The following is a 55,363-nucleotide window of genomic DNA, read 5'->3' on the forward strand; positions in this document are numbered from 1 at the left end:
CACGACACCGGCATCTTCACCTGGAATTACCTGCACACGCTCGGCCACGAAAAGGATGCGCGCTGGAACGCCTATCTCGCCGAGCTTGCGGAAAAGGGCTTGAGCCGGGACCGCTAGGCTGGCGCCGCCGTTGTCGTCAAAGCGTCATCGAAGTGGGGTAGCGCCGGCGAAGGTTTGGAGACGAAAAAAGATGTCCGTCATCACCACGGTCGAGCAGCTCGAGTCGCTCTATGGCGTTCCGGGCGAGGCCTCGCTGGTCAAGGAACTCGACCACGTCATTCCCGAGTATGCCGCTTTCATCGAAGCCTCGCCGTTTGTCGCGCTGGCGACCTGTGGCCCGGAGGGTCTGGACTGTTCGCCGCGCGGCGATCTCGCCGGCTTCGTGCGCATCCATGATCCGAAAACCCTGATGATGCCGGACCGTCGCGACAACAACCGCGCCGATTCGCTGCGAAACATCATCCGCGACCCGCGCGTCGGCCTGCTGTTCCTGGTGCCGGGCTCCGGCACGACGCTGCGCGTCAATGGTCGCGCTCATATCACCACGGATACAACGCTATGCGCGTCATTCACGGTCGAAGGCAAGGCGGCGCGATCGGTAACCGTTATCGACATCGATTCGGTCTACTTCCAATGCGCCCGTGCCATCGTCCGCTCCGAGCTCTGGAATCCGGCGAGACATGTCGACCCGAAGTCACTGCCGACGCCCGGACAGATCCTGGAAATCACCAGTCGCAAGAGCATCGACGGCGAGACCTACGACAAGGAATGGCCGGAGCGGGCGAAGAAGACGATGTGGTAAGTCTGGCTGAAAGAGCCGCTACGCCTCCTTCAGCACCTCATAGATCTTGCGCATCTGATCGCCGATCATGTCGCATTGTTCCGGCGTCGACTGGCTCATCGCCTTCTCGATCAGCGCCATATGCACTTTCAGCGCCTGCATCAGCAGCGCCTCGCCGGCCTCGGTGAGCGCGAGCCGCAGGATGCGCTTGTCCTTGTCGTCGCCTTCGCGGCGCAACAGGCCGCGCGCCTCCAGCTGCGGCAAAAGCATGGTGATGTTGGAGCGGCCGACGAGCAGCTTGCGGGCAAGGTCGTGCTGCGACATGCCGGGGTGACGATAGAGGTTCATCAGCACGTCGAGCTGCGCCGGCTTCAGGTCGAGCGGCCCCAGCTTCACCGCCAGCGTGCGTTCAAGCACATGACAGGCGCGCGCCACCGCGACCCAGTTGCGAAAACGCGGGTTGTCCCAAGGTAGCTCTTGTTTATTGTTCATCTTTGAACTATTATGTTCATGCTTGAACGTATGGATGGATTCTCACTATGGCATCATTCGGGCTGAAGGTCATCCGGGGCGTGTTCGGTGCGGCCGAGCGTGTCGCGCCGCGCTTGACCGGGCGCGCGGCGTTCGAATTGTTCTGCCGCACGCCGAACGTCAAGGCGCTCAGCGACGGCGAGCGGCGCGCCATCGACCGCGCCGCCGAGTTCATGACCGAGGCGCGTCATCACCGGCTGAAGACCGCGACCGGCTGCGTCATGGCGCACGAGTTCCGGCCGGAGCCGGGCAGGGCGGCCGCCGGCACGGTGCTTGTCGTCCATGGCTGGCGATCGCGCACCGAATATATGCGCGCGCTGATCGAAGGCTATCGCGCCGCCGGCCATAGGGTGGTTTCGCTTGATCTGCCCGGCCACGGCCAGTCGCAGGGCAGGCGGCTGAACATGGTCAATGCCGTCGATGCGGTGCGGGTTGCCGGCGAATGGTTCGGCCCCTTCGTGGCGGCGGTCGGTCATTCTTTCGGCGGCGCGGTCGCCGCCAATGCCATCGCCGGCTCGGTCAAGAACATCCCGCCGCTGGCGGCCGGACGCCTGGTGCTGATCGCGGCGCCTAGCTCCCTGCCGGCGATCTTTGCCGACTTCAGCCGCATGCTCAATGTCGGCCCGCGCTCGCAAGCCGCCATGGCGGACCGGGTCGAGCATCTTTCCGGCCGGCCGCTGCACGAATTCACCGGCGACCGCCAGCTCGCCCAGGCGCCGGTGCCGACCCTGGTCATCCATGCGCAGGACGACCGCGAAGTTTCGGCCGATCATGCAAGGCGCTATGCCGGTGCCGGCGGCCATGTGCGGCTCTACTGGGCCGACGGGCTCGGCCACCGCCGCATCCTTGCGGACAAGGGTGTGGTCGAACGCGCGGTCGGCTTCGTGACGCATGGCGAGCCGTCGCTGCTGCATTGAGCGACGATCGAAATTATTTCTTCTTCCCGCCGGGTTCGACCGGCAGTCCGGCCGCCTTCCAGGCGGTATAGCCGCCAAGGATGTGCTTGACCGGCGCAAGCCCCATGTCCTGCGCCGTCTTGGTGGCCAGCGCCGAGCGCCAGCCGCCGGCGCAGAAGAAGACGAAGCTCTTTCCCGAGGCGAAGAACGGCTTGTGGTATGGGCTTTCGGGATCGATCCAGAATTCCAGCATGCCGCGCGTGACATGTTTGGCGCCGGGAATCCGGCCGTCGCGTTCCACCTCGCGAGGGTCGCGCAGATCGACGAAGATTGTGTCTTCCTCGTCGAGCAGCCCGGCTGCTTCCTCAGGCGAAACCACCTCGATCTCGGCGTTCGCCTCGTCCAGCAGTTCGCGATAACCCTTTTTCACGCTTTCATCCCTCCCGGCTTGCTGGCGAATTTCGAGCACACCGGCCGGCGTTTGTCACGCCGCGTCGGTGCCGGAGCGCAAGCACCCTCGCTCCAGCCGTCACGATGTTGTGAAACCGTTCTGCAACAGACGTTCCAAAATTTATGAAAGCTTAACGAAATCGGTATGAATCAGTATAGTCGCGCCTTACATCCGCCATGCGGTGAGCGGGACGATCTAGCGTGCGGAACGGGAACCGGCTGCGGCCGGGAGCGGGTGATCCATGAAATTCCTCGGAAACAAGGCGGCCGTGATGCCGCTGATGGCGATCACGGCAACGCTCGCTTTCGGTGCGCCGCAAGCAGGCGCGCAGGGGCTGTTCGACATGCTTTTCGGCGGCGGCGTCAAGCACGCGCCACAAGGCGAGTTTCCGCCCCCGCCACCGAAGAACAAGCCGAAAGCGCCGGGCGGTGGTGGCAGCGTGAGAATCAGCGGCCCGTCCTATTACACCTACAAGGCCGATCGGCTGGTTCGCGTCGACTTCTCGGCGCTGGCGGCGACGCCGGAGCCGGCGGTGCCGCAGGATGCGGCTTTCGTGCCGTCGGTGACCGTTGCTGCGTTTCGTGAGGCCATTGCCGGCTTGAGTGATTACGAACTCTATGCCGAACCCGACATCGCCAAGGCGCTGATCGCCTACTACTCGGCCAATCCGGATTTCATCTGGGTGACGGGAACCAGCCTCAACAGCCGTGCTCAGGATGCGGTGCGCGTTCTTGGCGAGGCTTCAAGCTATGGTCTCACGCCCGCCGACTACACGGTCGAAGTGCCCGCCGCCGGTGCATCGACGGCCGACCCCAATGCGCAGCTGAAAGAACTCGTCCGTTTCGAGATGGCGCTGTCGGCGCGCGTGCTGCGCTATGCCCACGACGCCCAGAACGGCCGCGTCGAGCCCAACCGCATGACAGGCTACTACGATTTCCCGGCCAAGCCGCTCGACTTGCAAGGCGTGCTGAAAACGCTGGCGCATACCCAGGAGGTGCGCACCTATCTCGAGTCGCGGCATCCGCAGAACGCGGAATACCAGGCGTTGCGCGTCGAACTGGAATCGCTGCAGGCAAGTGCGGAAAACGAAATCGTCGTCGACCCCAAGCTGTTGCTGAAGCCTGGCGAAACCAGCCCTGAACTGCCGAAGCTGCTGACCCTGATCGCGCGCAATCTCGATGACGAGATGGGCGGCGCCTATGGCGAGATCCTGTCCAGGCTGGCGACCAGCGAAGTCTACGACCCGGAACTCATTCCGATCATCAAGGCCGTGCAGCAAAAGGCAGGCATGAAGGGCGATGGCGTCATCGGTCCGCGCACCGTTGCGTCGCTGGCCGGAACATCCAAGGCCGACAAGCTGCTGAAGGTGGAAGTGGCGCTGGAGGAACTGCGCTGGCTGCCTTCCGATCTCGGCAGCCCGCGTGTCTTCATCAATCAGCCGGCCTTCACCGCGAGCTACATCGACAATGGCGAGGAAAAGCTGAAGACGCGTGTCGTCGTCGGCCGGACCACCAACCAGACCGCCTTCTTCTACGACCAGATCAAGCAGGTCGATTTCCATCCCTATTGGGGCGTGCCGCAGTCGATCATCGTCAACGAAATGCTGCCCAGGCTGCGCAACGATCCCGGCTATCTCGACCGGGCCGGCTACGAGGTGACGGATTCGCGCGGCAAGCGTATTCCGTCGTCGGCGGTCGACTGGGGCGCCTATGGCTCGAACATCCCCTACAGCGTGCGCCAGCAGCCGAGCGAGGCCAATGCGCTGGGCGAACTGAAGATCCTGTTCCCCAACAAGCACGCGATCTACATGCACGACACGCCGCAGAAATCCTTTTTTGAGCGTGACATGCGCGCGCTCAGCCATGGCTGCGTGCGGCTGCAGGATCCGCGCGGCATGGCGGCGGCGGTGCTCGGTACCTCGGTGGACTATATCGCCGAGAAGCTGAAGCACGGCCACGCGACGGAGAATGTGACCCGCACGATCCCGGTCTATGTCGCCTATTTCACCGCCTGGCCTGATCTGTCCGGCAAGGTCGAATATTTCGGCGACGTCTACGACCGCGACTCGCGGCTGAAGCAGGCCTTGGACGCCACCGAGGCCGTGCGCTCACCGACGAGTTAATCTTTAGCACTCCAGCAGCGGCCGCCGGAAGCCGGCGTCCCGCCCGGCGATCAACCAATAGAGCAACCCGGCGACAAGGCCGGCGGCGGCGATGATGCCGATGTCGACCCAGCGCTCCGGGTCCATGTCCTCCGGCGCACTCGGCCAGATCAGGGCGAAACCGCCAACCGCGGCGGCGGCGCCGAAGAGCATGTGCAGCAGCACATTGCGCAGCGAGAAGAACTCGGCGATCAGCGCGAAGATCAGCGTCTGCAGCGCGGTCACGACAATCGTCAGAAAATAGACGAACATGCCGAGTGGCGGGACCAGCAGGACCGCGATCGGCGAGACGCCCATGACGTCGAAATAGCCGGGCGAGTTGGGCAAGGAACTGAGCACGGCATAGATCGCCGCGATGGCGATCAGGCCGACCAGAACCGACACGAAATAGCCGGCCAGCATCATCAATATGCGCTTCATCACGTGTTTCGCGGTCGCCATGCCCATCCCCCAATGCGGCGCCTAGCACGACAGTCAGCCATCAAAGCTAGACTGGCGCAAGGGGAGGCAGGGCAATCGCCACAGGCCAGCGACCTTTCCAACTCATGGCAGGGAGCGCCAATTGTCGAGGTCGGCGCCGCCCCTCATTGTCCTGCCGGACATTTCTCCCCGTATAGTGACGGGGAGAAAGAGGATGGCCGCGGCGCCGGAGCCTTTCTACAGCGCTGACGATTGGCGAAATCGGCGGCGAGCGTCCCTCTCCCCGTCGCTATACGGGGAGAGGATGCCGGCAGGCAGGTGAGGGGCGGCGCCAGCGCCCGGAAAGACCGATGGCAACGGCTGGGAGTGGCCAATGATTCGCGTCCGAACGGCCTCCGACGACGACCCTTATTTTGGCTCGCCCGTCACGGGATCATAATTGATCTCAACCTTGGCCTTGTCCGACGTGTAGTAGGTGACGGTGTAGGCGCCGCTATCCCAGTCGACCTCCTTCACATAGAGAAAGCCGTCGCGCTTCTCGACCTTGGCGAGAATGTCCGACAGTTTCTTGGCATTGGACGGCGGCAGCGGAGCATCGTCCGCGGCAAAGGCCGGCCCGCCGGCGAGAAGAACGGCGACGCTGGTCGCCAGGAGCAATCTGGACATGGTTTTCCCTCAACTTTCCTGGGACAGAAACTCGCTGCTATGCCGGTTTGTTCCGCGGGTGGCATGCCGGGCCATCTCAGCCGACCGGCTTGCTACCTGTTCGAGGGGCTGCCGCCCGCCTAACTTACGCGGCGCGTCGTTGAGCGGGGTGGAGACCTGAACGGGTTCGACGAGGGTCGACGGCGGTCACGATGCCGTGGTGGTGATCGCAATAGACGCGATCCGCCGAAGTTGGCCCAGCACAAAAACGATAACCGCCGGGTACTGACCGGTCTTCGCTCACCGGGAAGCGGCACTGATTGAGGCCCAGTTGAATGAGGGGGACGTCTCTCGAAGTTGGTCTGATATTTTCAGGCATGATTTTCAGGTTCCTAGTTCATAGCCATTGCCCGCTGACGGCCGCGGTGCGACCGCGTCAGGGCGAGCTTCTCTCGTTTTGGAGGGCTGTGGATCACCATATGGTGTTGGTCGCAGCGTGAATGAAGCCCGAGACCCTGCTTTCGGAAGCCAATTGTTGCGACTTAAGGCCACACTTGCCGCTGGGGTGCACGAAGGCATCCGGCGGGCGATGTTGTCGTCCACAGATCGCTCCGCCCCCGGGTTAATTGGCAGGCGGGATGAGGGGTGGCTTGTGGGGCCCCCCTTCAGGCCTTGCGCTTCGCGATTGGTCGGCTGCCGCTTCTGGCCGCGCCGAGCTTCGTCGCCGCTTTGGCGGCAGCTTTCGGAGCTTTCGACTTCGTCGCTGCTTTGGCGGCTGGAGCCTTTGCAATGGCAGGCTTCGCAGCGCGGGCAGTGAGAACAGAGGCGGCCACAGGCCTTGCCGGGTTGGCAAAAGCACGCGGCATTGCTTTGGCGGCAGTATGTTTTTTTGCGGCGGCAACCGCCACGTCCCGCTTGTGGTAAACCTTGGAACGCACAGAAGCGGAGTCCGCAGTCGACCAGCGTGATCCGGTCTCCGATGCAGGCGGCTCGACGGCCTCGATGCTCAAGCGCAGACCCATCGCGTGAACCACCTTGATAACAGTCGCAAATTCGGGACGGCCCTTGCTGTCGAGTGCCCGGTAGAGGCTTTCGCGGGATAGCCCGGCAGCCTTGGCGATCTGCGTCATACCGCGCGCACGGGCGATCTCGCCGAGTGCCGCCGCCATCAGCGCGGGATCGCCATCGGCGAAAATCTCGTCGAGGAAATGCGCAATGGTTTCCTCGTTATCGAGGTTCTTGCTGACATCCCAAGCTGTCGTTTCAACTGTCATTCAAAATACTCCTGCGCGAGTTTCTTCGCCCTTGCGATATCGCGCCTTTGACTGCCCTTGTCGCCACCGCACAGCAACAGCACCACAGCATCGCCGTGGCAGGCGAAGTAGATGCGATAGCCTAGCCCGTGATCGACGCGCATTTCACTAACGCTCTCGCCCACGGCTTCGCATCGCCAAAATGGCCGGTATGCTGGACACGAAAAATGCGGGCGTCGATGCGACCGCGCGCGGCATTTGGCAAGTCACCACACCATTTGGCATAGACCTTGGTCTGGCGGATTTCCATTCATTGCCCTGTCGCCTATAGGCCACAATATAGGCATGCTAGAAAACGCGCAAGGGTTACCTGCATTGCTTAGCCGCAGCCACTGCGCCGGCACCGCAGACGGCGGGTGAGGAGTCCGGCGGGTGCCCCCGGTTCATCGGTTGGCCCTCGGGGGGCCGTCATGTGGGGTCCCGCATCCGTGCGCGACCGTCGGCTTTCAGGGCCCTCAACCGGCCAGCCCTAGGAGGGCGTGCCGCGGGAGCGGAAACATTTTGTCAGCAGACAGCGTGGTCGCGTCCCAGAGCATCTCTCCGAACCGTTGCGCCGGTGCTATGGTGTGCCTGCATGATCAGACAGCAGGGATATGAGGCATGCCCGAAGTCACCCGCCGTACACTTCTTGCGTTCACCGCCGTGGCCTCGGTCATTGAACCGTCGTTTGCTGAAGGGGAAGGTGTCTCACCCGAATTGCGGGCGCTGATCGGAGCCCATGAAGCCACCTATGTCGGGCTTCTCAGGGTTGTTCATCAAGCGGGCAGTAGCAGCCACGAACGCAAGAGGGCAGACCGGATCGAACAGGAAGCATTGCTGGCCATCTGCTCCTATCCTGCGATCAGCCGAGGCGACCGCCGGGCCAAGGCCGATTACCTGTTGACCGCCGAGGCTCGGGGTGAACTCGACCTGGAAGAGCACATGCAGGCCATCCTGCACTCGATGAAGCGCTGATCGCGGCTCGACCGCGCATCTCCAACCAGACATCGCCGACTTTGCCACCATGGCGACAAGCGGGTCGGGCACGCCGTTAAGTTATCGACATCTTGATCGGAAGGCCTGGGCCAAACTGATGAACATTGTTTGGCGAAGGCAAACTGCGTGCGAGCAAATCCGGGGGCCCGCACGTTAATCCCCAAATCTGAATTAGAGCGGTATTTGAGGAAGATAACCTGATCAATGAGGCAGCGCTCACTGCGGCCGCAAATCGACTGCCGTGCGGATTTTGGTGGGCGATGCAGGGATTGAACCTGCGACCCCACCCGTGTGAAGGGTGTGCTCTCCCGCTGAGCTAATCGCCCGCTCGTTGCCCGAAGGCCAAGCGAGCCGCGATATAAGGGAGGCGGGTGCGGGAAGTCAAGGCGGTGTCCGGCATTCCGGTGAGGATCGATTTATGGCCCCCTCGGCCCTGTCTCCGACAAGACGCCGGTCGCTTCCCCAAGGCAATTGCATATGGATTCTTGCGAAGAAGAACCCCCGCCCTAACCCCTCCCTACAAGGGGGAGGGAAGCTGCCGCGCGCTCTTCATCTTTGCGGTCAAAACGTCGGCAATTTTGCTGAGATCAGCGCCGACGGGATCTCCCTCCCCCTTGTGGGGAGGGGTTAGGGGTGGGGGTATTCGTAGGGCGCACGCCTTTGCCCCTTTGCGATTGCCTTGGCCGCTTCCCCCTCACTGTCCGGCGGCGGCAATCAGCCTCTGCGCCAGATCAAGCGTCAGCGCGTCGAAATGCGAGATCACCGCCGAGGGCTCGAATTCGCGCACGTGGCGGTCGGTGTAGCCGAAATCGACCGCCACCACCGGAATGCCGGCGGCTTTTGCGGTGTCGATGTCGGTTTGCGAATCGCCGACCATCAGCGCGCGATGCGGGTCGCCGCCGGCGAGCTTGATGGTCTCGATCAAATGACGCGGGTCGGGCTTGCGGAAGGCGAACGTGTCCTGTCCGGCGATCGCCGCGAAATGCCTGGTCAGGCCGAGCGCCTCGATCAAAGCCAGCGAGTTGGCTTCGTATTTGTTGGTGCAGATGGCCAGGAGATAGCCGGCGTTCTCGAAGCGCGCGATCGCCTCGATGACGCCGGGATAGGGGCGCGACTTGCCGGGGATGTTGATCGTGTAGTGGTCGAGGAAGAGTTTCAGCAGCCGGTCGTGCTCCTCGACATCAAGCGATCGCTGATGGGCCGCATGCGCGCGTTCGATCATCACGCGGCCGCCATGGCCGACAAAACGCCTGAAGCCGGCTTCGTCGACCGCCGCGATATCGCTGGCGGCAAGGCTGTGGTTCAGGCTATCGAGCAGGTCCGGCGCCGTATCGATCAGCGTACCGTCGAGGTCGAACACGATGATCGGGCGGGTCATGGTCTGTCCTGGGCCAAGTTTGTGCAATGGGCAGGCGATAGCGGCTGCGGCGCGTCAAGGCAAGGTCACCCGGGCCAGCTCGTTCAGGCAGCCCCATCGGGCCGGGCATTTCGCGGCGCGCCACCAGAAATGGAAAACCCGCCACGGCGGCGGGTTGTCGGCGCAATTCAGCACCATGGGCAAATATGTAGCACGTCTGCCGTCACCGGGTCAACGAGACAGAGGAAATAATTCCTATTGCGCGTCACCCCTGCATCGCCCACTGGCAGCGTGCGTGCACAACATCGATGGGATAGGGGACGCAGCGGCCAAGGGCTTTGACCAGACCGGCAAAGATGCTACGAGCCCGAAACGTCAGGTTTCGGGGCAGCAAGCGGCATGGATGCAAGGCAATTGAAGGTCGAAGCCGCACGGGCGGCACTTGCCCATGTCACGGACGGCATGCGGCTCGGCATCGGCACCGGCACCACGGCGGAAGAGTTCGTGCGGCTGCTTGCCGACAAGGTTGCCACCGGCATGACCGTCATCGGCGTGCCGACTTCGGAGCGCACCGCGTTGCTCTGCCGCGAGCTCGGCGTGCCACTGTCGACCCTGGAGGAAACGCCCGAGCTCGATCTCACCATCGACGGTGCCGACGAAGTCGACCCGGAGCTGACCTTGATCAAGGGCGGCGGCGGCGCACTGCTGCGCGAGAAGATCGTCGCCGCGGCGTCCCAGCGCATGATCGTCATCGCGGACCGGTCGAAGATGGTCGCCACGCTCGGCCGTTTTCCACTGCCGATCGAAGTCAACCCGTTCGGGCTGCGCGCAACCGAAATCGCGATTGGCGCGGCGGCTGAAAAGCTCGGTCTTTCCGGTCCGGTCACATTGAGGATGACGGGGGAGCAGGCTTTTGTTACAGACGGCGGCCATTTTATCCTCGATGCATCTTTTGGCCGCATTCCGGATACAAGAGCGCTTTCGAATGCTCTCCACGCCATTCCGGGCGTGGTCGAGCATGGTCTTTTCATCGGGCTGGCATCAGCGGCCATCATCGCCGGCGGCGACGGTATCCAAACCGTCCATGCCGCCCGAAAACCAGGGAGTTCTACCGATCATGATGTTGCATAACCGGGTTCGCAGCCTTTCCGTCCTTCTGGCGGCCGCAGCCGTTTTCGCCTTCTCTTCGCCGGCGTTTTCGCAGGATGTCACGGAATCGCACCTGAAGGCCGCCCGCGCGGCGGTGGCGGCGATCCACGCGACCGACCCGTTCGACAACATCCTGCCGCAGGCGGCAGCCGCGCTCGAGTCGCAGCTCATCCAGAAGAACCCGGACATGCAGGAACTGATCGGCAAGACCATCAGCGAGAAGGCGCTGGCGCTGGCTTCGCGCCGCGCCGACCTCGAGAAGGAAGCAGCGCTCGCCTACGCAAAAGTGTTCTCCGAAAAGGAACTGACCGATATCGCCGCCTTCTACAATTCCGATTCGGGCAAGAAGCTGCTTGATAGCGGGCCGACGGTGACCCGCGACCTGGTCAAGGCAGCCGACATCTGGCAGAACGGCCTCGGCCGCGATCTCGCGCAGCAGGTCGGCGAAACGCTGGCCGCCGCCGCCAAGGCAAAGGCACCGGCAGCGCCAGCCGCCCCGGCGGATGGCGCCGCGCCCGCGGACAACAACTGATCCCGCATTTCAAAACGGCCTTGCGGCCATCCCGAAGCCCGGCTTGTCCGGGCTTTTCTTTTGACGCTTTGCAGCCTACCTGTCTCTCAATTTTCTGAAGCTCAAGGAGCCGTCATGGCCGGTTATGACTACGATCTTTTCGTCATCGGCGGCGGCTCCGGCGGGGTGCGGGCGGCGCGCGTGGCGGCCGCACTCGGCAAGCGCGTCGGCATCGCCGAGGAATACCGCTATGGCGGCACCTGCGTTATCAGGGGCTGCGTGCCGAAAAAGCTCTACGTCTATGCCTCGCAATTTCCGGAGCATTTCGCCGACGCGGCCGGCTATGGCTGGACGGTGCCGGAAGCCAGTTTCGACTGGCAGACGCTGGTCGCCAACAAGGATCGCGAGATCAGCCGGCTGGAGGCGATCTACCAGAGAAACGTCGAGGGCGCCGGCGGTGACGCCTTTCACTCGCGCGCCATGATCGTCGATCCGCATGTTGTGCATCTTCTGGGCGAGGATCGCACCGTCACCGCCGACCAGATCCTGATCGCGACCGGCGGCCGACCGGCGCCGCATCCGGCGCTGCCCGGCCACGAACATTGCATCTTTTCCAATGAGGCCTTCGACCTGAAGGAGCTGCCCAAGGCGATCATGATCGAGGGCGGCGGCTACATCGCCGTCGAGTTCGCCAACATCTTCCACGGTCTCGGCGTCGACACCACGCTGGTCTATCGCGGCAAGGAGATCCTCAGCCGTTTCGACATGGACCTGCGGCGCATGCTGCACGAGACGATGGAAAAGAAGGGGATAAAAATCCTCTGCCATTCCGTGTCCGAATTGGTGCGCAAGCGGCCGGACGGCCGGCTCGACGCACTTCTCATCAGCGGCAAGGTGCTGACGGTCGACCAGGTGATGCTGGCCATCGGCCGCGTCCCCAACACCGAGAATATGGGCCTGGAAGGCATCGGCATGGAGATGACCAAGACCGGCGCGATCGCCGTAGACAAATACTCGCGCACCAACATCGACAACATCTGGGCGATCGGCGACGTCACCAACCGCGTACAACTGACGCCGGTGGCGATCCACGAGGCGATGTGTTTCATCGAGACCGCCTTCAAGGGAAATCCGACCGCGCCCGACCATGAGACGATCGCCACGGCGGTCTTTTCGCAGCCGGAGATCGGCACCGTCGGCCTGTCGGAGGACGATGCCGTCAAACGCTTCCCCGACATCGAAATCTACCGCGCCACGTTCCGGCCGATGCGGCACACGCTGTCCGGACGCGACGAGAAGATGCTGATGAAGCTGGTGGTCGATGGCGCGTCGAAGAAAGTGCTCGGCGCCCACATATTGGGGCCGGATGCCGGCGAGATGGCGCAGCTTCTCGCCATCCCGCTGAAGGCCGGCCTGACCAAGGATGATTTCGACCGCACGATGGCGGTGCACCCGACAGCGGCGGAAGAACTGGTCACCATGTACAAGCCGACTTATCGCGTGAAGGACGGCGAGCGGGTGGATTGACGGCAAAACCCGCAGCAGTCGCATTTAGGAACGCCATGCTGGCGCCCTACGAATACCCCCACCCCTAACCCTCCCCACAAGGGGGAGGGAGACTTCCGTAGGTGCCGATCCTTGGCATGTCGCTTGCGTCTCAGCTTCAGGAGAGCGCGGCAGCGTTCCCTCCCCCTTGTGGGGAGGGTTAGGGTGGGGGTCCTCTCCGCAAGAATCCTTGTGCGATTGTCGTTGTCTAACACTGGCTGCTACAACAGCGTGCCGCGCAGGATCACCAGCGCCACCGAGAAACAGATCACCAGCCCGGTGACATCGACCAGCGTGGCGACGAACGGAGCCGATGCGCTGGCCGGATCGAAGCCGATGCGCTTCAAGGCGAACGGCAGCATCGATCCCGACAGCGAGCCGAAGGTGACGATGCCGACCAGTGCCGTGCCGACCGTGGTGGCGATCAGCGGCCAATGCGGGCCATCTGTGATCGACGGCAGCCGCAAGTCGCGGCCGGCTCGGGTCGCAGTGTCGTTATTTCTGCTTCAGCCGGCGCGAGAAACGCAGCCATTTGTCCTCGACCGGCCTCGGCTGCGCGAGAATGGTGGTGAGCTCGACGGGCAGGGTCGGAACCAGCGGCTTCTTGGTGGCGACACCGTCGGCGATGGCGACGATGCTGTGATAGAATTCGCTGCCGGTCATCGACCGCGGCGCCACCGCCTCGTGCATGACGCTGATCACCGTGACATCGGGGCAGTTGTCCTTGATGGCCTGATGGAAGGCAACCTTGCCATCGGGGTCGAGCGCGCCGGTGGCTTCGTCGAGGAACAGCAGCCCCGGCTGCTGCAGCACGATGCGGGCCACCACCAGCTTCTGTTTCTGGCCGCCCGACAGGACCTGATCCCAGCTTTTGCCTTCGCGGCTTTCGTCGGTCATGTGCTCGATAAAGTCGCCAAGGCCGGCCTTGTGCAGCGCCGACGCGACCTGCGCATCACCATGGTCGTGCTCCGAGCCAGGCAGGCAGACCAGCTGCTTCAGCGACACCGGCTGCAGCTTGACCTCCTGGGCGGCAAAGAAACTCTTGACGCCTTCCGGGAAGACGATGGTGCCGCGGCCGTAGGGCCACAGGCCGTTGATCGCCTTGATCAGCGAGGTCTTGCCGCAACCGGATTCGCCTTTCAGGAACGTCCATTCGCCGCGCCGGAAGCGCAAATTGGCGGCGCTGAGGAAGGGCGTCGCATCCTCGCCCTGATGCGCCAGTTCGAGTTTCTGGATGGTAAGGCCGAACACCGGGTTCTGGCTGGCATAGTTGAAGTCGGAGCGACCGGTCTGGCTGTAGAACTCCTGCGGATGCTGGACGTTCTCGATCGCATTCGCCAGTTCGGTGACACGCTGGCTGTTGGCGCGCAGCGTGGCGATGTTCGGCATGACGTGGATGAACCAGGAGCACTGACTGATCAGCGAATTGACCAGCTCGGAGCCGGTTATGTAGCCCTTGAGATCGAAACCGTTGTGGATGAACGGCACCAGGCCAGGTCCATAGGCGACAATGCGGGCACCAATGAAATTGTAGATCAGCTCGAACGAATTGTAGCCCGTGTTGACGATATTCAGCCGCGCCCAAGTGCGGTCGATGTCGACATAAAGTCGACTGTGCATTGTCTTCTGCACATCCTCGCCTTGCGAGGCCGCGACATGAAAGCTGCGACGCAGGAAAGTGGTCAGCTCGCCACGATAGCTGCCTTCGGATTGCTGCATCCTGACATTGAGCCGTTCCAGCAGACGACCCAGTTTGACCGCGATCCAAGTGTTAAGCGGCACGTAGGTGGCGACCGCCAGGAAAGCCAGAACCGCGCTGCCGTAGCTGCCGAGGAATTCCAGCCCTTTCACCTCCGCCGAGTTTTCAAGCAATTTCTGGCCGACGAAATAAAGCGATGTGGCAACACCCAGGACGCCCATGGCAAGGCCAATGGCGCCGCCGGTCATGTCCTTGATCGATTCCTGGACGCGCTGATCGATGTTGTCGGGAGCGGCATTGCCGGACGAGCCATGCTGGGCGTGGAAATGCGTATGATTGGTGTCGAGCAGCGCTTCGTTGAAGCGGCTGTCCAGCCAGCCGCGCCATTTGCGATGCAACGTCGCTGAGACGAGGCTGCGTATGCCGGTGAAACCCGCATCCTTGAGCACGACCAGCAACACCAGGATGCCGGCATTGACCAGCAGCGAGCGAAGCGGCGTGGTGTTGGCGGCGTCGTGGAAGAAGGCGATCGAGTTGACCAGCTCGCCGGAGGCTTCTGCAAACCAGACACCGGCCTTGCTGGACAGCGCCGTGAGCAGCGCGATCACCAGCGTCAGGGTCCAGGCTTCCTTCCAGCGGTCCGAGACCCAGTAGGCCCGCATCAGGCCCCAGAAGCTGCGCATCGACGATACCGGCGTCAGAAGCGATTGCCCTGCGGCATCGCGAGGTGTTTTTTCCGGTACTGACTCTTGCGATGGTCTACCGACCCGAATCACGATCCCGCCCAAACCTTTTTTCTTTTGTTACGGATGGTAACACCAATTGATCATTTTCCATTAATTTAAAACCCGGCCGACCAGATTGCCTCGCCAGCCGTTGCCATGAGGCAACAGATTACATGCGGAAATATGGCGGCAACGGCCGGCAAAAATCAGGATATCGTTATTAATTTCAAATGCTTGATCTACAGAGTCATGCCATTGGGGCAGCTTCCCCTAGGGAAGGCATTCACACGGTTTTGTGAACTCGAAATCATACGGACCGATCGATTTTCTCACCGCGGGCTGACCCGAGCACCCGAAAATTTGCCGCTGATGATCTCGCCGGGCATGCGGTCATCATCGTTGCCGGAGGCAGGAAGTGACCGGAAATCGTCCGAGAGGCGCGGTCCGTCTTGTCGAGTCAGCTGGGGAACTGCATTTGACAAATCATCCGTTCGGGATTGAACCTTGCCGGGCATTGTCGACACTCATGCATGTCCCGTTCTCCGACAAGGAAGTTCCAATGCTTGCACGCGTGGCCGCAATCCTGTCCCTCTTCGCCGGGCTGCCTCTCTTCGCCTGGGTATCTCCGGCGCATGCCGCCTCGCAGAGCATCCCGGCAAGCGCCGAAGGCCAGATCGAGTTCAACACGCCGTCCGGCAACATCGGCTGCATCTACACGGCGAAAGGCGGCACCAGCACCTATCAGCCGCAGGATGGCGGCCCGGAGCTAAGCTGCTCGCGAGTCGAGCCGAGCTATGTCACCATCATCCTCGGTCCGAACGGGCCGGCCACGCTGATCAAGAACCCGGGCGAGCAGGGTTGCTGCGGCGTTGTCACCAAGCTTGGCTACGGCAACAGTTGGAGCGCGGGGCCGTTCTCGTGCCAATCGTCAGCCAAGGGACTGACCTGCACGGCCACGAACGGCCATGGCTTTTTTATCAGCAAGGCCAAGGTGACGGTGAAGTAAGACTTGCTCTTGTCGGGAAAAGAGAGGGCGGCCGGCCTCAGCCGACCTTTTCCAATTCGCCACGCGCCTTGGCAGCCGCCACCTGACGAATGGCATCGGCCAGGGTATCGGCATCCTGCGCGCCCATGACCGCGTATTTGTCTTCGAGCAGGAAACACGGCACGCCTGTTATGCCCATGCGCGACGCGGTGGCGATCTCGGTGCGAACCGCCTCGACATCGGCCTCGGTCGGCAAAAGCGCGGCAACAACGGACGCGTCCATGCCAGCCTCACGCGCGGCTTCGGTCAACACGGCATGGTCGCCGATGTTGGCGCCTTCCTCGAAATTCAGCTGGAACAGCCGGCGTACAAGCCTGTTCTGCACAGCCTCGCCGGCGGCACCGGCCCAGCGGATCAGGCGGTGCGCACCCAATGTGTTCGGCGCCACCTTGATGGCGTCGAAGGCGAAGGAGATGCCTTCGGCTTCGCCGAGCGGCTCGATGCGGGCATGAATCTCGCGGATACGGTCGTCGCTGCCGAATTTGGCCAGCATGTATTCGTGGCGATCCTTGCCTTGCGGCGGAATGGTCGGATCGAGCTGGAACGGCCGCCAGCGAATATTCACGTCGACATCGCCGCCGACAGCGGCGACTGCCTTGTCGAGCCGCTTCTGACCGATGAAGCACCATGGGCAGACGACGTCGGACACCACATCGACGGTGATGGCGTTCGGTTCGCTCATCTCGTTCTCCTGACTTTTCAGTTCGGCTTGCGCCACCAGGTCGGCAGTTGATACCCAAATATGGGCGTCTTTCGCGGATGTTCCAGGTAGTTCCAGTAGGCGATCCATTGCTGCGTGTTGTGCTGCATCGGCACCATGTAGTTGCCGGAGATCAGCAGCCGGTCGAGAACGCGAACGGCGGCGACATAATCCTCCTTCGAGCGGGCGCGCAGCATCGCCTCGATTGTCGCGTCCACCGCCGGATCGGCGACGCCGGCAAGATTGAACGAGCCTTCCGTCCTGGCAGCGGCCGAGCTCCAACGCCCGGTCTGTTCGATGCCGGGCGACAGCGAGTTGTTGAAGCCGCTCGATCCGACCAGGACCTCGAAATCGAAGCGCTGTTTGCGCGACTGGATCTGATCGCCATCGAGGCTGCGAATGGTGACATTTATGCCAATCTTCTCCAGCGTACGCTGGTAGATGCCGGCAAGGCGCTCCTCGTCCTGCGAGGCGGTCAGGATCTCGAAACCGAAAGGTTTGCCCTCGGCATCGAGCATTGTCCCGTCCTGAACGTGATAGCCGGCGCTTTTCAAGAGATCGAAGGCCGCCTTAAGCACCCGGCGGTCCTGGCCGGATCCGTCAGTCACCGGTGGGCGGTAAGAGCCGTCCATGACATCGGCCGGCACGCGGCCGGGGTAGGGCGCCAGAAGCGCCTTCTCCCTGTCGTCGGCCGGATGGCCGAGCGCGGAAAGCTCCGAATTCTGCCAGTAACTCATCGTGCGCGTGTATTTGCCGCCGAACAGGTTCTTGTTGGCCCATTCGAAGTCGTAGAGCATGCCGAGCGCGCGCCGCACGACCGGGTTGGCGAATTTCCGCAGCCTCGTGTTGAACAGGAAACCGGTCACCACGGGCGGAATGCCGGTGTCGAAGGTTTCGGCGACCACGTCGCCCTTGTGGAACGCGGGAAAATCGAGATCGCGCTCGCGCTTTACCGGATCGCCATCGTCGTCGATGGCGCAAAGGCCTTTCTTGAACGCTTCGAGCTTGGCGTTGGCGTTGAGGAAATACTCTATGGTGATCTGGTCGTAATTGTCGAAACCGCGCTTGGCCGGGACATCCTTGCCCCAATAGTCCCGGTTGCGCTTGAAGACGATGCGCTGGCCGGGCCGCACCTGCGCGATCGTATAGGGACCGCTGCCGATCACTGGCTTCAGCGTCGTCTTGTCGAAGGTTTCCTTGTCGAAGGCGTGCTTCGGGATGATCGGCGTCAGCGCGATGATCAGCGGGAATTCGCGATCGGCCTTGTCGTTGAAGGTGAAACGGACGCCGCGGTCGCCGGTCTTTTCGAGCTTGGCGACCCTGGCCATGCGGTCGCTGTAGGGCGGTCGGCCTTTCTCCGTAAAGACGTCATAGCTGAACAGCACGTCCTCGGGCGTCACCGGCTCACCATCGGACCATTTGGCCTTCGGGTTGAGGTGGAACTCGATACTTTTGCGCTCCTGGTCCATGTCGACGCTATCGGCCAGCAGCCCGTAGAGCGTGAAAGCCTCGTCGGCATTGCGCTGCATCAACGGCTCGAAGACCAGATTACCGAAGATCGTGTCCATCATGCCGCGCGCCGTCGTGCGCAGGCTTTTGAGGATGAAAGGGTTGAGATTGTCAAAACTGCCCACGACGCAATAGGTGATCGAGCCACCCTTCGGTGCGTCGGGATTGACGTAGTTGAAATGCGTGTAGTTGGGCGGCAGCGCCGGTTCGCCCTGCATGGCGATCGCGTGCTTCGGCTCCGATGCGGCCGGCTGATGCGAAAGTGCGAGAAACGATGTCGCGGTGATCAGCCAAACAAGAACGCGGCCCATGACCGTCTCCTTAATGGGTCGGCTTGATGATTCGGTGCGCACCCTAGCATGACGTCGCTGCGTGCCGGCCAATCGTGCTTTCAACAATTGCTGACATCGGGCTGGATTCGACACCGCTTGCAGTGTAACACGCCCTCCGAAGTCATTCTGTTGCCTCATTTCGGCAACAGGTAGCTGGACCACACGGCACGAAGAAGCCGGTCCCGGGATCATTTGAGAGGAAGTGCACGACATGACGAGCCTGAACAGCAACGCGTACCGCCTGTCGGTCATGGCCGCTGGCGTGATCGGCTTTCTGGGCGCAGGACTTCCCGCTGCTTCCGCACAGCAGCAACAGCAGATTCCGCAAGGCTGGTTCAAGGCCTGCACCAAGCAGGAAGACGTCGACATCTGCAATGTCCAGAACATCACCACCGCCGGCAACGGCCAGCTGGTCACCGGCGTCAGCCTGATCGAGCTGAAGGGCAAGATAAACCGCAAGGTGTTCCAGGTGACGGTCCCGACCGGTCGCCTGGTGCCTCCCGGCATCGGCCTGCAGATCGATACCGGCAAGGCGCAGAAGCTCGACTATGTCATCTGCTTTCCGGATCGTTGCGTGGCGGAAGTGCCGCTGACCGATCAGCTCGTCGCCGCGTTCAAGAAAGGCCAGGCGATCACGCTCACCTCGGTCAATTTCCAGAATCAGCCCAATCCGATCAAGATCGCCCTGCAGGGCTTCAGCGGCGCCTATGACGGCCCGGCGCTGCAGCAGTCGGACATCGAGGACCGGCAGAAGAAGCTTCAGGATTTCGTCGCCAAGAACAACCAGGATTTCGCCAAGAAGCTCAAGGAAGAGCAGGACAAGGCGAAGACCGCCAACTGATCGGCCGGCATCGTCGGATCAATAAAAAGCGGGGTCATGCCCTGGGTCATGCCCCGCTTTTTTTGTGACCGTCGCTCGATCGGTCAGTGCCTGGACTGCCGTTTCGGCTGGTAGCCCCCATCCGGCTTTTTGTCGAACATCTCCTTGATCTGCGGATGCCGGACCGGCTCCCCCGACTGATCCTCGAGCAGATTCTGCTCGGAGACATAGGCGATGTACTCGGTCTCCGAGTTCTCGGCGAGCAGATGGTAGAACGGCTGATCCTTGCGCGGCCGCACGTCGGCGGGGATGGCTTCGTACCATTCGTCGGTGTTGGCGAATTGCGGATCGACGTCGAAAATAATCCCCCTGAATGGAAACAGCCGGTGGCGAACCACCTGTCCGATTGCGAATTTGGCTGTTTTCATCGTACTCACCACTGAATTCCTTGGCTTTATTTGGCGCAGACCGCGCCTTAATTCAATCCCGAAGCGTTCGAGCGCGCCCCGAAGCTACGCAGGACGCGACGCAAAGGTTTTGCTGCATGCGGCGATGTCGATGACCGTCGATAACGCGGATTGTCGGAAGCTGTCAGCGCGCCGGCCTTCGCAGGCCGCCGGCCAGCGCCGCGAAGCCGCTGCCGGGACGAAGTCCTTCACGCATGAAAAAAGCACGAAGCGGCGCGAAGCCACCGAGCACGCCGAGCCCGGCCACACGGGCCATCTGGGCCGGCAGCATGTCGGAAAGCAGCGACATGTTGAGCAGATTGACCGCGCTGCTGCGCGCCACAATATCGGGCCGGCGCTTGAAATCGTAAGCTGCCAAGGCCTTGGCGGCTCCCGGATCGTTACGATTTTCACAAGCGATTCCAATCAGATCGTCGACATCCCTGATGCCGAGATTGAGGCCTTGCGCGCCGATCGGGGGAAACACGTGGGCGGCTTCCCCGACCAACGCTATCCGGTTTCGCGCAAAACGCAGCGGCGTCACAGCCGAAAGCGGGTAGATCTGCCGGCCCGGCTCGACCGTCACCCGGCCCAGCATCGACTGCATCTGCTGTTCGACCCGCATCGAAAGCGTTGCGTCGTCCAAGGCCGCGAGTTCGGTCGCTGTCTCGGGTTTCACCACCCAGACCAGACTCGAGCGATTGCCGGGCAGGGGGACCTGCGTGAACGGACCGGTCTCGGTGTGGAATTCCGTCGAGGTGAAGGCGTGGTCGCGGCTGTGGCGGAAATTGAGGACAAGGGCTGCCTGCGGATAGGAGCGAGCCGAGGTCGAGATGCCGGCGGCCTGGCGCGCCGGCGACAAGCGTCCGTCTGCTGCGACCGCCAGCGATGCGTCCACCGTGCTGCCGTCGGCCAGGACGGCTCGGGCGTGCTGGGCATCAAGATGCCAGTTCGCCACCATGGACCGTCGCCATTCGATGCCGTCACGCATGGCAACGGCGTTGGCGAGTGCCGGATTGAGGACACTGTTGGGCAGGTTCAGGCCGAACTGGTCCTCGTCGATCTCGCTGGCGCGGAAGGTGACGACCGGACTGCGGATCAACCGGCTGGTTGCGTCGACGATGCGCATGACTTTCAGCGGCGCCGCCTCGGGCTTGATGCCATCGAGCACGCCCAGCCGCTCAAGCACTTTCAAGGCAGGGTTCATCAGGGCCGTCGTGCGGCCATCGGGGGCAGAGGCCTCCGGCCCGACCAGCGTCACCGGGAACCCGGCAGCGGCAAAACCGAGCGCCGCGATCAGTCCTGCCGGCCCCGTGCCAGCAACCAGTATCCGCGCGGTTTGCTCATGCTCCAAGATCGGCTTCCGGTTTGCAATGCGAGGCGGCCACTCGGCCGCCCGTCGATGAGCATATAGGGCAGATCATGCTGCTTGATCAACGCGGCGATTCGGCCCATTCGGGTGACATGACCGGCCAGCAGGACGACTTCAGCCATCTCGATCGCGCCGGCCGCGCCATGGCCACCATCGCGCGCAATCCTCGCCTGACGGTAAACGTCGTCGTCGGCGCTTGCATCCTGCTTGCCTGGCTATCCCTTGCCGCGATGGCAATCCGTGCCGCCGAAGGGCGGACCGCAGGCGTCAGTGCTCCCGGCGACGCGATCCTGCGCAAGCTGCCGCAACTGCCGCTGCCCGATTTCCTGGAACGGTTCTTCACGCTCTGCCTGTCGCCGGCGCCGCCGGATGCAAGCCTCGGCCTGCAGGCCGGTGCGCTCGTTTTGATGTGGTTCCTGATGGCGATCGCGACGATGCTGCCTTCAGCCGCGCCGATGATCCGCACTTACTGCGAGATCGCCGATACGGCACGCATCAAGGGCGAGCCAGCCGTCCATCCGCTGGTGCTGGTCGCCGGCTACCTCAGCGTCTGGCTCGGCGCCTCGGTGACGTTTGCCGCAATGACCTTGGCCGCCCACGCATTCGGCTCGCCCGGTGGGATGCTCGACCCGGTCGTCGGCATTGCCGGCGCGCTGGCGCTTCTGATTGCCGGCCTCTATCAGTTCAGCGGCTTGAAGGAAGCCTGTCTGACAAAGTGCAAGAACCCGTTCTCGATCCTTTTCGCGAACTGGAGCGCAAGGCCGGTCCGCATCTTCCGGCTTGGGGTCGCGCAAGGCCTGTGGTGCCTCGGCTGCTGCTGGGCGCTGATGATGGTGATGTTCGCCGTCGGCGTCATGAACATCTTCTGGATGGCGTTGATCGGGCTGTTCACCCTGATCGAAAAACAAACGGCGAGCAGGGTTCCAACCCGGCTGGCCGGTGCGATACTGCTTGTCTGGGCAGCCGCGCTGCTAGTAGTCTCGCTATGAGTGGGGGAAAATCGATGGCAGATCAGAGCTGGGCAATGAAAGGAGAGCTCGTACTCTCTTGCAATTGCACGGTTTTTTGTCCTTGCGTGCTGTCGCTCGGCAATCATCCGCCGACCGAAGGCTATTGCCAGACCTGGGCTGGGTTCCGCATCGACGCCGGCCATTTCGGCGACGTCGATCTGTCCGGTCTCAATCTCGGGCTGATCATGGAAATCCCCGGTTACATGAGCCGCGGCAACTGGACCGCCGGGCTGTTCGTCGACAAGCGAGCCTCGGTCTACGCGGTCAAGGCGCTGACGAAGATCTTCACCGGCAAGGCAGGCGGAACCACATCGCTGCTCTCAATCCTCGTCGGCAAATTCCTCGGAGTCGAGCAAGTGCCGATCACCTATGAGACGCGTGACAGGACACGTATCTTCCAGATACCCAAGATCATCGACGGGGCGGTGACACCCATCCCCGGCAAGGATCGTGATAAGGATACGGTGATCAGCAATTCGGAATACTGGATCGCGCCCGAGATCATCGTCGCCAGGTCAGACAAGAGCAAGATGCGGGCTTTCGGCCGCAACTGGAATTTTGCCGGCCGTTCGGCCGAGATCTGCAAACTGGATTGGCGGGGCCCGTGAGCAAGAACACAACGGCCCGGAAAGCCGCCAAAAAGATCACGGACCGGATTCCGCGGCCGAAGAAGAAAGTCACCTGGCCGCAGGCGAGGGCGTTCTCCGTCCATCTGCTGACCGCGTCGGGCTCGTTCCTGGCCTTCCTGTCGCTGGTGGCGGCAAGCGAACAGCGCTGGACGGCGATGTTCTGGTGGCTCGGGCTGGCGCTGTTCGTCGACGGCATCGATGGGCCGATCGCGCGAAAGCTCGAGGTGAAGGAGATCCTGCCGACATGGTCGGGCGAACTGCTCGACAACATCATCGACTACGTAACCTACGTCCTGATCCCCGCCTTCGCGCTTTACCAGCGCGGCTTCATGGGCGAGGGCCTGTCATTCCTGTCGGCGGCGATCATCGTCGTCTCCAGCGCCATCTATTATGCCGACACCGGCATGAAGACGAAGGAGAATTTCTTCAAGGGATTCCCCGTGGTCTGGAACATGGTGGTGTTCACGCTGTTCGTGATCGAGCCCGGACAATGGGTTTCGTTCGCTGTGGTGGTGGTGGCCGGCATTCTGACATTCGTCCCGATCAACTTCATCCATCCGGTGCGGGTGGTGCGGTTGCGGCGTATCAATCTTGCGATGACCCTTTTGTGGTGCGCTTTTGGCGCACTTGCCCTTGCACAGGCGGCACTCGCCGCCTTCTACGATCAGATCGGCGTGCTGGGAGAACAAGTCAGCACCTTCACCAAGATCGGCATCACCATCACGGGGCTTTACCTCGCTAGCATTGGTGGCATCATGCAGTTCTTTCCCAATCTCGGTGCCAAGAAGACCTGATCAGCCGGAGGAAGCCTAGCCTATGTCCAAAGCGATCCGCATCCACGCCCATGGTGGCCCTGAAGTCCTGACCTATGAGGACGCCGATCCCGGCCAGCCGGGAGCAGGGCAGATCCTGATCCGGCACACGGCGATCGGCCTTAATTTCATCGATGTCTATCATCGCTCGGGCCTTTATCCGCCGCCCGGCGGGTTCCCGCTTGTCCCTGGCGGCGAAGCCGCCGGCGTCGTGCTGGAACTCGGCGAGGGCGTCGAGTGGCTGAAGCCCGGCGATCGCATCGCCTATGCCGTGACGACAGGAGCCTACGCGCAAGAGCGCGTCATCGACGCCAGCCGCGTCGTCAAGGTGCCGGATGGCATCAGCGACGAACAGGCCGCCGCGATGATGCTGAAAGGCATGACCGCCGAGTATCTGCTGCGCCGGACGTTCAAGGTGAAGGCGGGTGACACGATCCTGTTCCATGCCGCGGCAGGCGGTGTCGGATTGATCCTCGGCCAATGGGCCAAACATCTCGGCGCGACCGTCATCGGCACCGCCAGCTCGTCCGACAAGATCGAACTCGCCAAGGCGCACGGCTTCGACCACGTCATCAACTACAAGGACCAGGATTTCGTCGCCGGCGTCGCCGCCATCACCGACGGTAGGAAATGCGACGTCGTCTACGATTCGGTCGGCAACGACACGTTTCCGGCTTCACTCGACTGCCTGAGGCCGCTCGGCATGTTCGTCAGCTTCGGCCAGTCCTCGGGGCCGATCCCGCCATTCAGCATGTCGTTGCTGGCGCAAAAGGGCTCACTGTTCGCAACCCGACCGACGCTGTTCGTCTACAATGCAAAGCGCGAGGACCTCGAAGTCTCCGTCGCGGCCTTGTTCGAGGTTGTGCTCAGTGGCGCCGTCAAGATCAAGATCAACCAGCGTTACGCGCTCAAGGACGCGGGCAGGGCGCATTCCGACCTCGAGGGCCGCAGGACAACAGGGACGACCATTCTCATCCCTTAGAGACTGGTTGGAAACTCTACTCTGGCGGCCAAAACAGTCTCTTAGTCCGTTCTTGCTTGCTATCCCTTGAATTTCCGCTGAAATTCTTGAAGCTCTTTCAAGACGCGTGCCGCTTTCCGATAAGAGCCGGCCGCGCCTACCATGCTTGCGGGAACACAGAACATGTCTGGCTAACCAGATGGGAGGCACTGTGAGTGCAAATCAGGACGGCACGAACCTGCTCGAGGTCCGTGGTCTCACCAAGATATTCGGCACGCTGACGGCGTGCGATCATATCGATCTCGACATCGCCAGGGGTGAAATCCACGCTTTGCTCGGCGAAAATGGCGCTGGCAAGTCGACGCTGGTCAAGATGCTGTTCGGCTCGCTGGAGCCTAATTCCGGCGAGATTTTCTGGAACGGCCAGGCGGTCAGGATTTCCAGCCCCGGCGTCGCGAAAAAACTCGGCATCGGCATGGTGTTCCAGCATTTTTCGCTGTTCGAGGCGCTGACCGCGGCCGAAAACATCGCGCTGTCGTTGGACGATGGCTCGCCGATCAGCAGCATCGCGGCGAAGGCGAGAGCGCTTTCCTTCAGCTATGGCCTGCCGCTCGATCCTGAATCGCTGGTCGGCGACCTGTCGGTGGGCGAGCGCCAGCGTATCGAGATCATCCGCTGCCTGCTGCAGACGCCGCAGCTTATCATCCTGGACGAGCCGACCTCGGTGCTGACGCCGCAGGAAGCCGACAAGCTGTTCGAGACGCTGGAGCGTTTGCGTTCGGAAGGCAAATCCATCCTCTACATTTCGCACCGGCTCGAAGAGGTCAAACGTATCTGCGACCGCGCCACCGTGCTGCGGCATGGCAAGGTCGTCGGCCACTGCAACCCGCGCGAGGAAACCGCTTCGTCGCTGGCTCGCATGATGGTTGGCAATGAGGTGCAGGCCGTGGTGCGCGCACCGGTCGAAGCCATCGCCACGGCGCAATCGCTGCTCGAAATCCGCAACCTCAGCCGCAAGCCGGCGACGCCGTTCTCGATACCGCTCAAGAACATCAGCCTGAACGTCCGCGCCGGCGAGGTGATCGGCATAGCCGGCGTCGCCGGCAACGGCCAGGGCGAGTTCTTCGAATCCGTCTCCGGCGAGGTGTTGCAGCAGGATGCCGCCTCGGTGCGCATCCGCGGCAAGGATGCGGGCGGCCTCACCATCACCGGACGCCGCCTGCTGGGCGCCGCCTTCGTGCCGGAAGAGCGGCTCGGCCACGGCGCCGCGCCGCGCATGAAGCTTTCCGAGAACCTGCTGCTGTCGCGCCATGCCACCGACGGAAAGGCCTTTGTCAGCGGCGGCGGAATGGTCAACAGCGCCGCCATCCAAGCCGCCGCCCAACGCATCATCGAGGCAATGGACGTGCGCAAGAGCGCGCCGGATCCGGAGGCTGCGGCACTTTCGGGCGGCAATCTGCAGAAATTCATCGTCGGCCGCGAACTCGACCGCCGGCCAAGCGTCATGGTGGTCAACCAGCCGACCTGGGGCGTCGATGCGGGTGCCGCCGCCCACATCCGCCAGGCCCTGATCGAGCTGTCGCGCAGCGGATCGGCGGTGCTGGTGATCAGCCAGGATCTCGACGAGCTGTTCGAGATATCGGATGCGATCGCGGTCATGCACAATGGCGCGCTGTCCAAGCCGCTGCCGATCGCCGAAGCGACCTTCGAGAAGGTGGGCTTGCTGATGGGCGGCGCCGAACCCGGTCACGCCGAACACACGCTGGAGACGGCAGCATGATGCGCCTCGAACTCGTCAAACGCCCACAGCGCTCGCAGCTGTTTTCGGCCCTGTCGCCATTCATCGCCTTTGCGCTGACGATCATCGCCGGCGCCATCATGTTCGCGCTGCTCGGCGTCAATCCGTTGACCGCTTTCCGCGTCTATTTCATCGAGCCGGTCAGCCAGCTCTGGCAGCTGCATGAACTGGCGATCAAGGCCGCTCCCCTCATCCTGATCGCTGTCGGCCTGTCGGTCTGCTACAAGGCCAATGTCTGGAACATTGGTGCCGAAGGACAGTTCATCCTCGGCGGCATCGTCGGCTCGATCATTCCGGTGTTGTTTCCGCGGTTCGAAGGCCCATTGGTGCTGCCGCTGATGCTTCTGCTCGGCATGGTCGGCGGAGCGGCCTATGCGGCAATCCCGGCCCTGCTCAAGACGCGCTTCGGCACCAACGAGATCCTGACCAGCCTGATGCTGGTCTATGTCGCCCAGCTCTTCCTCGACTGGCTGGTGCGCGGGCCGTGGCGCGATCCGCAAGGCCATGGTTTTCCGCAGACGATCCAGTTCGGCGACTCCGCCGTGTTGCCGGAGTTGATGCCGGACGCGGGGCGGGCGAACTGGGGTTTCGTCTTCGCGTTGGTCGCCGCGGTGCTGATTTGGATCCTGATGAGCCGCATGCTGAAGGGTTTCGAGGTGCGCGTGCTGGGCTCAAGCCCGCGCGCAGGGCGTTTCGCCGGCTTCGGCCTCAACCGCATGGTGTTCTTCGCCTTCCTGCTGTCGGGTGCGTTGGCAGGGCTTGCCGGCATCTCGGAAGTCTCGGGCGCGATCGGCCAACTGCAGCCGGTCATTTCGCCCGGCTACGGCTTCACCGCCATCATCGTGGCGTTCCTCGGCCGCCTCAACCCGCTCGGCATCGTTGCCGCCGGCCTGGTGCTGGCACTGACCTATCTCGGCGGTGAAGCGGTCCAGAGCGCACTCGGCATTTCCGACAAGGTGGCGCGGGTGTTCCAGGGCATGCTTTTGTTCTTCGTGCTCGGCTGCGACACGCTGATCCACTACCGCATCCGGCTGGTCGGCCTGGCGCTGACAAAACCGGAGGGTGCCGCGAAACTCGAATCGGCGCCAAAGCTGAAGGAAGCCCGTTGATGGACATCACCGTAAACATCCTTCTGACCATCGCCACGGCGGCAACGCCGCTGCTGATCGCGGCGATCGGCGAACTGGTGGTCGAGCGCTCCGGCGTGCTCAATCTGGGCGTCGAAGGCATGATGATCATGGGCGCCGTTGGCGGCTTTGGCGTCGGTCATCTCACGGGATCACCCTGGATCGGCCTCCTGGCGGCAATAGCCCTGGGCGCCGTGTTCTCGCTGCTGTTTGCCGTCATGACGCTGTCGCTGGCCACCAACCAGGTGGCGACCGGCCTGTCGCTGACGCTGCTCGGCCTCGGCCTCTCCGGCATGATAGGGACGAGCTTCGTCGGCCAGCCTGGCGAACGGCTGCCCAACCTCGACATTCCCGGCCTGACCTCGATCCCGGTGATCGGCCGATTGCTGTTCGGCCAGGACCCGATCTTTTATATCTCGATTGCGCTCACCGCCGCGGTCATGTGGTTCCTGTTCAAGACGCGTACCGGACTGACGCTGCGCTCGATCGGCGACAGCCATACGTCCGCTCATGCGCTTGGTATCCACGTCATCCGCTATCGCTATCTCGCGGTGATCTTCGGTGGCGCTTGCGCCGGTCTCGCCGGCGGCCACCTGTCGCTGGTCTACACGCCGCAATGGGTTGAGAACATGAGCGCCGGCCGCGGCTGGATCGCGCTGGCGCTGGTGGTGTTCGCCTCGTGGCGGCCATGGCGGGTGCTGGCCGGCGCCTACATCTTCGGCGCGGTGTGGATCGGCCAGCTTCATGCACAGGCTTTTGGCATTCCAGTGCCCTCGCAGTTCCTTTCTTCGCTGCCCTATCTGGCAACCGTCGTGGTTCTCGTTCTAATCTCGCGCAACAAGCGTCTGACGATGATGAACACGCCGGCTTCCTTGGGGCAGCCATTCGTTCCGGATCGTTGAGAACAAAAACAAACGGGAAGCTCCAAGGCTTAACTCAGAGAGGTAACACAATGAAAAAACTGCTTATTGCCCTGATGACCACGACCGCCGCCCTATCGCTGGCGGCGACCGCCGAGGCCGCGGACAAGCTGAAGGCATGCTGGGTCTATACCGGTCCGATCGGCGACTTCGGCTATTCCTACCAGCACGACCAGGGCCGTCTCGAGGTGGAGAAGGCGCTGGGCGACAAGGTCGAGACCGCCTATCTCGAAAACGTCTCGGAAGGCCCCGACGCCGACCGTGCTTTCGAGCGCCTGGCGCGCGAAGGCTGCAAGATCATCTTCGGCACGTCCTTCGGCTTCATGGATCCAGAAGTGAAGGTCGCCAAGAAATTTCCCAAGGTGATGTTCGAGCACGCAACCGGCTACAAGACCGGTGACAATCTCGGCATCTACAATGCGCGTTTCTATGAAGGCCGCTATGTGCTCGGCCAGATCGCCGCCAAGCAATCGAAGGCGGGCGTTGCCGGCTACATCGTTTCCTTTCCGATCCCCGAAGTGGTGATGGGCATCAATTCCTTCATGCTCGGCGCGCAGTCGATCAACCCGAACTTCAAGGCCAAGATCGTCTGGGTGAACTCGTGGTTCGACCCGGGCAAGGAAGCCGATGCCGCCAAGGCGCTGTTCGACCAGGGCGCCGACATCATCGTCCAGCACACCGATTCGACCGCTGCCCTGCAGGTGGCCGAGGAGCGCAAGCTGCACGGCTTCGGCCAGTCCTCGGACATGATCAAGTTCGCGCCGCACGCGCAGCTGACCTCGCTCACCGACGAATGGGGTCCGTACTACATCAGCCGCGTCCAGGCAGCCCTCGACGGCACCTGGAAGCCGGACAATGTCTGGCTCGGCATCAAGGACGGCGCGGTCAAGCTCGCCCCCTTCACCAACATGCCCGACGAGGTGAAGGCGATGGCCGAAGCCACCGAAAAGAAGATCGCCGACGGCTGGAACCCCTTCACCGGGCCGATCGCCAAGCAGGACGGCACGCCCTGGCTGAAGGACGGCGAAGTCGCCGACGACGGCACGCTGCTCGGCATGAACTTTTATGTGAAGGGTGTCGACGACAAGCTGCCGCAATAAGCGGCGCGAGATATCAAAGTGAGGAGGGCGCCGCGCGGCGCCCTTTTTCATTCGGCGTGCTGTGCCCCGGCAAAGACGCGGCGAAATCGCGCCAGCCCAGTATCAACCGCGCGGCCGAGCCATGTCCTGAGCAGCCGCTGAGCCGGTCGTTCGCAGTTGCGCCAGATCGCCCACGAAACAACCAGCATGAGCGCCATGCAGCCGAGGGCGGCAAACCATTTGCCGACCAGGGGTGCCGCGGCATTGATGGCGAGATAGCCGATGTTCTGATGCAGGAGATAGAGCGGATAGGTCAGGCCACCCAGCGCAAGGGTGAGTGCCGACGGCCTCACGCGGTTGCGCAACAGCACCGCGCCGATCAAGGCCGCGTGCATGACGACATTGGCGACGACGAGATTGGCCGAAGAAACCGCGATGCCGTAGTGGCCCTGCATCCAGAGCTGCGTCACGGATAGCGTGCCGCAGGAGATCAGGAACGATGCGGCAAGCAGCAGCAAAGCTGGTAGTGAACGGCCGTGTGCATGGATGTGGTGGAGCGCCACGCCGGCGGCGAAGAATGGTCCGAACTCGGTTATGAACAGCAGCCTTGCCGCGCCGCTGCCGAAGAAGAACTCGTTCAAGGCCGAGATGGCCAGCCATATGAAGATCAGCTCCAGCTTGCGTTTCTGGAACTGCCCGGTGAGGAGGGCCAGCGTCACCCAACCGTAGAAAACCAGCTCAAGCACGATCGACCAATAGACGCCGTCCATGAAGGGTTGGCCGAAGGCCGGTGCGAACATCGACAGATTGGCGGCATACTGGCTGAAAGAGGCTGGAAGCAGCGGTGAGCCAGCCAGAAAGACAATCGCGAAGGTGATCGTCATACAGAACAGGAAGCCGGGATAGAGGCGAACGAAACGTGCGATCGCGAACTGGTCCCAGCTGCGATTTTCCGCCGACCAGGCAATGACGAACCCGCTGATCAGAAAGAACAGATTGACGCCGAGATAGCCGTAGAGGGCGAGCGGCGCGGCGAGCGGATAACCCTCGGCGAGAAAGCCTTCGGCGGCCGCGCCGCGGAAGAAATAGTGAAAGAACACAACGGCAAGTGCTGCCGCCAGCCTGAGCAGATCCAGCGTCGCGATGTAGTCTTGCCTGGGAGGTCTGATGTCCATCCGGATTCCCGCATCCACGATCCGGAAACCATAGAGCGGATCGCGGCTGAGCGGGTTGAGCGGCCTGAATTATCGCCAGATGTAGTAAATAGACGGCGTACCGATCCCGTCAGACCGCCGAACCGTAGAGGTCATAGGCATCGGCGCGGTCGATCTTGACGGTGACAATGTCACCTTGACGCAGCGGGCGCCGCGACTGGATGTGGACCGCGCCATCGATCTCGGGCGCGTCGTATTTGGTGCGTCCCTTTGCCGATGTGCCGTGCGCCTCGTCGATCAGCACCGGCAGGCGCTTGCCGACCTTCTTGGCCAGCTGCGTCGCTGAAATCTTCTGCTGGCGCTGCATGAAGCGGTGCCAGCGCGCCTCCTTGATCTCCTGCGGGACCTGGTCGAGACCGAGATCGTTGGAGCGGGCGCCCCGGACCGGCTCGTATTTGAAGCAGCCGGCGCGGTCGATCCTGGCCTCATCGAGCCAGTCGAGCAGCATCTCGAAATCGTCGTCCGTCTCGCCGGGGAAACCGACGATGAAGGTGGAGCGGATGGCGAGATCCGGGCAAATCTCGCGCCAGCCGCGAATGCGCTCGAGGGTCTTTTCGCCATGTGCCGGGCGCCGCATGTTCTTCAGCACTTGGGGGGAGGCGTGCTGGAACGGGATATCGAGATAGGGAAGGATCTTGCCCTCGGCCATCAGCGGGATGACGTCGGCGACATGCGGGTAGGGGTAGACATAGTGCATGCGCACCCAGATGCCGAGCTTGCCCAGTTCCTCGGAAAGGTCGAGGAACTTCGCCCGCACTTCGCGGTCGCCGAACATGCTGGTCTGGTACTTGATGTCGATGCCGTAGGCGCTGGTGTCCTGCGAGATGACCAGGAGTTCCTTGACGCCGGCCTTGGCCAATTTCTCGGCTTCGCGCAGCACATCGGCCGCCGGCCGCGAGACGAGGTCGCCACGCAGCGCGGGAATGATGCAGAAGGTACAGCGGTTATTGCAGCCTTCGGAAATCTTGAGATAGGCGTAGTGGCGCGGCGTCAGCTTGACGCCTTGCGGCGGCAAGAGATCGATGTAGGGGTCGTGCGAAGGCGGTGCGGCCTCATGCACGGCTGCCATCACGCTCTCATAGGCCTGCGGTCCGGTTATCGCCAGCACATTGGGATGCCTCTCGCGAATGACATCCGGCTCGGCGCCGAGGCAGCCGGTAACAATGACCCGGCCATTCTCCGAAAGCGCGGAGCCGATGGCATTGAGCGACTCGTCGCGGGCGGAATCGAGGAAGCCGCAGGTGTTGACGACGACAAGGTCGGCACCGTCATGCTTGCGTGCGATCTCGTAGCCTTCGGCGCGCAGGCGCGTGATGATGCGCTCCGAATCCACAAGGGCCTTCGGGCATCCAAGACTGACAAAACTCACGCGGGGAGCGGACATATAAGGTTTTCCGGGCTTTTCAGGATTGCCGGGCCAGTACCACACTTATTACGGCATTGGTATGGGCACGCCTGCGATGCGGCAAAACGCATGACGATTGCACTGCGAGCTTTCGGTCGAAGACGCGGCGGACAGCCGCCTCAGCTGACCGCGCCGTTTACATGCGGCCAGACTTCCACCGCACCGCGATAGACCATGTCCACCGCGACATAGAGAATGATCAGCAGACCGACATAGGCGATCCAGCGGTGGCGCTGCAGCAGTTTTGCGATGAAAGTCGCGGCGAGGCCCATCAGCGCGATCGACAGCACGAGGCCGATGACCAGCACCGGAAAATGATCGCGCGCGGCACCCGCGACCGCCAGCACGTTGTCGAGCGACATCGACACGTCGGCGACGACGATCTGCAAGGCTGCCTGGCCGAGCGTCTTGCGCTTCGCCTTGCCGGCCACCTTTTTGTCGCTGTTGAGATCGGAGTTCGACAGCGCCTCGGTCGCTTCCAGCTCATCGGCATGCGACGTGCGCAGCTCGCGGTACATCTTCCAGCAGACCCACAGCAGCAAGATGCCGCCGGCCAGCAGCAGGCCGACGATCGCCAGCAGCTTGACGGTGACCGCGGCAAAACCGATGCGCAGCACCGTTGCCGCCAGCACGCCGATGAGGATCGCCTTCTTGCGTTGTTCGGCCGGCAGGCCGGCAGCGGCAAGGCCGATGACGATCGCATTGTCGCCGGCAAGCACGAGGTCGATGGCGATGACCTGGAGCAGGGCGGTCAGACTGGCAGCGCTGAAAATGTCCATCGACCGGAAGCCCTTGCTGATTTGCCGAGTGTTCGTCGATTATCCAGACGGCCCTAACTTGGTGGTCCCTTGGCGTCAAGGGACCGCTCGTGGCGACATCACTGAAGCGCCGTTACGTCAAATCTGGATCAGAGGCCCTGCGGCGCTCATCGACAGCAGGGCAAAACCATGGCCGATCGAAGATCAATCGTAGAGATTATACTTTGCCCAATCGGCTTCCGGAATCTCGTCGCCGATCCGGTAGCGGAACTGCAAAACTTCCATATGGTCGGGCGCCGTCTGGCACTTGAATTTCAGCCGGTACCATTGCCCCTTGCTGCGAAACGCGGCGCCCGGGCTTTTGATTGCATCAGCGCCCATCTCGGGCGTCGCGAAGGCGTAGGCGACGACGCGATCGGCCTTGAACTTGCGATCGTCGTGGGTGATCCGGTCGAGCACTTCGGCGTCACAACGCTGTTCAAGGCGGGTTTGGGGATCGAGTTTCATCAGGCCGGCGCGCAATGCACTGTCCATTGCGCTGGCTGGAAAACTCAGTGTCACAGACGCCAAGGCGGTCATGCAGAGCTTCTTCATGGGCGGGACAAGCACCATATTTTGTCGGAGAAATCAACCAAGGGGACCGCCTCGGACCCCGCAGGCATCATCAATCAAATGGTCGATACGTTCAAAATTGCGTGTCGGGATTCATCGTGCGATGCCTGCGGCCAACGGACCAGCGAAGCACGGCCGGCATCCGTGAGATCGTAGAGGCCTCGGTCGACACGCGCGAACCATCCATAGACATTGTGCTGCAGGATTTTCGGCGCGATCGGCGTCACCGCCTTCAGATCGCGCGGCCGCCTGGGTCCGTCCACCATCGCGGCGGCGCAGGCGAGGGCGCTTTGCCGATAGGCCGTCATGATCGGATTGCGCGATCCTCCTCCCGCAACAGGATCGCCGCGCCGGCGCTGGTGCTCGTCGACCAGGCGGGAGCGCCGGCGCGCATTCTTGCGCGGCGCCAGTGCGATCGGGCTGAGAAGCACCTCGACCCGGTCGGTCGCGGTCACGCCAAGCAGGCCGAAGCCAAGGCGGCCGCAGAGATTGCGAAACCGTGCATCGCTTTCGCGGCCCTTGCCCCGGGCCGACATGCGCGCGGCCAGCCAAACCTCGTCGCAGGCCGCGGCGCGATCGACACCTTGCAGCACCAGTTCGAGATTGAACTGCAGCTTCAGTTCGCAGATGACGACGACGGGCGGCTCACCTTCGCGCAGCGCGACGATGTCGCAGCCGCCGATCTCGCCTTTGACGACGAAGTCGAGGCTTTCGAGGAACCGCTTCACCGGCGCATAGAGTGAGGTCTCATTCATGCTTCGAAGGTTTAGCCGATTCGACGCTAAAAGCCTCCCGCGGGCGCGGCCTCTTACGGCACGCCCGAAACCCGTCGATGTCAGGCTTCGGTGCTCGGCGCGGCTCGATTCAATGGCTTCCCGCGGGGCAGGAGCGGATAGGCGATCTGACCGAAGTAGGTGGAGGGGATCGGATCGTCGACGCCAGGCTTCGCGCTGGTTGGCATGGTGCCACCGATGGAACTGCGGGCTGGCGATCAGCCACTTCAAAGGGCCGAACGGAATCCGCACGTTTGAATGAACAAGCAGCGTGTGCCCGAGGTAAATGATATACGCCGATGTCGGAGATCAGGATGATTTCCGCAACCTGCAGCGGGCGCTAAGACAGAAACTATCAAACTGTTTGATTTTATTAAATTTTCTTCGGTTTTTGGCGGAGGAAGTGGGATTCGAACCCACGGTGAGCTTGCACCCACGCCGGTTTTCAAGACCGGTGCCTTAAACCGCTCGGCCATTCCTCCATCGTGACTTTTCAATCACTTAAACGCTACGCTGTCGGCCGGTTTTGACCTGTTGGCACCTGATTGGGCACCGAAGGCGTTCCCGAACGGTTCGCGCTTCATTCCTGTAGTGCGGCGTTGAGGGCTGCGTCAACCACTGCTGCGGCACCTTCCTGCCGCCTGGGCAGCATGTGTGCATAAATATACAGCGTGACCGACGGATTGACGTGGGCGGCCCTGGCAGAGACGCCCCGAGGCAGCTGCGTGATGTGGGCCGAGACCGTGGGATGTTGCCTGCGGCACGCCAGCGGCTCCTGCCTCCCGAGCGAACTCCCTTGAAAACGGGCGAGGGCCGCGCATGGCACAATCGCGACTGGAAGCTGACATTCGATCGGACCAAATCGCCTTGACGGAACATTAGCGATCTCTAACTGTTGTGGTTGCGGCAGGCGATGCTCACCCCATCGCCGCTGATCGGGATACGCACCGCCCCGATCGGCCCGCGCCTCCGCAAGTGGCGCGGGCCTCGGGCCCTGGGGAGGGATAGGATGACGGATATCCCGGCGACAACCTACGTCGTGAGCGTATTCGAGAAGCCGCATTGGCGGACCATACTGACCACCAAGGACAAGACCAAAGCCCTGGCGATGGCCAAAGAGATCGGCGACAAGGTGCGGGTTGAAGAAGTTACGCCGAAGCCGAAGAAGCGTTAGGGCCGGCCCGTTAGCGATGCAAGGGGAAGCCCGAAACCCCAGCCGATGAAAAACCCGCCACGAGAGCGACCCGCGGCGGGCTTTTGGAGTGGCTACATCCCTAAGGAATCGACCGCTTGTAGTTGTATTGTGAACCGCGTGATCGCGTTAGCCTATGGTGTGATCGCGGAAGCGGAGCCGAGCACCGGTGCAGTAGTGACCCGCAATGGGTCAATCAATTTGGCACTGGAATTGCGTTGAGACGATTGTGGGTAGGGGAAGGGCCTGTCGCTTCGCAAATGAGGCGGCGGGCCTTCGCTTAAGCGGTCTCGTCGATATGGCGCATACATGCCGACCATATCGCGTGCCTGAAACGCCAGACCGCGCCGGCCGCGGATAAACGCAAGCCGGCTCCCCGAAGGGAGCGGCTTGACGACTTCAGCAAGAGGAGAATGGCCGGCAACCTACTCGGGTTGCAGAGTTTCCCGAAGGCGCCGGCCCAGCGAATCGACCCGAGTCGTGATCGCGGAAGGCTAGCGCGCCGATTGTTTCTTGGCGTGTGCGGCGACCGCACAGAGGAAAGCCAATGCGGCGGCATCGCAGGCCGTCCGAGATGGGCCTTTGGCGAAAAGAACGGCGTCCGCGGCTCGTATCGTTAAGCCATGTTTTTTGGCGAAAGAGGTGACTTCGTAAGGCTGATTGTCTTCAGATAGATGGCCGAGGCCGAAATCGTAATTCATGCGACTACATCCTCCCAGTTCGGTACCTTTTCCCTCCTCGCCCTGAGGCAAAATTAACAGCCGGCGTGTCGCGCGAGTCTAGCAACTAGGGATTGTGTAAAACGATATAACTCCGAACCGACTGCATTTTGTTGTCGTCGATAATGCCGGCCTCGCCGTCGGGCCAGGAGGTGGTCACTTTGGGCGACTTCCGCAACCTGGCGCCGGTGCCTTCGCCATTCGTTATGTCGACATTGTGGGCTGGTAGGCAGCGAGGCAAAGGCCGTGACCTTTCAGGGTGCTCGGCACGGTGATGGCGTCACAATCTTGCCCGGTTCCGGCCACAATCGGTTAATACCGTGATAAACAATTCCTGCGCACAAAGGACCGGGGTTCAAGGCGTCGTCGGTATTTGTCGAGTGAGTGTTTTGGCTCCTCTGATGCTTGAACGTGGCGTCTTAGGTCGAGACTGAAGGGGACATCAGGAAAATGCAGGCTGTGACGCACCCGCGTCTTCGTCGCGCTGCCACGGTTGCGTTGTTCGCCATGTCGGCCGCCTTGCTGGCGGCCTGCGCGTCGCAGCCTGAGCCCAAAGCGATGGTCTACAAGAAGACCCGCTCCAAGGAATATTTCTCCGAATCCGAATATGGCGTGAAGGCAAGCCCGCGTGTGTTCTCCCAGAACGGGCGCATGCAACGCGGCGGCGGCAGGGATCAGCTCGGCAAGCCCTACCAGGTCCGCGGCAAGTGGTATTACCCGAAGGAAGACAAGCGCTACGCCAAGGTCGGCCTGGCCTCCTGGTATGGCGATGCCTTCCATGGCCGGCTTACCGCCAATGGCGAAGTCTACGACATGACCCACCTGACGGCGGCGCATCCGACCATGCCGCTACCAAGCTACGCCCGCGTCACCAATCTCAAGACCGGCAGTTCGGTCATCGTTCGCGTCAACGATCGCGGCCCGTATCACGAAGGGCGCATCATCGATGTGTCGGAGCGCGCCGCCCAGATGCTTGATTATGCCAATATCGGCACCGCTCAAGTGAAGGTCGAGTATGTCGGCCGTGCACCGCTCGACGGCGATGACGACCAGTATCTGATGGCCTCCTATCACCCCGGCAACAGGGCGCCGGATCCGTCGGACGGACTGCCGAGCGGCGTCATGGTGGCCATGAACGGGCCGTCGCCAAGCCTGTCTGCCGGCACTGCCGCCGTGCCGTTTCCGGGTCAGTTGACCGATTCCGGCCAGCCGGTCATGTCGGCGCGGTCACCGGCCTTTGGCGTTCTGGCGCTGCCCGATTTCGGACCGATCGTGCCGGAGCGCCCGGAGATCAGCCTGCCGCGGCAATCACCGTTTGCGGTGGCCTCGCTGTCGTACGCGGACGAGCGGGTGGAACGCGCCTCCAATGCCTTCGCCGCGCTGGGTGGCGAGGGCATGTCGCCGGCCGACGTCCTTCAATCATGGAAGCGACAGCCGCCAGGTTCGGCTACCGACTACGTCGCTGCCGGCTCGTTCGAGGATGCAGCGCAGGCCAAGCGCATTGCCGCTCAGCTTGCCGCATTCGGCAAGATCGAGATCCAGCGCTCGGAACTCGGTGGCGAGGACTGGTATTCGGTCAATCTCTATCCCGATGGCCAACGCAATCTGGACGATTTGCTGCAGGCAGCATGGTCGCATGGCGCGCCGGATGCGCTGGCTGTGCGCAACTGAGCGCAAGCCGGGCCGGATTTCCGCTGCGCGGTTGATCCGCCGCGCAAAAAGCCTGATAGTTTTCGCGGGCTTGCCGGCCGTGCCGGCCAATGGGTCGAACATCATGCAATTGCGCTTGCTCCAGCCTCTCGCCGGGCTTCTGGTTTTTGGCCTGCTGCTGTTTTCCCAGGCTCCAGCCCGTGCGCAGCTGTTCGAGACCAAGGCCACGCAGGTCTTCATGATCGATGCCGAAACCGGGACGGTGCTGTTTTCGAAGGATGCCGACAAGCCGATACCGCCGGCTTCGTTGGCCAAGCTGATGACCATGGAAGTGGTGTTCAACGCCATCAAGTCCGGCCGCCTGAAGCTCGACGATACGTTCGTGGTCAGCGAAAACGCCTGGCGCAAGGGTGGCGCGCCTTCGGGGACATCGACGATGTTTGCCAAGCTCAAGTCGGCGATCCGGCTCGAGGACCTGATTCAAGGCGTGATCGTGCAGGCGGCCAACGATGGCTGCATCGTTATCGCCGAAGGCATGTCCGGGTCCGAGGACAATTTTGCCGCGCAGATGACCGAACGCGCCCGCCAGATCGGCCTCAAGACATCGACTTTCGTCAATTCGACCGGCCTGCCGGCGGATGGCCAGCAGACGACCGTGCGTGAACTGGCGCAGCTGGCCGTGCACCTGTGGCGCGACTATCCGGATTTCTATCGCTACTACGGCCAGAAGGATTTCACCTGGAACAAGATCTCACAGAGGAACCGCAACCCACTGCTGGCGATGGATATCGGCGCCGACGGCCTGGCGGTCGGCGCCAGCGAGACGTCAGGCTTCGGCATCGTCGGTTCAGTCAGCCATAATGGCACGCGGGTGATCGCGGCGATGAGCGGCCTGGCCTCCGACAAGGAGCGCGCCGAGGAGGCGCGAAAGCTGCTCGACTGGGCCGTTCGCTCCTTCGAGAAGACCGAAATCTTCGCCAAGGACGAAGTGGTTGGAGAAGCCCAGGTTTTCGGCGGCGCGAAATCCGGGGTGGCGCTGAAGGCCAAGGGCCCGATCGACATCTTCCTGCCGATCACCAACCGCGACAAGCTGACGGCCAGGATCGTCTACAACGGCCCGGTCGCGGCACCGGTGGAGGAGGGGCAGCCGGTGGGCGCGCTGCGCGTCTGGATCGGCGACACGCTGAGCCAGGAGACACCGCTTTTCGCCGCCGAGTCGATCAGCGTCGGCACACTGCCGCAGCGCGCGCTCGACGCTGTCAAGGAACTGGCGGTCGGCTGGCTGCGCTAATGCATGTCGCTCAAAAGTAGTCCCGGTTTTTGGGGAAACGACATGCATAAAAGCAAAGATTGACGGCATGGACGTTTCGTCGAACGCGGACTATCTAGAGCGCTACAATCCCATTCAGGCATGGACAAGAAGGCCTCTTGGTTGGCACGCGGATTTTTCATCACCTTCGAAGGCGGCGAAGGAGCAGGCAAGTCGACGCAGATCGAGCGGCTGGCCAGGAAGATGCGCGCCAAGAAATACGATGTCCTCCTTACCCGTGAACCGGGCGGCTCGCCGGGCGCCGAAGCGGTCAGGCACGTGCTGCTTTCGGGCGCCGCCGAACCGTTCGGGCCGAAGATGGAAGCGCTGCTTTTCGCGGCCGCGCGATCCGACCATGTCGAGCAGGTCATCCGGCCGGCGGTCGAGCGTGGCTCCATCGTGCTTTGCGACCGCTTCCTGGATTCCTCGCGCGTCTACCAGGGCGTCACCGGTGGCATCGATCCGGCGTTCATGGATGCGCTGGAGCAGGTCGCCATCAACGGCATGATGCCCGACATGACCCTGATCTTCGACATCGATCCGGCCGAAGGCCTCAGGCGCGCAACGCTGCGGCGCGGTACCGACGCAGACGCCGACCGCTTCGAAAAGGAGACGCTGGCGATCCATCAGGCTCGCCGCGAGGCGTTTCTGGCGATCGCCGCGGCCGAGCCGGAGCGCTGTATCGTGGTCGACGCGGCCGCCGAGCCGGATGCGGTCGAGAATGTCGTCACCGCCGCGGTGTTCGCGGCGCTCGAAGCGAGAACGCCGGCGCGCAGCAGGCAGGCGACACCGGCATGATCTTCGAACGCATCGCACCCGAGCAGCACGACACGCTGGACGGCGTGCCCGAGCCATCCGAAACGCCGCGCCTGGTCGGACACCGGCAGGCTGCCGATATGCTCACCGCCGCCTACCGTGCGGGAAAGCTGCCGCATGCGCTGATCTTCTCCGGACCGGTCGGCATCGGCAAGGCGACGCTCGCCTTCCACCTTGCGCATCATCTCTTGAAGCACCCGGATTTCGCGCAGGCGCCGGAAAGCCTAGCCATTCCCGATCCGGGCTCGTCGCTGTTTCGCCAGATCGCCACCGGGGCGCATCCTGGCGTTCTGCATCTGACCCGGCCGCTGAACGACAAGACCAAGAGCTTCAAGACCGTCGTCACCGTCGATGAAATCCGCAAGGTTAACCGCTTCCTGTCGCTGACCTCGCATGATGGCAGCTACCGGGTCGTCATCGTCGACCCGGCCGATGACATGAACACCAATGCCGCCAATGCCTTGCTGAAGAATCTTGAGGAGCCGCCGGCACGAACGCTGTTCATCCTGGTTGTCCATGCTCCGGGCAGCCTATTGCCGACGATCCGGTCGCGCTGCCAGGTGGTGCGATTGACGCCGCTCGACGCCGACGAGCTGATGGCGGTGCTGGAAACGGCGGAACCGCCGCCGCCGGATGATCCGGCGGCGCGGGCGGCACTGGTCGAGCGGGCAGGGGGCAGCGCCCGCAACGCCATCCTGTTGACGCAGTATGGCGGGCTGGAGATCGCCTCGACGCTCGACGCCCTGGTCACGGGCAGAAAGAGCGATGTCGGCGGCGCGTTTCGCCTTGCCGAGGCCGTGGCCGGCCGCGACCAGGCGATCCAGTTCGATATCTTCAACCGCCGGGCGCTCGACCTGTTGTCGGACGCGGCAAGCCAGGCGGCGCTGGCGGGCGACCTCGCACGGGCCAAAACCCTGTCGGACACTTGGCATGAGGCGCTGGACGCTATATCTGAGACCGACACCTACAATCTCGACAAGAAGCAGCACGCCTTGACCATGATCGACCGGCTGAATTCTGCAATGCGAATGTGACGGCCTTTTCGATGCATTGCCGCTGCCCCTAGAACCGGGGCCACTTTTGGGCGGCATGCATTGGCCTCGGGATGGCAATCGCCGTCTCGATGCGATATCCACCGCCACGCCTTTCCATTCAGACATTCATGACGGTTCATTCATGTCACGCGACAAATTCTACATTACCACCCCGATCTTTTATCCGAACGGCAAGCCGCATATCGGTCACGCCTATACTGTCATTGCAACCGACGCGCTGGCTCGCTTCCAGCGGCTGGACGGCAAGGACGTCTTTTTCCTGACCGGCACCGACGAACACGGCCTCAAGATGCAGCAGACGGCCGAGAAGGAAGGCATAACGCCTCTGGCGCTGGCCGACCGCAATTCGGCGATTTTCCGCACGATGACCGAGGCGATGGGCGGCTCGAATGACGAGTACATTCGCACGACAGAGCCGCGACACTATGAATCCTGCCAGGCAATCTGGAAAGCGATGGCCGCCAATGGCGACATCTATCTCGACCGCTATAGCGGCTGGTATTCGGTCCGCCAGGAAGCCTATTTCGACGAAGCCGAGACGACGCTCGGCGAAGACGGCGTGCGGCGCGAACCGCTCGGCTCGCCCGTCGAATGGAACGAGGAAGAAAGCTACTTCTTCAGGCTTTCCGCCTATCAGGACAAATTGCTGGCCCTTTACGACAGCCAGCCTGACTTCGTGGGACCTGCCGAACGCCGCAACGAGGTGCAGAGCTTCGTCAAGTCCGGGCTGAAGGATCTGTCGATCTCGCGCACGACCTTCAAATGGGGCGTGCCGGTGCCAGGCGACGACAAGCATGTGATGTATGTGTGGGTCGACGCCTTGACCAACTACATCACCGCCGCCGGCTATCCCGACACGAAGGCCGCGCAATGGCGCTATTGGCCGGCCACGCACATCATCGGCAAGGACATTGTCCGCTTCCATGCGGTCTACTGGCCGGCCTTTCTGATGTCGGCCGGCATCGAGTTGCCAAGCCGCGTCTTCGCGCATGGCTTCCTGTTCAACCGCGGCGAGAAAATGTCGAAATCGGTTGGCAACGTCGTCGATCCATTCGCGATGGTCGAGCACTACGGTCTCGACCAGGTGCGTTATTTCTTCCTGCGCGAGGTGCCGTTCGGCCAGGATGGCAGCTACAGCCACGACGCGATCGTCAACCGCACAAACGCCGACCTTGCCAACGGCCTCGGCAATCTGGCGCAGCGCTCGCTGTCGATGATCGCCAAGAACTGCGGCGGCGTGGTGCCGCAGCGCGGCGACCTGACGGAAGCCGATAGCGCGATCCTGGACCAGGCCGCCGCGGCCCTCGACACCGCGCGCAAGGCGATGGCTGGGCAAGGTATCCACCTGGCACTGGCGGCGATCTTCGACGTGGTGGCGGAAGCCGACCGATATTTCGCCGGTGAGGCACCCTGGGCGTTGAAGAAGACCAACCCGGCGCGCATGGAAACCGTGCTGTGGACGACCGCCGAGGTCGTGCGTCGCGTGGCGCTGCTGTGTCAGCCGTTCGTCCCGGGATCGGCCAACAAACTGCTCGACCTGCTGGCGGTACCGGCGGAGAGCCGCGACTTCGTCCATGTCCGCGCGGAGCATGCGCTGGCGCCTGGCACCTCGTTGCCCGTGCCGGAAGGCGTGTTCCCGCGTTATGTCGAACAGCCGGACGCGAACGTCTGATGCTGGTCGACAGCCACTGCCATCTGGATTTTCCAGATTTCGCCGAGGAGCGGGCGGCTATTGTCGCCCGCGCCAAGGCGGCCGGAATCGGCCGCATGGTGACGATCTCAACGCGTGTGAAGCGGTTTCAGCAAGTCCTTGAAATCGCGGAAACTTTCGACGAAGTATACTGTTCGGTCGGCACCCATCCACACAACGCCGCGGAAGAGCTGGACGTCACCACCGAAGAGCTTGTTCGTTTGGCTGCCCACCCGAAGGTGGTGGCGATCGGCGAGGCCGGTCTCGATTATTTCTACGACAAGGCGCCACGCGATGCACAGGCGCAAGGCTTTCGCAATCACATCGCCGCGGCGCGTGAAACAGGATTGCCGCTGGTCATCCATTCGCGCGATGCCGACGACGATATGGCTGGTATTCTCGAGGACGAAACAGGGAAGGGCGCCTTCCCCTTCATCCTGCATTGCTTTTCCTCGGGGCGTCGGCTTGCCGAAATCGGTGTCGCGCTCGGTGGTTACGTGTCGTTCTCAGGCATCCTGACATTCAAGAATTCGGCTGAGTTGCGCGCCATTGCCGCCGATGTGCCGCATGACCGACTGCTGGTCGAAACCGACGCGCCCTATCTGGCGCCTATCCCATTTCGCGGCAAGCGCAATGAGCCGGCCTATGTCGCGCACACGGCCAAGGCGCTGGCCGAAACAATCGGCGTCGGCGAGGCCGAAATCGCCGCGCTGACAACGAACAATTTCTTCCGCCTGTTCGGCAAAATGCCGCGACCTCCCGAGCAAAGTGCTTGGCCGAGCAAAGTGCCTGAACGATGACCGACCGGCTGCGCCTCACCATTCTCGGCTGCGGCTCGTCGCCAGGCACGCCGCGCATCACCGGCGACTGGGGTAAATGCGATCCGGACAATCCGAAGAACCGGCGCATGCGCACCGCCGCGCTGGTCGAGCGGATCGCGGCCAACGGCGGCCGCACGACCGTCGTCATCGACACCGGGCCTGATTTCCGCCAGCAGATGCTGTTGGCCCGCGTCAAACGCATCGATGCGGTCGTCTATACGCACCCGCATGCCGACCATATCCACGGCATCGACGATCTGCGCGGTTTCGTCCTCGATCAGCGCCAGCTGATCGATATCCACGCCGACATGGTGACCATGCTTCGGCTGCGGGAAGCATTCGGATACTGTTTCGAGACGCCGCGAGGCAGTTCCTATCCGCCGATCGTCAGGCCGCATCTCATCGACCACGCCAGGCCGGTGGTCATCGAAGGAGAGGGGGGTGTCCTCACCCTCGAGCCGTTGCCGCAGATCCATGGCGACATCATATCGCTCGGCTTCCGCATCGGCGCGCTCGCTTATTGCCCTGATATCAGCGGCTTTCCGGAGGCCACCGCCGAACGGCTGCGCGACCTCGACGTGCTGGTCATCGACGCGCTGCAGTACCGGACGCACCCAAGTCACCTGTCGCTTGGAGAAGCGCTTGAATGGATCGAGCGATTGGCGCCAAGACACGCCGTGCTGACGCATATGCATGTGCCGCTCGACTACGCCACGGTGATGGCCGAGACACCAGCCAACGTCGAGCCGGCCTATGATGGAATGACGATCGAAATCCGTTATGAGTCAGCATGATAGCAAGGGGTCTTCACGCCCCGCTCCTTGACCCGAACATGAACAGCGTCCAATCCACTCATAGCCGACGCGAGGATACGGAAGCGCCCCTGTGTGATCGTCCCACAACATTTCTAGGAGCAGCGCCTGGCTGATACCACGATGCCGGTGCGCGAGATCGACATACGAACCGCTCGATCGCAAACTCAATCGCTCGGTTTGACCTCTTATCGCAGCAGCCTAGCCGTTGCTGGCCGGGTCAAGGCAACACGCGGCTTGGCATCAAGCCGATGAAAACTATCGGCAACTACTTCTTCCGGCATCGCCCCAACGCGCTAGTTCCATAATCTATCTTATGCGACTTTCGGATGTCGCATCTTCGTCCGGACCGTCCTCGCGATAGAAGATGCTGTTTTCGTCAACCTTGATCCGGCGGTGTCGCAATTTTTGCCTCCTCGGTCATATCGATCTGGCTGGTAGCCGACCTCTTTGTCGTTTACGGCGCTGCCGCTTGAAGGTTCCCTGGAAATCCCAGACTCAAGAGATCCGTGTCGTTGAAAGTGGCCGGCTCCGCTAATCCGCCACCGCTCGCGGGACCGGCGGCAATTCGGGCGCATTCAGTCCCCTGAAGGGGTCGCGCCAGGCATCGATCTCTTCAAGCCGACGATACCAGCGGCTGACAGACGAATAGTCTTCAAGCGGCAGTCTGGCGGCATCGTTGAATGGCAGAAAGGTTGCCATTCGAAAGTCCGCGTAGGAAACCGAATTTCCGACCAGCCATTGCCGCTCGGCAAGCACGGCGTCGAGTATTGCGGCGGCGGCGCGGAAATGTCTTAGCCCCTCGTCCACCCGCTCCTGATCGATCGGGCCTATGCCATACCGCTGTTTGGTGCCACGTTCGAAATGCACCGTGTCGCAAGCGAATGCGAAGTGCTCCTTGCCCCAACTGAGCCACCGAATCATCTCGGGTTCGTCATCGCCGGTGCGCCAGAAATCCGAATGTGCGCCGCGCGAAAGCCGGCAGGCTATGGCGTCTGCCTCCCAGAGGCTTTTTCCCTCGTCTTCCACAAGGATGGGCAGTGAGAGATTGGGATTTAACGGGCGATACTTCTCTGCTTGTCCCGGAGCGAATGGCGAGGCGAATTCGAACTCGACTTTCGCATCGAGATAGCGTGCAACCGCAACGGCAAGCCGAGGATTGGGATTGCGGCTGAAGTACAGCTTCATCGGGCACCGCCGGTGTGGCCGGGTCTATCGAACAAGGGCGTCACAGCAGCCGTATCTGATAGCTCAGCACGCGCTTCGCACCAGGCACGATGAGCATCAGGCCCGGCTTGTCAATAAAATCGTCATCGAAGTCCACCGGGCTTGCAATGCCGTGCCAAGGTTCGATGCACAGGAACGGCGCGCCACCCGGCTTTGACCAGACGCCCAACTCCTGAACCCCTTGCCACGACATCTCGATCGCCGGACCACGGTCGGCGGCGTAGCGCACGCTGGTGCTGGCAGGCCGATCCAGAATCACCGCGTCCTCGTCAAACAGCCGTTCGGAGAGCTTGAGGATATTGCCTTCGACTGGCGTCGGCTGCGGCGTCGGCAACAGCAGGCCGTCCTTCAGCCGGCGGATCGGCGCAGCCTCGTCCTCTGCAAAGATCAGCCGGTAATCCGTCTTGGCCAGATCCGGCAGCAAGGGCCAATTGAACGCCGGGTGCGCCCCTATCGATGCAGGCAGCGGCTCGTCGCCGGTGTTGGTGATGTCGAAGCTCACACCAAGTTGCTTGCGGTCCAGCGCGTAGGTCACTTCAAGCCGAAAGGCGAAGGGGTAATGCGCACGGGTATCGGCGTCGTCGGTGAGGACCAATGTGCAGGACCCCGGCCCCCTCTCCGCCCAGGCAAACGGCTTGTCGCGCGCGAAGCCGTGCTGGGTCATCGGATAAGTCTGGCCTTGATGGTGCAACCGGTCGCCCTTCAGCCGCCCGACGATCGGGAACAGCACCGGCGAGTGACGCCTCCATTCCGGGCCGGCCTGCCACAGAAACTCCGTGCCGTCGGCATCGCGCAGAGAGACCAGTTCGGCGCCCTGCCCGACGACGGTCGCTGAGATGCCGTCGCCGCGAAGCATCAGGCTGTCTTGTTCCATATGTCCTCGCGGTTTGCTGGCGGGACAGCCAGGTTAGCAAAAGCCTTCGCGGACTCAAAGGGCGAGCATGTTGGCGCCTTCGTCCCGGTGCTTGCCGGATCAGATGGCGGTCAAGGGCAAGCCAGGCAGCACCTTGTCAAGGGTTATCGGAAATTCGCGCACCCTGACGCCGGTGGCGTTGTAGACGGCGTTGGCGACAGCAGCCCCCGCCCCGCAGACGCCGAGTTCGCCGAGTCCCTTGGCGCCGAGTGGATTGGCCTTGTCATCGTGTTCCTCGAGGAAGACTACCTCCATCCCGGCGATGTCGGCATTGACCGGAACGTGATACTCGGCAAGGTCGTGGTTGACGAAGTGGCCGTAGCGCCGATCGAGCACCGTCTCCTCCATCAGCGCCGCGCCGATGCCCCAGCTCATGCCGCCGATGATTTGCGAGCGCGCGGTCTTCGGGTTGAGGATGCGGCCGGCGCCAATCACTGCCAGAAAGCGACGCATCCGGATCTCGCCGGTATCGCAATCGACCGCGACCTCGGCGAAATGTGCGCCGTGGGAGTGCTGGGAATAGGCCTTGTAGGTTTCGGTAGCATTGGCGGCGGCAACCGAGCCTTCGGCCTCGAACCCGTCGGGGGCAATGCCGCGAATGAGATCGCTCAGCCTTGCCGAACGCTCGCCGACCCTGACTTCACCGTGGGCGAAGTTCGCCTCGCTGACATTGACGCCACGGAACGGCGAAGCTTCGCTCGACCGCGCCACTTCCAGGATCCGCTGCTTGAGGATGCTGCACGCCTGATGCAGCGCGGAACCCGAACTCGTCGCGCCCCAGGAGCCGCCGGAGCCGGCGGTGCGTGGGAAAAGGCTGTCGCCGAGCTCCACCTTGACAGATAAGAGCGGCAGGCCAAGGCTTTGCGCGGCGATCTGGGTCAAGATCGTATAGGTGCCGGTGCCGATATCGGTCATGTCGAGCCGTGCCGTTACCTGGCCGTCCCGGTCGATCGCGACCCGCGCCGTCGTCGCGCCGATATAGTTCGGACGGATCGCTGCCGCCATGCCGTAGCCAATGAGCTTGCGGCCCTCCCGGGTACGGCCGGGCACCGGATCCCGCCCCTGCCAGCCGAAACGACGCGCCCCCTCCTCCATGCAGGCCACGAGGTTGCGGGTCGAAAACGGCACACCGCGCTCCGGATCCTGTGTCGGCTCGTTGCGGATCCTGAGCTCGATCGGATCCAGCCCGAGACGCTCGGCAAGTTCGTCCATGGCGCATTCGAAGGCTAGCATGCCCGGCGCTTCGCCGGGCGAGCGCATCCATTCGCCGCGATTGATATCGAGTCGAACCAAGCGATGGCGCGTGAGGCGGTTCGGCGCCGCGTAGAGCGAGCGGGCAAAGGCCGCCGTCTGCTCGCAATACTCCTCGAAGCTCGACGTCGCCGACCAGACGTCATGCGAGATCCCGGTGAGCCGTCCGTCGGTGTCCGCACCGAAGCGCAACTGATGGATCATCTCGGCGCGATGGCCGGTGTTGGCGAACATCTGCTGGCGCGTAAGCGCGATCTTTACCGGACGCTGCAAGACCCGCGCCGCAAGCGCTGCCAGCACCGTGTCGGCATGGATAATCAACTTGGAACCGAAGCCTCCGCCGACGAAGGGGCTGACGATGCGCACGCGCTCCGGCGGCATGCCGAGCGTGCTGGCAACGCCTGCCCTATAATTCGCAAGCGTTTGCGCCGATGTATGGATCGTCAACTCGTCTCCTGACCAGACGGCGATCGTCGCATGCGGTTCCATGGGGTTGTGGTGCTCGAAGGGCGTCCGATAAGTGGCATCGATCTTGACCGGAGCTTGCGAGAAGGCGCCCTCGAAGTCGCCGACAACGCTGTCCGTCTCCAGGCCGGCATTTGTCCGCCTGGGTGCATAGGCATTGTCAAGATGCGCTTGTAGATCGTAGGCGCCCACCTCCTCTTCGTAGCGCACTCTGATGAGCCCCGCAGCCGCACGCGCCGCCTCGAACGTCTCCGCGACGACCAGCGCCACCGGCTCGTCATAGTAGCGTACGCTGTCACTGTTGAGCGCCGGTCGGGCGCGCGTGAAAACCTCCGGCACGGTCGGTGTCACCGTCGGGCCAAAATCCGGCTGTGGCGGAGCATTCCGGTGCGTCATGACGCCGACTACGCCCGGTGCCCTTTCGGCGTCCGAGATATCGATCTCCGCGATGCGGCCCTTGGCGATGGCGGCGCCGAGAATATATCCACAAGCTACGTCGTCGACTGCATGCTCATAGGCGTAAGTCGCGCGGCCGGTCACCTTCAACGGCCCGTCGATGCGGTCAACCGGACGACCAATGAATTCAGCATGTGGGGAAGATTTCACCGTTGAATGGGAATCAAAGCCGGTTGAATCGGCAGACTGTCCGCGAGGCGTTATGGTCTTGTGCATGGGCTCACCTGGCATGTTTAGTTCGCGGCGGCGGCGAGCGTGTGCCGCACCGTCCGTTTCGCCAGCGGGATCTTGAAGTCATTGTCGCCATGCCCGACCGCCTCGGCCAGCGCGGCTTCGGCGGCTTCGGTAAAAGCGCCATCGGACGCCACGGAGCCGGCGAGCGTTTGCTCAGCCGCAGTCGCGCGCCAGGGCTTGGCTGCGACGCCGCCCATGGCGATGCGGGCGCTGCGTATGCGGTCGCCACTTTTCTCGACGATCGCCGCCACCGACACCAGTGCGAAGGCATAGGAGGCTCGGTCGCGCACCTTGCGGTAAAGCTGCCGACCGGGTGGAGGGGGTGGCAAGGTGACCGCGGTGATCATTTCCCCATGGCCTAGCGCGGTCTCCACGTCGGGCGTTGCCCCGGGCAGACGATGGAGGTCGCCGATCGGAATGGTGCGGGCTTCGCCACCTGGCGACAAGGTCTCGATCCTGGCGTCGAGCCCGGCCATGGCAACCGCCATGTCGGAGGGATGAACCGCAATGCAGGCTTCGCTTGCACCGAGGACCGCATGCATGCGGTTGAAGCCTTGCAGCGCGGCACAACCGGAACCCGGCTCGCGTTTGTTGCACGGCATGTTGCGGTCGTAGAAATAGAAGCAGCGCGTGCGCTGCAGGAGATTACCGGCGGTCGAGGCCTTGTTGCGGATCTGGCCGGAAGCTCCCGCCAGCAGCGCTTGCGAGAGCATCGGGTATTGCGACCTCACCCGCGGCTCGGCGGCAAGATCGCTGTTGCGGACCTGTGCGCCGATGCGCAGGCCGCCTTCCACGGTTTCCTCGATCCGGTCGAGCGGCAGGCGGCTGATGTCGACGAGATGCGCCGGCCGCTCGATATCGAGCTTCATCAGGTCGAGGAGATTGGTGCCGCCGCTGATGAATTTGGCGTCCGGCCGATTGGCAACCGCGGCGGCCGCCTCTTCCGCCCTCCCGGCGCGCTCATAGGTGAAAGCCCGCATCGCTCACGCCTCCCCTGCCGCGTCGCGGATGGCGGCGACGATGTTCGGATAGGCAGCGCAACGGCAGATATTGCCGCTCATCCGTTCGCGGATCTCGGCATCGTTGAGCGCGACCGAAGCTGCCGCCACTTCGTCGCTGGCATGGCTCGGCCAACCCTCCCTGGCCTCGCCCAGCATGCCAACCGCGGAGCAGATCTGGCCGGGCGTGCAATATCCGCACTGGAAGCCGTCGCGGGCGATGAAGGCGGCCTGAACGGGATGAAGCCGGTTGCCGTCGGCGAGCCCTTCGATAGTGGTGATCTCGTCGCCCTCATGCATGACCGCGAGCGTCAGGCAGGAATTGATCCGACGGCCATTGACGAGGATGGTGCAGGCGCCGCACTGGCCGTGATCACAGCCTTTCTTCGAACCGGTAAGGCCGAGATGATTGCGGAACGTGTCGAGCAGCGTCGTCCGCGGATCGAGCTCGACGGCAAAGTCCCTGGCGTTGATGCGCAGCGACACCGGCATCTTTGGTCCCGGCGTGGTGGACGCGGCTGCGACGGCGGGCTCCAATTGCTGGGCTTCAACCGGAACCCCGGTTGCCAGCAGCAGACCGGTCGCCGCCCCTCCTTCCAGCACCGCTCGACGCGTCGGTCCGTTCCTGTTGTCCGTCTCAGCCATGCGTAATCTCCCGGTCACAAAGATTAGGGCTCGACAGCGACCCGACAGCTGGTGCGCCGGACACTCATCGACACCTATGGACGTGGTCCGGCAGGCTCGGCTTTTCTTTCAGGAAATCGGCGGCACTATCAGGATTCCGGAGAAAACTGCACCCGGTAGGCCCGAGGAGTCATGCCTCTGAGGCGCCGGAACGTCGCGGTGAAGTGGCTCTGGCTCGAAAAGCCGAAGCGAAAGGCAATGGTGCCGATGGACGCCCCGGTTTCACGCAGCACGACTTCCGCCCGCCGCACCCATTCCTCGATCACATAGGCGTAAGGTGCGAGACCGGTCGTCGCCTTGAAGCGGCGCGCAAACGTGTCGACTCCCATCTCTGCGACAGCCGCCAGTTCGCTCAGCGAAATGTCGGAGTTGATGCGTGCCTCGATGTATTCCTGGATGCGGGCAAACGTGCGGCGGCCGAGATGACCGTAGCGCACGGCCGGGAGCTGCTTGCCGGCCAGCATCGCCACGCGCAAGCTGACGAGCGCCGCCAGATGCTCGACATAGGCAGTGTCCGGCTTGTGGCCGAGCGCCATCTCGACCCGGAGCGAACTCAAAAGCGTAGCGATGACGTTGTCGCTCCTGTTCACCAGGATCGGCGTATCCGCCAGGCTTTCGCTTCCTGGAAATTCGGGATCGATCCACAGGGCCGAATAGGAAAGATTGACGTCCCGGTAGGTGCCGAGCCGCTCCGCGCCGGCGGGGACGAAGGTGAGGTCTCCCGGACGATCCATCCCGTCGTAGACAGACTTTTCCCCGGAGCGGATCGATGTATGCGACGTCCCGCCTTCCTCGGTCAGTACGACCAGATGGTGGGGAGCTGTCCAGCGGAGCTCAGCGTCCCGACACACCCAGCGCCGATTGTCGAAAACGACCGAAGAGTCGACCCAGGCTGCCGTTTGCAGGGCTTCCGACTTCTCCTCCCGGCTCCGAATCCGTCCGTGACCAAGCAAGGGTCTGAATGACATCGCGATATTTTACTGGTGCACTTTTGAGCAACAGAACGCTCGGGTTGGAATTATTCGCCTGGCCTCCGATGGCGAGATGATCAGCACGGAAGCCGGGCCTGCCCGATCTGGTTGATCGGGCAGGCTGGCAGGAAGGCGTTATTCGCGTTCGCCGGTGAAATTCAGCAACAGCTGGAAGATGTTGATGAAGTTCAGATAGAGCGAGAAGGCGCCGAAGACGGCGAGCTTCTGGCGCGATTCAGCGTCGAAGTTCTCGGCATACTGTTCCTTGATCGTCTGTGTGTCCCAGGCGGTCAGGCCGATGAACACGGCGATGCCGATCACAGAGATGGCGAACTGCAGCGCGGTCGAGCCGAGGAAGATGTTGACGATGCTGGCGATCACCACGCCGATCAGGCCCATGATGAGGAACGACGAGAACTGGGTCAGGTCGCGCCTGGTCGTGTAGCCGTAGAGGCTGGTGGCGCCGAACATGGTGGCGGCGATGAAGAAGGTGCGCGCGATGCTGGTTCCGGTGAAGACCAGGAATACCGAAGCGAGCGACAGGCCCATGACCGCGCAGAAGGCCCAGAACATCGCCTGGGCGCTGGCCGCCGACATGGTCTGCATCTTGAACGAGAACAGCACGACGAAGGCGAGCGGCGCCAGCATCACCACCCATTTCAGCGGGCTAGAGAAAATCGGCACGTAGAGCGCCGGCGTCGACGAGATCATGAAGGCGACGAGGCCGGTGACCACCAGGCCGACGCCCATGTAGTTGTAGACGCGCAGCATGTGCTGGCGCAGGCCCTCGTCGAAGATGGCGCCGGTTTGGGCGGCGGCGCCGGTGCGGTATCCCAGATTGGGCGTGTTCATTTGCATTCTCCTTTGTGGATCGGTCAGTAAAGCGTGGATCGATCAGTAAAGCGTCTTGGCGAGCGTCTCGGCGGCACGGTCGAGGTCGTGGACCTCGCTTCGTCCGACCACCGCATAGGCAACCTCGCCGATCTGGAAATAGGCCGATGAGATGTCGCCCGAAGGCGCCACGGTCGGCTTGACGACGTCGAAGGTTCCCGGCCGGATCGCGAACAGCGACACCAGCCCCATGTCTTTGGTCTCGACCGCCATCTCGACGCTCGGGCCAAAGCGCGACGGATAGATCTGCACGTCGCGGACCTTCCAGTCCTCAGGCAGCGACGGCATGACGATGGCGGTCGCGGCGCGGATCTCGCCGGCGTTGTAATTGGGCGCTTCCGGCTGCGACGGCATGCTCTCGCGCACCAGCGTCGTCCTGTGGGCCCGCACCGCCTCGTCGACATAGGCGGGCGGCTGCGGCGAGGCGACGACCTGGGTCACCGACATCGGCCCGATGATGCCGTTCGCCAGCCAGCCGGCGGCGACGAAGGCAGCGACCGCCGCCGCGCGCTGCAACACGCCGAAGATGCGGCCGCGGGCAAGCCCCCTCTCCAGCCGCCGCGCGGCGTCGGCGGTCGCGGGCCGCGCCATGCCCCAGGAGCCGGCAAGCGCCACGCGCAGTTCATCGCGGGTTCGGAGATCCGACATCACGCGCGCCGCTGCCTCCGGCCGGGCGGACAGAAATGCCTCGACCTCGATGCGGCGGGCGACGTCGATCTGGTCGTCGACATAGGCGTCGAGATCGATATCGGTCACGGGATCGACAGCTGCTGTCATGACTGGCCTCCAACGATCCTGAGGTGGTTTTTCGCCTTCGCGGGTGCCGCCGCCTCCATCTCTCGCAATGCGGCACGCGCCCTGCCGATGCGTGACATCAGCGTTCCCAGGGGCACGCCGCTGGCATCGGCGGCTTGGCTGTAGGAAAGGCCTTCGATGGCGACGAGGTGCAGCGCCGAACGCTGTTCTTCCGGCAGGCTGAAAAAGGCTTCTCGCACTTGAGCCAGGCGCACCGAATGCTCCTGCGGCGCCGGCGTGCTGCCATCGGCAAGATATCCGGCCTGTTGGAGGCGCGAGGCTTCCGACCCGCGGGATCGCATCTTGTCGATGAAGGTGTTGTGGACGATCGACAGCAGCCAGGCGCGCAGGTTTCCACCGGAGCGGAAGGTGTCGCGCCGTTCATAAGCGCGCACCAGCGCGTCGTGGACGAGATCCTCGGCATCCGCGCTGTCGCGCGTCAGCGAGCGCGCGTAGCGGCGCAGCGAACCGAGCTGTCCTATGATGTCAAAGCGTGGCATCGACGGTTTCATGTCCAGTTTACGGAGCATGTGGGGATTTTAATCCCTGCCCTGCCAATTTTCTTCGCCGGGTTCGCTGGAGGACATCGTTCGCTGCTGCCCCCAGAAAGCTTTGTGCAGGCTGAGACGGCAGGAAAAGCGCTGGCGAAACGCGACCGATTTGCGTATCACTCCGCCGCCATTGGAGCCGTATCGATGTTTGAAGCCCTGCAGCCCGCCCCCGCCGACAAGATCCTTGCGCTGATCGGCCTTTATCGCGCCGACCCGCGGCCCGACAAGGTCGACCTCGGTGTCGGCGTCTACAAGGATCGCGACGGCAAGACGCCGGTCATGCGGGCCGTGCGCGAAGCCGAAAAGCGGCTGCTGCAGGGGCAGGACACCAAGACCTATCTCGGCCTTGCCGGCGATATCGGTTTCAACATTGTGATGGCCAAGCTCGCCTTCGGTCCCGGCGCCGACATGACACGCATCCGCGCGGCACAGGCGCCCGGCGGCTCCGGAGCGCTGCGGCTGGTGGCGGAATTGCTGAAGCGGACACGCTCTGACGCAACCATCTGGCTGTCGGACCCGACCTGGCCGAACCACATGCCGGTGATGCGTGCTGCCGGCCTGCAGATCCGCGAATACCCCTATTTCGACGCCGCATCGGGCACTGTGCGTTTCGACGACATGCTGGCAGCGCTGCGGACGGCAAAGAGCGGCGACGTCGTGCTGCTGCATGGCTGCTGCCACAACCCGACCGGCGCCAATCTGGATGCGGCACAGTGGGCGGCCGTAGCCGAGCTGGTCGTCGAGCGCGAACTGCTGCCGTTTGTCGACATCGCCTATCAAGGCTTTGGCGATGGCCTCGAGGCCGACGCCCTCGGTTTGCGCCTGCTGGCCGCGAAGGTTCCGGAAATGGTGGTCGCCTCGAGCTGCTCGAAGAATTTCGCCGTCTACCGCGACCGTGTCGGCGCGGCAATGGTCCTGGCCAGGGACGGCGCACAGGCTGATGTGGCGATGAGCCAGATGTTGTCGGCGGCGCGCGCCATGTATTCGATGCCGCCGGATCACGGTGCGGCAGCCGTGCGCATCGTGCTGGAAGACGCCGCCTTGCGTGCGGACTGGGAGGCGGAACTCGAAGAGATGCGGCTGCGCATGCTCAGGCTCCGGATCCAGTTCGCCGAAGCGCTGCGGCGTCAGTCCAATTCCGATCGTTTCGATTTTGTCGCCAGCCATCGCGGCATGTTCTCTCGCCTTGGCCTCACGGAAGCGCAAGTCGAACGGTTGCGTTCCGAGCACGGCATCTACATGGTCGGCGACAGCCGCATCAATGTGGCAGGCCTGCCCGAGGACGGCATGGACGAACTCGCCAAGGCGATCGTCTCTGTACTCGACTGAAGCGGCTCACCTGTGGACAAGGCTTCCGAGCCGGCTGACAGCGTTGCCCGCGC

The 55,363-nt window shown here is 62.8% G+C and carries 55 protein-coding genes, 2 tRNA genes and 1 pseudogene (1 of these 58 cut by a window edge); 27 read left to right on the plus strand and 31 right to left on the minus strand.

The window, feature by feature from the left end; genetic code table 11:
* Positions 1-117, plus strand: partial view of a gamma-butyrobetaine hydroxylase family protein gene (locus NKH03_RS06980; protein WP_352967803.1) — the 3' end only. 237 nt of this gene lie to the left of the window's left edge; 117 of the gene's 354 nt are visible here — the last part of the coding sequence; the start codon falls outside the window, past its left edge; it ends in the stop codon at positions 115-117.
* 73 nt (positions 118-190) lie between these two features.
* On the plus strand, positions 191-802 hold the full coding sequence (locus NKH03_RS06985) for a pyridoxamine 5'-phosphate oxidase family protein (protein WP_352967804.1): 612 nt from the start codon (positions 191-193) through the stop codon (positions 800-802).
* A gap of 18 nt (positions 803-820) precedes the next feature.
* Here the strand turns inward: NKH03_RS06985 and NKH03_RS06990 are convergent, their stop codons facing one another.
* Entirely contained in the window at positions 821-1,273 is a 453-nt protein-coding gene (locus NKH03_RS06990) for a MarR family winged helix-turn-helix transcriptional regulator (protein WP_352967805.1), read from the minus strand.
* Positions 1,274-1,320: 47 nt separating this feature from the next.
* Here NKH03_RS06990 and NKH03_RS06995 point away from each other — a divergent pair, with 47 nt between their 5' ends.
* On the plus strand, positions 1,321-2,229 hold the full coding sequence (locus NKH03_RS06995) for an alpha/beta hydrolase (protein WP_352967806.1): 909 nt from the start codon (positions 1,321-1,323) through the stop codon (positions 2,227-2,229).
* A gap of 13 nt (positions 2,230-2,242) precedes the next feature.
* Here NKH03_RS06995 and NKH03_RS07000 read toward each other — a convergent pair whose 3' ends face one another.
* Positions 2,243-2,638 (minus strand): rhodanese-like domain-containing protein, encoded by a 396-nt coding sequence (locus NKH03_RS07000; RefSeq protein WP_352967807.1) that lies wholly within the window; start codon positions 2,636-2,638, stop codon positions 2,243-2,245.
* 262 nt (positions 2,639-2,900) lie between these two features.
* Between NKH03_RS07000 and NKH03_RS07005 the strand changes: the two genes are divergently transcribed.
* Positions 2,901-4,781 carry a L,D-transpeptidase family protein gene (locus NKH03_RS07005; protein ID WP_352967808.1) on the plus strand — a complete coding sequence of 627 codons (1,881 nt, stop codon included), beginning with the start codon at positions 2,901-2,903 and terminating at the stop codon, positions 4,779-4,781.
* 3 nt (positions 4,782-4,784) lie between these two features.
* Here NKH03_RS07005 and NKH03_RS07010 read toward each other — a convergent pair whose 3' ends face one another.
* The 5 genes from NKH03_RS07010 to NKH03_RS07030 form a co-directional block, all read right to left on the minus strand.
* Complete coding sequence (locus NKH03_RS07010; RefSeq protein ID WP_352967810.1) at positions 4,785-5,267, minus strand: hypothetical protein; 483 nt, start codon at positions 5,265-5,267, stop codon at positions 4,785-4,787.
* Between the two features lie 381 nt (positions 5,268-5,648).
* Entirely contained in the window at positions 5,649-5,906 is a 258-nt protein-coding gene (locus tag NKH03_RS07015; protein ID WP_352873051.1) for a PepSY domain-containing protein, read from the minus strand.
* Between the two features lie 124 nt (positions 5,907-6,030).
* A complete protein-coding gene (locus NKH03_RS07020) occupies positions 6,031-6,264 on the minus strand; it encodes a GcrA family cell cycle regulator (protein WP_352967812.1) in 234 nt (77 codons plus the stop codon).
* A 286-nt stretch (positions 6,265-6,550) separates the two neighbouring features.
* Positions 6,551-7,159 carry an addiction module antidote protein gene (locus NKH03_RS07025; protein ID WP_352967814.1) on the minus strand — a complete coding sequence of 203 codons (609 nt, stop codon included), beginning with the start codon at positions 7,157-7,159 and terminating at the stop codon, positions 6,551-6,553.
* Positions 7,156-7,302, minus strand: a complete 147-nt coding sequence (locus tag NKH03_RS07030; RefSeq protein ID WP_352967815.1) for a type II toxin-antitoxin system RelE/ParE family toxin — start codon at positions 7,300-7,302, stop codon at positions 7,156-7,158. Before NKH03_RS07030 ends, NKH03_RS07025 begins: the two co-directional genes overlap by 4 nt.
* 496 nt (positions 7,303-7,798) lie before the next feature.
* Between NKH03_RS07030 and NKH03_RS07035 the strand changes: the two genes are divergently transcribed.
* The gene (locus NKH03_RS07035) at positions 7,799-8,152 is read left to right on the plus strand and encodes a hypothetical protein (protein WP_352876234.1); all 354 of its coding nucleotides are present in this window, start codon (positions 7,799-7,801) and stop codon (positions 8,150-8,152) included.
* Between the two features lie 272 nt (positions 8,153-8,424).
* Here the strand turns inward: NKH03_RS07035 and NKH03_RS07040 are convergent.
* Together NKH03_RS07040 and NKH03_RS07045 are read right to left on the minus strand one after the other, a co-directional pair.
* A tRNA-Val gene (locus NKH03_RS07040) sits at positions 8,425-8,499 on the minus strand.
* 368 nt (positions 8,500-8,867) lie between these two features.
* Positions 8,868-9,551: a phosphoglycolate phosphatase gene (locus tag NKH03_RS07045; RefSeq protein ID WP_352868550.1), complete on the minus strand. Its 684-nt coding sequence runs from the start codon at positions 9,549-9,551 to the stop codon at positions 8,868-8,870.
* Between the two features lie 378 nt (positions 9,552-9,929).
* On the opposite strand from NKH03_RS07045, the gene rpiA reads away from it, so the two are divergent.
* The 3 genes from rpiA to gor all read left to right on the plus strand — a co-directional run bounded on the left by rpiA (position 9,930) and on the right by gor (position 12,717).
* Complete coding sequence (gene rpiA / locus NKH03_RS07050) at positions 9,930-10,661, plus strand: ribose-5-phosphate isomerase RpiA (protein WP_352967816.1); 732 nt, start codon at positions 9,930-9,932, stop codon at positions 10,659-10,661.
* A complete protein-coding gene (locus NKH03_RS07055; RefSeq protein WP_352967817.1) occupies positions 10,648-11,211 on the plus strand; it encodes a DUF2059 domain-containing protein in 564 nt (187 codons plus the stop codon). Before rpiA ends, NKH03_RS07055 begins: the two co-directional genes overlap by 14 nt.
* A 114-nt stretch (positions 11,212-11,325) precedes the next feature.
* The gene (gene gor / locus NKH03_RS07060) at positions 11,326-12,717 is read left to right on the plus strand and encodes a glutathione-disulfide reductase (protein WP_352967818.1); all 1,392 of its coding nucleotides are present in this window, start codon (positions 11,326-11,328) and stop codon (positions 12,715-12,717) included.
* Positions 12,718-12,956: 239 nt separating this feature from the next.
* Here gor and NKH03_RS07065 read toward each other — a convergent pair.
* Both NKH03_RS07065 and NKH03_RS07070 read right to left on the minus strand, forming a co-directional pair.
* Positions 12,957-13,178: pseudogene (locus NKH03_RS07065) on the minus strand (magnesium transporter); the annotation flags it as partial.
* 52 nt (positions 13,179-13,230) lie between these two features.
* Entirely contained in the window at positions 13,231-15,117 is a 1,887-nt protein-coding gene (locus tag NKH03_RS07070; RefSeq protein ID WP_352868541.1) for an ABC transporter ATP-binding protein/permease, read from the minus strand.
* Between the two features lie 601 nt (positions 15,118-15,718).
* Here NKH03_RS07070 and NKH03_RS07075 point away from each other — a divergent pair.
* Positions 15,719-16,165 carry a hypothetical protein gene (locus tag NKH03_RS07075; RefSeq protein ID WP_352868538.1) on the plus strand — a complete coding sequence of 149 codons (447 nt, stop codon included), beginning with the start codon at positions 15,719-15,721 and terminating at the stop codon, positions 16,163-16,165.
* Positions 16,166-16,202: 37 nt separating this feature from the next.
* Here the strand turns inward: NKH03_RS07075 and NKH03_RS07080 are convergent, their stop codons facing one another.
* On the minus strand, positions 16,203-16,886 hold the full coding sequence (locus NKH03_RS07080; RefSeq protein ID WP_352967819.1) for a DsbA family oxidoreductase: 684 nt from the start codon (positions 16,884-16,886) through the stop codon (positions 16,203-16,205).
* Between the two features lie 17 nt (positions 16,887-16,903).
* Positions 16,904-18,724: an extracellular solute-binding protein gene (locus tag NKH03_RS07085; RefSeq protein WP_352967821.1), complete on the minus strand. Its 1,821-nt coding sequence runs from the start codon at positions 18,722-18,724 to the stop codon at positions 16,904-16,906.
* Between the two features lie 232 nt (positions 18,725-18,956).
* On the opposite strand from NKH03_RS07085, the gene NKH03_RS07090 reads away from it, so the two are divergent.
* Entirely contained in the window at positions 18,957-19,586 is a 630-nt protein-coding gene (locus NKH03_RS07090) for an invasion associated locus B family protein (protein ID WP_352868532.1), read from the plus strand.
* 83 nt (positions 19,587-19,669) lie between these two features.
* On the opposite strand, the gene hspQ is transcribed toward NKH03_RS07090, so the two are convergent.
* Positions 19,670-19,993, minus strand: coding sequence for a heat shock protein HspQ (gene hspQ, locus NKH03_RS07095; RefSeq protein ID WP_056587784.1), 324 nt, complete (start codon positions 19,991-19,993; stop codon positions 19,670-19,672).
* Positions 19,994-20,156: 163 nt separating this feature from the next.
* Entirely contained in the window at positions 20,157-21,365 is a 1,209-nt protein-coding gene (locus NKH03_RS07100; RefSeq protein WP_352967822.1) for a UbiH/UbiF family hydroxylase, read from the minus strand.
* 68 nt (positions 21,366-21,433) lie between these two features.
* Between NKH03_RS07100 and NKH03_RS07105 the strand changes: the two genes are divergently transcribed.
* The 8 genes from NKH03_RS07105 to NKH03_RS07140 all read left to right on the plus strand — a co-directional run bounded on the left by NKH03_RS07105 (position 21,434) and on the right by NKH03_RS07140 (position 29,740).
* Positions 21,434-22,372 (plus strand): DUF2182 domain-containing protein, encoded by a 939-nt coding sequence (locus NKH03_RS07105; RefSeq protein ID WP_352868527.1) that lies wholly within the window; start codon positions 21,434-21,436, stop codon positions 22,370-22,372.
* Between the two features lie 14 nt (positions 22,373-22,386).
* The gene (locus tag NKH03_RS07110; RefSeq protein WP_352967823.1) at positions 22,387-23,001 is read left to right on the plus strand and encodes a DUF1326 domain-containing protein; all 615 of its coding nucleotides are present in this window, start codon (positions 22,387-22,389) and stop codon (positions 22,999-23,001) included.
* Positions 22,998-23,816 carry a phosphatidylcholine synthase gene (gene pcsA, locus NKH03_RS07115; protein WP_352876254.1) on the plus strand — a complete coding sequence of 273 codons (819 nt, stop codon included), beginning with the start codon at positions 22,998-23,000 and terminating at the stop codon, positions 23,814-23,816. Before NKH03_RS07110 ends, pcsA begins: the two co-directional genes overlap by 4 nt.
* Positions 23,817-23,838: 22 nt before the next feature.
* Positions 23,839-24,816, plus strand: coding sequence for a quinone oxidoreductase family protein (locus NKH03_RS07120; protein ID WP_352967824.1), 978 nt, complete (start codon positions 23,839-23,841; stop codon positions 24,814-24,816).
* A 178-nt stretch (positions 24,817-24,994) separates the two neighbouring features.
* Positions 24,995-26,575, plus strand: a complete 1,581-nt coding sequence (locus NKH03_RS07125) for an ABC transporter ATP-binding protein (RefSeq protein WP_352967825.1) — start codon at positions 24,995-24,997, stop codon at positions 26,573-26,575.
* Complete coding sequence (locus NKH03_RS07130) at positions 26,572-27,702, plus strand: ABC transporter permease (protein WP_352876262.1); 1,131 nt, start codon at positions 26,572-26,574, stop codon at positions 27,700-27,702. Before NKH03_RS07125 ends, NKH03_RS07130 begins: the two co-directional genes overlap by 4 nt.
* Positions 27,702-28,622: an ABC transporter permease gene (locus tag NKH03_RS07135; protein WP_352876265.1), complete on the plus strand. Its 921-nt coding sequence runs from the start codon at positions 27,702-27,704 to the stop codon at positions 28,620-28,622. Before NKH03_RS07130 ends, NKH03_RS07135 begins: the two co-directional genes overlap by 1 nt.
* A gap of 50 nt (positions 28,623-28,672) precedes the next feature.
* Complete coding sequence (locus NKH03_RS07140; protein ID WP_352967826.1) at positions 28,673-29,740, plus strand: BMP family ABC transporter substrate-binding protein; 1,068 nt, start codon at positions 28,673-28,675, stop codon at positions 29,738-29,740.
* Between the two features lie 47 nt (positions 29,741-29,787).
* On the opposite strand, the gene NKH03_RS07145 is transcribed toward NKH03_RS07140, so the two are convergent.
* The 6 genes from NKH03_RS07145 to NKH03_RS07175 form a co-directional block, all read right to left on the minus strand.
* Positions 29,788-30,894 carry an acyltransferase family protein gene (locus NKH03_RS07145; protein ID WP_352967828.1) on the minus strand — a complete coding sequence of 369 codons (1,107 nt, stop codon included), beginning with the start codon at positions 30,892-30,894 and terminating at the stop codon, positions 29,788-29,790.
* Between the two features lie 109 nt (positions 30,895-31,003).
* The gene (rimO, locus tag NKH03_RS07150) at positions 31,004-32,317 is read right to left on the minus strand and encodes a 30S ribosomal protein S12 methylthiotransferase RimO (RefSeq protein WP_352868507.1); all 1,314 of its coding nucleotides are present in this window, start codon (positions 32,315-32,317) and stop codon (positions 31,004-31,006) included.
* A 140-nt stretch (positions 32,318-32,457) separates the two neighbouring features.
* Positions 32,458-33,117: a TerC family protein gene (locus NKH03_RS07155; RefSeq protein WP_352876277.1), complete on the minus strand. Its 660-nt coding sequence runs from the start codon at positions 33,115-33,117 to the stop codon at positions 32,458-32,460.
* A 183-nt stretch (positions 33,118-33,300) separates the two neighbouring features.
* Positions 33,301-33,708, minus strand: a complete 408-nt coding sequence (locus NKH03_RS07160) for a DUF930 domain-containing protein (RefSeq protein ID WP_352868502.1) — start codon at positions 33,706-33,708, stop codon at positions 33,301-33,303.
* A 56-nt stretch (positions 33,709-33,764) separates the two neighbouring features.
* A complete protein-coding gene (locus NKH03_RS07165; protein ID WP_352967829.1) occupies positions 33,765-34,463 on the minus strand; it encodes a DUF2161 domain-containing phosphodiesterase in 699 nt (232 codons plus the stop codon).
* A gap of 410 nt (positions 34,464-34,873) precedes the next feature.
* Positions 34,874-34,963: transfer RNA gene (locus tag NKH03_RS07175), tRNA-Ser, on the minus strand.
* 527 nt (positions 34,964-35,490) lie between these two features.
* Here NKH03_RS07175 and NKH03_RS07180 point away from each other — a divergent pair.
* Positions 35,491-35,655, plus strand: coding sequence for a hypothetical protein (locus NKH03_RS07180; RefSeq protein WP_352967830.1), 165 nt, complete (start codon positions 35,491-35,493; stop codon positions 35,653-35,655).
* A gap of 512 nt (positions 35,656-36,167) precedes the next feature.
* On the opposite strand, the gene NKH03_RS07185 is transcribed toward NKH03_RS07180, so the two are convergent.
* On the minus strand, positions 36,168-36,374 hold the full coding sequence (locus NKH03_RS07185; RefSeq protein WP_352868490.1) for a hypothetical protein: 207 nt from the start codon (positions 36,372-36,374) through the stop codon (positions 36,168-36,170).
* Between the two features lie 468 nt (positions 36,375-36,842).
* Between NKH03_RS07185 and NKH03_RS07190 the strand changes: the two genes are divergently transcribed.
* The 7 genes from NKH03_RS07190 (at position 36,843) to NKH03_RS07220 (ending at position 44,527) form a co-directional block, all read left to right on the plus strand.
* Positions 36,843-38,063: a septal ring lytic transglycosylase RlpA family protein gene (locus NKH03_RS07190; protein ID WP_352967831.1), complete on the plus strand. Its 1,221-nt coding sequence runs from the start codon at positions 36,843-36,845 to the stop codon at positions 38,061-38,063.
* 103 nt (positions 38,064-38,166) lie between these two features.
* Positions 38,167-39,333: a D-alanyl-D-alanine carboxypeptidase family protein gene (locus NKH03_RS07195; protein ID WP_352967913.1), complete on the plus strand. Its 1,167-nt coding sequence runs from the start codon at positions 38,167-38,169 to the stop codon at positions 39,331-39,333.
* Between the two features lie 141 nt (positions 39,334-39,474).
* Positions 39,475-40,149 carry a dTMP kinase gene (gene tmk, locus NKH03_RS07200; RefSeq protein ID WP_352967832.1) on the plus strand — a complete coding sequence of 225 codons (675 nt, stop codon included), beginning with the start codon at positions 39,475-39,477 and terminating at the stop codon, positions 40,147-40,149.
* The gene (locus NKH03_RS07205; protein ID WP_352967833.1) at positions 40,146-41,201 is read left to right on the plus strand and encodes a DNA polymerase III subunit delta'; all 1,056 of its coding nucleotides are present in this window, start codon (positions 40,146-40,148) and stop codon (positions 41,199-41,201) included. The genes tmk and NKH03_RS07205 overlap by 4 nt, the downstream gene beginning before the upstream one ends.
* Positions 41,202-41,343: 142 nt before the next feature.
* On the plus strand, positions 41,344-42,894 hold the full coding sequence (gene metG, locus NKH03_RS07210) for a methionine--tRNA ligase (protein ID WP_352967835.1): 1,551 nt from the start codon (positions 41,344-41,346) through the stop codon (positions 42,892-42,894).
* Entirely contained in the window at positions 42,894-43,712 is an 819-nt protein-coding gene (locus NKH03_RS07215) for a TatD family hydrolase (protein ID WP_352967836.1), read from the plus strand. The genes metG and NKH03_RS07215 overlap by 1 nt, the downstream gene beginning before the upstream one ends.
* A complete protein-coding gene (locus tag NKH03_RS07220) occupies positions 43,709-44,527 on the plus strand; it encodes an MBL fold metallo-hydrolase (RefSeq protein ID WP_352967837.1) in 819 nt (272 codons plus the stop codon). The genes NKH03_RS07215 and NKH03_RS07220 overlap by 4 nt, the downstream gene beginning before the upstream one ends.
* Positions 44,528-45,079: 552 nt before the next feature.
* On the opposite strand, the gene NKH03_RS07225 is transcribed toward NKH03_RS07220, so the two are convergent.
* From NKH03_RS07225 to NKH03_RS07265, 9 genes are all read right to left on the minus strand, one after another.
* The gene (locus tag NKH03_RS07225) at positions 45,080-45,733 is read right to left on the minus strand and encodes a glutathione S-transferase family protein (protein WP_352967839.1); all 654 of its coding nucleotides are present in this window, start codon (positions 45,731-45,733) and stop codon (positions 45,080-45,082) included.
* A 40-nt stretch (positions 45,734-45,773) separates the two neighbouring features.
* On the minus strand, positions 45,774-46,646 hold the full coding sequence (locus NKH03_RS07230) for an aldose 1-epimerase family protein (RefSeq protein ID WP_352967841.1): 873 nt from the start codon (positions 46,644-46,646) through the stop codon (positions 45,774-45,776).
* A gap of 99 nt (positions 46,647-46,745) precedes the next feature.
* A complete protein-coding gene (locus NKH03_RS07235) occupies positions 46,746-49,073 on the minus strand; it encodes a xanthine dehydrogenase family protein molybdopterin-binding subunit (protein WP_352967843.1) in 2,328 nt (775 codons plus the stop codon).
* Between the two features lie 17 nt (positions 49,074-49,090).
* Positions 49,091-50,071, minus strand: coding sequence for an FAD binding domain-containing protein (locus tag NKH03_RS07240; RefSeq protein ID WP_352967845.1), 981 nt, complete (start codon positions 50,069-50,071; stop codon positions 49,091-49,093).
* Between the two features lie 3 nt (positions 50,072-50,074).
* Entirely contained in the window at positions 50,075-50,734 is a 660-nt protein-coding gene (locus NKH03_RS07245) for a 2Fe-2S iron-sulfur cluster-binding protein (RefSeq protein ID WP_352876303.1), read from the minus strand.
* Between the two features lie 128 nt (positions 50,735-50,862).
* Positions 50,863-51,507, minus strand: coding sequence for a helix-turn-helix domain-containing protein (locus NKH03_RS07250; RefSeq protein ID WP_352967847.1), 645 nt, complete (start codon positions 51,505-51,507; stop codon positions 50,863-50,865).
* Positions 51,508-51,879: 372 nt separating this feature from the next.
* Positions 51,880-52,596: a Bax inhibitor-1/YccA family protein gene (locus NKH03_RS07255; protein ID WP_352967849.1), complete on the minus strand. Its 717-nt coding sequence runs from the start codon at positions 52,594-52,596 to the stop codon at positions 51,880-51,882.
* A 42-nt stretch (positions 52,597-52,638) separates the two neighbouring features.
* The gene (locus NKH03_RS07260) at positions 52,639-53,412 is read right to left on the minus strand and encodes an anti-sigma factor family protein (protein ID WP_352876308.1); all 774 of its coding nucleotides are present in this window, start codon (positions 53,410-53,412) and stop codon (positions 52,639-52,641) included.
* Positions 53,409-53,930, minus strand: a complete 522-nt coding sequence (locus NKH03_RS07265) for a sigma-70 family RNA polymerase sigma factor (protein ID WP_352967850.1) — start codon at positions 53,928-53,930, stop codon at positions 53,409-53,411. The genes NKH03_RS07260 and NKH03_RS07265 overlap by 4 nt, the downstream gene beginning before the upstream one ends.
* Positions 53,931-54,125: 195 nt before the next feature.
* On the opposite strand from NKH03_RS07265, the gene NKH03_RS07270 reads away from it, so the two are divergent.
* Positions 54,126-55,310: an amino acid aminotransferase gene (locus NKH03_RS07270; protein WP_352967851.1), complete on the plus strand. Its 1,185-nt coding sequence runs from the start codon at positions 54,126-54,128 to the stop codon at positions 55,308-55,310.
* Positions 55,311-55,363 lie beyond the last annotated feature (53 nt).

Source organism: Mesorhizobium sp. M1406 (assembly GCF_040317555.1).
In the GTDB taxonomy this organism is placed as follows: Bacteria; Pseudomonadota; Alphaproteobacteria; order Rhizobiales; family Rhizobiaceae; genus Mesorhizobium.

What these genes read in the sequence shown, in the direction of transcription:
- NKH03_RS07005 (WP_352967808.1), top strand. Translation starts at nt 2,901, where the DNA reads ATGAAATTCCTCGGAAACAAGGCGGCCGTGATGCCGCTGATGGCGATC.
- NKH03_RS07215 (WP_352967836.1), top strand. Translation starts at nt 42,894, where the DNA reads ATGCTGGTCGACAGCCACTGCCATCTGGATTTTCCAGATTTCGCCGAG.
- NKH03_RS07160 (WP_352868502.1), bottom strand. Translation starts at nt 33,708, where the DNA reads ATGGTGCTTGTCCCGCCCATGAAGAAGCTCTGCATGACCGCCTTGGCG.
- NKH03_RS07260 (WP_352876308.1), bottom strand. Translation starts at nt 53,412, where the DNA reads ATGACAGCAGCTGTCGATCCCGTGACCGATATCGATCTCGACGCCTAT.
- NKH03_RS07085 (WP_352967821.1), bottom strand. Translation starts at nt 18,724, where the DNA reads ATGGGCCGCGTTCTTGTTTGGCTGATCACCGCGACATCGTTTCTCGCA.
- NKH03_RS07205 (WP_352967833.1), top strand. Translation starts at nt 40,146, where the DNA reads ATGATCTTCGAACGCATCGCACCCGAGCAGCACGACACGCTGGACGGC.
- NKH03_RS07245 (WP_352876303.1), bottom strand. Translation starts at nt 50,734, where the DNA reads ATGGCTGAGACGGACAACAGGAACGGACCGACGCGTCGAGCGGTGCTG.
- NKH03_RS07130 (WP_352876262.1), top strand. Translation starts at nt 26,572, where the DNA reads ATGATGCGCCTCGAACTCGTCAAACGCCCACAGCGCTCGCAGCTGTTT.
- rimO (WP_352868507.1), bottom strand. Translation starts at nt 32,317, where the DNA reads ATGTCCGCTCCCCGCGTGAGTTTTGTCAGTCTTGGATGCCCGAAGGCC.
- NKH03_RS07240 (WP_352967845.1), bottom strand. Translation starts at nt 50,071, where the DNA reads ATGCGGGCTTTCACCTATGAGCGCGCCGGGAGGGCGGAAGAGGCGGCC.
- NKH03_RS07180 (WP_352967830.1), top strand. Translation starts at nt 35,491, where the DNA reads ATGACGGATATCCCGGCGACAACCTACGTCGTGAGCGTATTCGAGAAG.
- NKH03_RS07270 (WP_352967851.1), top strand. Translation starts at nt 54,126, where the DNA reads ATGTTTGAAGCCCTGCAGCCCGCCCCCGCCGACAAGATCCTTGCGCTG.
- NKH03_RS07140 (WP_352967826.1), top strand. Translation starts at nt 28,673, where the DNA reads ATGAAAAAACTGCTTATTGCCCTGATGACCACGACCGCCGCCCTATCG.
- NKH03_RS07045 (WP_352868550.1), bottom strand. Translation starts at nt 9,551, where the DNA reads ATGACCCGCCCGATCATCGTGTTCGACCTCGACGGTACGCTGATCGAT.
- NKH03_RS07110 (WP_352967823.1), top strand. Translation starts at nt 22,387, where the DNA reads ATGGCAGATCAGAGCTGGGCAATGAAAGGAGAGCTCGTACTCTCTTGC.
- NKH03_RS07025 (WP_352967814.1), bottom strand. Translation starts at nt 7,159, where the DNA reads ATGACAGTTGAAACGACAGCTTGGGATGTCAGCAAGAACCTCGATAAC.
- NKH03_RS07190 (WP_352967831.1), top strand. Translation starts at nt 36,843, where the DNA reads ATGCAGGCTGTGACGCACCCGCGTCTTCGTCGCGCTGCCACGGTTGCG.
- NKH03_RS06990 (WP_352967805.1), bottom strand. Translation starts at nt 1,273, where the DNA reads ATGAACAATAAACAAGAGCTACCTTGGGACAACCCGCGTTTTCGCAAC.
- NKH03_RS07220 (WP_352967837.1), top strand. Translation starts at nt 43,709, where the DNA reads ATGACCGACCGGCTGCGCCTCACCATTCTCGGCTGCGGCTCGTCGCCA.
- NKH03_RS07090 (WP_352868532.1), top strand. Translation starts at nt 18,957, where the DNA reads ATGACGAGCCTGAACAGCAACGCGTACCGCCTGTCGGTCATGGCCGCT.
- NKH03_RS07185 (WP_352868490.1), bottom strand. Translation starts at nt 36,374, where the DNA reads ATGAATTACGATTTCGGCCTCGGCCATCTATCTGAAGACAATCAGCCT.
- NKH03_RS07155 (WP_352876277.1), bottom strand. Translation starts at nt 33,117, where the DNA reads ATGGACATTTTCAGCGCTGCCAGTCTGACCGCCCTGCTCCAGGTCATC.
- NKH03_RS07135 (WP_352876265.1), top strand. Translation starts at nt 27,702, where the DNA reads ATGGACATCACCGTAAACATCCTTCTGACCATCGCCACGGCGGCAACG.
- NKH03_RS07070 (WP_352868541.1), bottom strand. Translation starts at nt 15,117, where the DNA reads ATGCGCAGCTTCTGGGGCCTGATGCGGGCCTACTGGGTCTCGGACCGC.
- NKH03_RS07080 (WP_352967819.1), bottom strand. Translation starts at nt 16,886, where the DNA reads ATGAGCGAACCGAACGCCATCACCGTCGATGTGGTGTCCGACGTCGTC.
- NKH03_RS07010 (WP_352967810.1), bottom strand. Translation starts at nt 5,267, where the DNA reads ATGGGCATGGCGACCGCGAAACACGTGATGAAGCGCATATTGATGATG.
- rpiA (WP_352967816.1), top strand. Translation starts at nt 9,930, where the DNA reads ATGGATGCAAGGCAATTGAAGGTCGAAGCCGCACGGGCGGCACTTGCC.
- NKH03_RS07145 (WP_352967828.1), bottom strand. Translation starts at nt 30,894, where the DNA reads ATGGACATCAGACCTCCCAGGCAAGACTACATCGCGACGCTGGATCTG.
- NKH03_RS07265 (WP_352967850.1), bottom strand. Translation starts at nt 53,930, where the DNA reads ATGCCACGCTTTGACATCATAGGACAGCTCGGTTCGCTGCGCCGCTAC.
- NKH03_RS07015 (WP_352873051.1), bottom strand. Translation starts at nt 5,906, where the DNA reads ATGTCCAGATTGCTCCTGGCGACCAGCGTCGCCGTTCTTCTCGCCGGC.
- NKH03_RS07105 (WP_352868527.1), top strand. Translation starts at nt 21,434, where the DNA reads ATGCTGCTTGATCAACGCGGCGATTCGGCCCATTCGGGTGACATGACC.
- NKH03_RS07055 (WP_352967817.1), top strand. Translation starts at nt 10,648, where the DNA reads ATGATGTTGCATAACCGGGTTCGCAGCCTTTCCGTCCTTCTGGCGGCC.
- NKH03_RS07195 (WP_352967913.1), top strand. Translation starts at nt 38,167, where the DNA reads ATGCAATTGCGCTTGCTCCAGCCTCTCGCCGGGCTTCTGGTTTTTGGC.
- NKH03_RS07125 (WP_352967825.1), top strand. Translation starts at nt 24,995, where the DNA reads ATGGGAGGCACTGTGAGTGCAAATCAGGACGGCACGAACCTGCTCGAG.
- NKH03_RS07255 (WP_352967849.1), bottom strand. Translation starts at nt 52,596, where the DNA reads ATGAACACGCCCAATCTGGGATACCGCACCGGCGCCGCCGCCCAAACC.
- NKH03_RS06995 (WP_352967806.1), top strand. Translation starts at nt 1,321, where the DNA reads ATGGCATCATTCGGGCTGAAGGTCATCCGGGGCGTGTTCGGTGCGGCC.
- NKH03_RS07020 (WP_352967812.1), bottom strand. Translation starts at nt 6,264, where the DNA reads ATGCCTGAAAATATCAGACCAACTTCGAGAGACGTCCCCCTCATTCAA.
- hspQ (WP_056587784.1), bottom strand. Translation starts at nt 19,993, where the DNA reads ATGAAAACAGCCAAATTCGCAATCGGACAGGTGGTTCGCCACCGGCTG.
- NKH03_RS07165 (WP_352967829.1), bottom strand. Translation starts at nt 34,463, where the DNA reads ATGAATGAGACCTCACTCTATGCGCCGGTGAAGCGGTTCCTCGAAAGC.
- gor (WP_352967818.1), top strand. Translation starts at nt 11,326, where the DNA reads ATGGCCGGTTATGACTACGATCTTTTCGTCATCGGCGGCGGCTCCGGC.
- NKH03_RS07250 (WP_352967847.1), bottom strand. Translation starts at nt 51,507, where the DNA reads ATGGATCGTCCGGGAGACCTCACCTTCGTCCCCGCCGGCGCGGAGCGG.
- NKH03_RS07225 (WP_352967839.1), bottom strand. Translation starts at nt 45,733, where the DNA reads ATGAAGCTGTACTTCAGCCGCAATCCCAATCCTCGGCTTGCCGTTGCG.
- NKH03_RS07230 (WP_352967841.1), bottom strand. Translation starts at nt 46,646, where the DNA reads ATGGAACAAGACAGCCTGATGCTTCGCGGCGACGGCATCTCAGCGACC.
- NKH03_RS07120 (WP_352967824.1), top strand. Translation starts at nt 23,839, where the DNA reads ATGTCCAAAGCGATCCGCATCCACGCCCATGGTGGCCCTGAAGTCCTG.
- NKH03_RS07030 (WP_352967815.1), bottom strand. Translation starts at nt 7,302, where the DNA reads ATGCGCGTCGATCACGGGCTAGGCTATCGCATCTACTTCGCCTGCCAC.
- NKH03_RS06985 (WP_352967804.1), top strand. Translation starts at nt 191, where the DNA reads ATGTCCGTCATCACCACGGTCGAGCAGCTCGAGTCGCTCTATGGCGTT.
- NKH03_RS07235 (WP_352967843.1), bottom strand. Translation starts at nt 49,073, where the DNA reads ATGCACAAGACCATAACGCCTCGCGGACAGTCTGCCGATTCAACCGGC.
- NKH03_RS07075 (WP_352868538.1), top strand. Translation starts at nt 15,719, where the DNA reads ATGCTTGCACGCGTGGCCGCAATCCTGTCCCTCTTCGCCGGGCTGCCT.
- metG (WP_352967835.1), top strand. Translation starts at nt 41,344, where the DNA reads ATGTCACGCGACAAATTCTACATTACCACCCCGATCTTTTATCCGAAC.
- NKH03_RS07035 (WP_352876234.1), top strand. Translation starts at nt 7,799, where the DNA reads ATGCCCGAAGTCACCCGCCGTACACTTCTTGCGTTCACCGCCGTGGCC.